Annotated in this window: 46 protein-coding genes and 3 pseudogenes (2 of these 49 only partly in view); 32 read left to right on the forward strand and 17 right to left on the reverse strand. The window is 58.9% G+C overall.

The window, feature by feature from the left end:
- Positions 1-1,646, forward strand: partial view of a pyruvate carboxylase gene (gene pyc, locus WHT83_RS10390; protein WP_406873738.1) — the end only. 1,813 nt of this gene lie to the left of the window's left edge; 1,646 of the gene's 3,459 nt are visible here — the last part of the coding sequence; its start codon lies off the left edge, out of view; the stop codon is at positions 1,644-1,646.
- A 138-nt stretch (positions 1,647-1,784) separates the two neighbouring features.
- Here the strand turns inward: pyc and uraH are convergent, their stop codons facing one another.
- A complete protein-coding gene (gene uraH, locus WHT83_RS10395) occupies positions 1,785-2,129 on the reverse strand; it encodes a hydroxyisourate hydrolase (RefSeq protein ID WP_154387411.1) in 345 nt (114 codons plus the stop codon).
- Positions 2,129-3,028 carry a 2-oxo-4-hydroxy-4-carboxy-5-ureidoimidazoline decarboxylase gene (gene uraD / locus WHT83_RS10400; protein ID WP_406873739.1) on the reverse strand — a complete coding sequence of 300 codons (900 nt, stop codon included), beginning with the start codon at positions 3,026-3,028 and terminating at the stop codon, positions 2,129-2,131. Before uraD ends, uraH begins: the two co-directional genes overlap by 1 nt.
- A gap of 812 nt (positions 3,029-3,840) precedes the next feature.
- Here uraD and WHT83_RS10405 point away from each other — a divergent pair.
- The 13 genes from WHT83_RS10405 to WHT83_RS10465 all read left to right on the forward strand — a co-directional run bounded on the left by WHT83_RS10405 (position 3,841) and on the right by WHT83_RS10465 (position 19,867).
- The gene (locus tag WHT83_RS10405) at positions 3,841-4,659 is read left to right on the forward strand and encodes a polysaccharide deacetylase family protein (protein WP_210252546.1); all 819 of its coding nucleotides are present in this window, start codon (positions 3,841-3,843) and stop codon (positions 4,657-4,659) included.
- Positions 4,660-4,681: 22 nt separating this feature from the next.
- Positions 4,682-5,872, forward strand: coding sequence for an FAD-dependent monooxygenase (locus WHT83_RS10410; RefSeq protein WP_406873740.1), 1,191 nt, complete (start codon positions 4,682-4,684; stop codon positions 5,870-5,872).
- A complete protein-coding gene (locus WHT83_RS10415; protein ID WP_154387407.1) occupies positions 5,869-6,546 on the forward strand; it encodes a hypothetical protein in 678 nt (225 codons plus the stop codon). The genes WHT83_RS10410 and WHT83_RS10415 overlap by 4 nt, the downstream gene beginning before the upstream one ends.
- The gene (locus tag WHT83_RS10420) at positions 6,543-7,676 is read left to right on the forward strand and encodes a CapA family protein (protein WP_154387406.1); all 1,134 of its coding nucleotides are present in this window, start codon (positions 6,543-6,545) and stop codon (positions 7,674-7,676) included. Before WHT83_RS10415 ends, WHT83_RS10420 begins: the two co-directional genes overlap by 4 nt.
- A 1,544-nt stretch (positions 7,677-9,220) precedes the next feature.
- Positions 9,221-10,792: an ABC transporter ATP-binding protein gene (locus WHT83_RS10425; RefSeq protein WP_406873741.1), complete on the forward strand. Its 1,572-nt coding sequence runs from the start codon at positions 9,221-9,223 to the stop codon at positions 10,790-10,792.
- A complete protein-coding gene (locus WHT83_RS10430; RefSeq protein WP_154387404.1) occupies positions 10,789-11,880 on the forward strand; it encodes an ABC transporter permease in 1,092 nt (363 codons plus the stop codon). Before WHT83_RS10425 ends, WHT83_RS10430 begins: the two co-directional genes overlap by 4 nt.
- 12 nt (positions 11,881-11,892) lie before the next feature.
- Positions 11,893-12,813, forward strand: a complete 921-nt coding sequence (locus WHT83_RS10435; protein WP_154387414.1) for an ABC transporter permease — start codon at positions 11,893-11,895, stop codon at positions 12,811-12,813.
- 37 nt (positions 12,814-12,850) lie between these two features.
- The gene (locus WHT83_RS10440; RefSeq protein WP_154387403.1) at positions 12,851-13,930 is read left to right on the forward strand and encodes a BMP family ABC transporter substrate-binding protein; all 1,080 of its coding nucleotides are present in this window, start codon (positions 12,851-12,853) and stop codon (positions 13,928-13,930) included.
- A 155-nt stretch (positions 13,931-14,085) separates the two neighbouring features.
- A complete protein-coding gene (locus tag WHT83_RS10445; RefSeq protein WP_154387402.1) occupies positions 14,086-14,895 on the forward strand; it encodes a hypothetical protein in 810 nt (269 codons plus the stop codon).
- 758 nt (positions 14,896-15,653) lie between these two features.
- Positions 15,654-18,029, forward strand: coding sequence for a xanthine dehydrogenase family protein molybdopterin-binding subunit (locus WHT83_RS10450; protein WP_406873742.1), 2,376 nt, complete (start codon positions 15,654-15,656; stop codon positions 18,027-18,029).
- Complete coding sequence (locus WHT83_RS10455) at positions 18,026-18,913, forward strand: FAD binding domain-containing protein (protein ID WP_406873743.1); 888 nt, start codon at positions 18,026-18,028, stop codon at positions 18,911-18,913. Before WHT83_RS10450 ends, WHT83_RS10455 begins: the two co-directional genes overlap by 4 nt.
- A gap of 4 nt (positions 18,914-18,917) precedes the next feature.
- Positions 18,918-19,421, forward strand: a complete 504-nt coding sequence (locus WHT83_RS10460; RefSeq protein WP_154387399.1) for a (2Fe-2S)-binding protein — start codon at positions 18,918-18,920, stop codon at positions 19,419-19,421.
- The gene (locus tag WHT83_RS10465) at positions 19,418-19,867 is read left to right on the forward strand and encodes a CoxG family protein (RefSeq protein ID WP_154387398.1); all 450 of its coding nucleotides are present in this window, start codon (positions 19,418-19,420) and stop codon (positions 19,865-19,867) included. The genes WHT83_RS10460 and WHT83_RS10465 overlap by 4 nt, the downstream gene beginning before the upstream one ends.
- 111 nt (positions 19,868-19,978) lie before the next feature.
- Here the strand turns inward: WHT83_RS10465 and WHT83_RS10470 are convergent.
- Positions 19,979-20,164 (reverse strand): annotated as a pseudogene (locus WHT83_RS10470) (LysR family transcriptional regulator); the annotation flags it as partial.
- A 438-nt stretch (positions 20,165-20,602) separates the two neighbouring features.
- Here WHT83_RS10470 and allB point away from each other — a divergent pair.
- The 9 genes from allB to WHT83_RS10515 all read left to right on the forward strand — a co-directional run bounded on the left by allB (position 20,603) and on the right by WHT83_RS10515 (position 30,374).
- The gene (gene allB, locus WHT83_RS10475; RefSeq protein WP_154387397.1) at positions 20,603-22,003 is read left to right on the forward strand and encodes an allantoinase AllB; all 1,401 of its coding nucleotides are present in this window, start codon (positions 20,603-20,605) and stop codon (positions 22,001-22,003) included.
- Between the two features lie 9 nt (positions 22,004-22,012).
- Positions 22,013-22,831, forward strand: a complete 819-nt coding sequence (locus WHT83_RS10480; RefSeq protein ID WP_185910200.1) for a bifunctional allantoicase/(S)-ureidoglycine aminohydrolase — start codon at positions 22,013-22,015, stop codon at positions 22,829-22,831.
- A 491-nt stretch (positions 22,832-23,322) separates the two neighbouring features.
- Positions 23,323-24,498 carry an acetylornithine deacetylase gene (gene argE, locus WHT83_RS10485; RefSeq protein ID WP_406873744.1) on the forward strand — a complete coding sequence of 392 codons (1,176 nt, stop codon included), beginning with the start codon at positions 23,323-23,325 and terminating at the stop codon, positions 24,496-24,498.
- A 93-nt stretch (positions 24,499-24,591) separates the two neighbouring features.
- The gene (locus tag WHT83_RS10490; protein ID WP_406873745.1) at positions 24,592-25,677 is read left to right on the forward strand and encodes a CapA family protein; all 1,086 of its coding nucleotides are present in this window, start codon (positions 24,592-24,594) and stop codon (positions 25,675-25,677) included.
- 30 nt (positions 25,678-25,707) lie between these two features.
- Positions 25,708-26,715 (forward strand): sugar ABC transporter substrate-binding protein, encoded by a 1,008-nt coding sequence (locus WHT83_RS10495; protein WP_154387394.1) that lies wholly within the window; start codon positions 25,708-25,710, stop codon positions 26,713-26,715.
- Positions 26,716-26,743: 28 nt separating this feature from the next.
- Positions 26,744-27,418: an ATP-binding cassette domain-containing protein gene (locus tag WHT83_RS10500; RefSeq protein ID WP_406873746.1), complete on the forward strand. Its 675-nt coding sequence runs from the start codon at positions 26,744-26,746 to the stop codon at positions 27,416-27,418.
- Complete coding sequence (locus WHT83_RS10505; protein ID WP_406873747.1) at positions 27,391-28,254, forward strand: ATP-binding cassette domain-containing protein; 864 nt, start codon at positions 27,391-27,393, stop codon at positions 28,252-28,254. The genes WHT83_RS10500 and WHT83_RS10505 overlap by 28 nt, the downstream gene beginning before the upstream one ends.
- On the forward strand, positions 28,251-29,306 hold the full coding sequence (locus WHT83_RS10510; protein WP_154387392.1) for an ABC transporter permease: 1,056 nt from the start codon (positions 28,251-28,253) through the stop codon (positions 29,304-29,306). Before WHT83_RS10505 ends, WHT83_RS10510 begins: the two co-directional genes overlap by 4 nt.
- A 78-nt stretch (positions 29,307-29,384) precedes the next feature.
- On the forward strand, positions 29,385-30,374 hold the full coding sequence (locus WHT83_RS10515; protein WP_406873748.1) for an XdhC family protein: 990 nt from the start codon (positions 29,385-29,387) through the stop codon (positions 30,372-30,374).
- Here the strand turns inward: WHT83_RS10515 and WHT83_RS10520 are convergent.
- The 10 genes and pseudogenes from WHT83_RS10520 to WHT83_RS10565 all read right to left on the reverse strand — a co-directional run.
- Positions 30,371-30,515 (reverse strand): annotated as a pseudogene (locus WHT83_RS10520) (DUF932 domain-containing protein); the annotation flags it as partial. The gene WHT83_RS10515 and the pseudogene WHT83_RS10520 overlap by 4 nt on opposite strands.
- Positions 30,516-31,287: 772 nt before the next feature.
- Positions 31,288-32,804, reverse strand: a pseudogene (adh, locus tag WHT83_RS10525) (aldehyde dehydrogenase).
- A gap of 75 nt (positions 32,805-32,879) precedes the next feature.
- Positions 32,880-33,890: a GAF domain-containing protein gene (locus WHT83_RS10530; RefSeq protein WP_406873749.1), complete on the reverse strand. Its 1,011-nt coding sequence runs from the start codon at positions 33,888-33,890 to the stop codon at positions 32,880-32,882.
- A gap of 59 nt (positions 33,891-33,949) precedes the next feature.
- Positions 33,950-34,438, reverse strand: a complete 489-nt coding sequence (locus WHT83_RS10535) for a helix-turn-helix transcriptional regulator (protein WP_406873750.1) — start codon at positions 34,436-34,438, stop codon at positions 33,950-33,952.
- Positions 34,393-35,004: an AraC family transcriptional regulator ligand-binding domain-containing protein gene (locus tag WHT83_RS10540; RefSeq protein WP_406873751.1), complete on the reverse strand. Its 612-nt coding sequence runs from the start codon at positions 35,002-35,004 to the stop codon at positions 34,393-34,395. Before WHT83_RS10540 ends, WHT83_RS10535 begins: the two co-directional genes overlap by 46 nt.
- Before the next feature lie 63 nt (positions 35,005-35,067).
- The gene (locus tag WHT83_RS10545) at positions 35,068-35,826 is read right to left on the reverse strand and encodes a glutamine amidotransferase (RefSeq protein WP_406873752.1); all 759 of its coding nucleotides are present in this window, start codon (positions 35,824-35,826) and stop codon (positions 35,068-35,070) included.
- A 178-nt stretch (positions 35,827-36,004) separates the two neighbouring features.
- Positions 36,005-37,609, reverse strand: coding sequence for an APC family permease (locus WHT83_RS10550; protein WP_406873753.1), 1,605 nt, complete (start codon positions 37,607-37,609; stop codon positions 36,005-36,007).
- 42 nt (positions 37,610-37,651) lie between these two features.
- Positions 37,652-38,887, reverse strand: a complete 1,236-nt coding sequence (locus WHT83_RS10555; RefSeq protein ID WP_406873754.1) for an MFS transporter — start codon at positions 38,885-38,887, stop codon at positions 37,652-37,654.
- Between the two features lie 91 nt (positions 38,888-38,978).
- Positions 38,979-39,188 (reverse strand): hypothetical protein, encoded by a 210-nt coding sequence (locus WHT83_RS10560; protein ID WP_406873755.1) that lies wholly within the window; start codon positions 39,186-39,188, stop codon positions 38,979-38,981.
- Complete coding sequence (locus tag WHT83_RS10565; protein WP_406873756.1) at positions 39,188-40,942, reverse strand: primary-amine oxidase; 1,755 nt, start codon at positions 40,940-40,942, stop codon at positions 39,188-39,190. Before WHT83_RS10565 ends, WHT83_RS10560 begins: the two co-directional genes overlap by 1 nt.
- A 414-nt stretch (positions 40,943-41,356) precedes the next feature.
- Here WHT83_RS10565 and WHT83_RS10570 point away from each other — a divergent pair, with 414 nt between their 5' ends.
- Entirely contained in the window at positions 41,357-41,818 is a 462-nt protein-coding gene (locus tag WHT83_RS10570) for a hypothetical protein (protein WP_406873757.1), read from the forward strand.
- A gap of 303 nt (positions 41,819-42,121) precedes the next feature.
- On the opposite strand, the gene WHT83_RS10575 is transcribed toward WHT83_RS10570, so the two are convergent.
- Positions 42,122-42,892: an HAD family hydrolase gene (locus tag WHT83_RS10575; protein WP_406873758.1), complete on the reverse strand. Its 771-nt coding sequence runs from the start codon at positions 42,890-42,892 to the stop codon at positions 42,122-42,124.
- A gap of 74 nt (positions 42,893-42,966) precedes the next feature.
- Between WHT83_RS10575 and WHT83_RS10580 the strand changes: the two genes are divergently transcribed.
- From WHT83_RS10580 to WHT83_RS10595, 4 genes are all read left to right on the forward strand, one after another.
- Positions 42,967-44,010 carry a glycosyltransferase family 4 protein gene (locus WHT83_RS10580; RefSeq protein WP_406873759.1) on the forward strand — a complete coding sequence of 348 codons (1,044 nt, stop codon included), beginning with the start codon at positions 42,967-42,969 and terminating at the stop codon, positions 44,008-44,010.
- 42 nt (positions 44,011-44,052) lie between these two features.
- Entirely contained in the window at positions 44,053-46,221 is a 2,169-nt protein-coding gene (locus tag WHT83_RS10585; protein WP_406873760.1) for a glycogen debranching N-terminal domain-containing protein, read from the forward strand.
- 93 nt (positions 46,222-46,314) lie between these two features.
- On the forward strand, positions 46,315-48,126 hold the full coding sequence (locus WHT83_RS10590; protein ID WP_406873761.1) for a trehalose-6-phosphate synthase: 1,812 nt from the start codon (positions 46,315-46,317) through the stop codon (positions 48,124-48,126).
- Positions 48,127-48,139: 13 nt separating this feature from the next.
- Positions 48,140-49,156 (forward strand): DNA topoisomerase IB, encoded by a 1,017-nt coding sequence (locus WHT83_RS10595; RefSeq protein WP_406873762.1) that lies wholly within the window; start codon positions 48,140-48,142, stop codon positions 49,154-49,156.
- A 57-nt stretch (positions 49,157-49,213) separates the two neighbouring features.
- On the opposite strand, the gene WHT83_RS10600 is transcribed toward WHT83_RS10595, so the two are convergent.
- Positions 49,214-49,651, reverse strand: coding sequence for an Lrp/AsnC family transcriptional regulator (locus tag WHT83_RS10600; protein ID WP_108609028.1), 438 nt, complete (start codon positions 49,649-49,651; stop codon positions 49,214-49,216).
- Between the two features lie 130 nt (positions 49,652-49,781).
- Between WHT83_RS10600 and WHT83_RS10605 the strand changes: the two genes are divergently transcribed.
- The 4 genes from WHT83_RS10605 (at position 49,782) to WHT83_RS10620 (ending at position 55,686) form a co-directional block, all read left to right on the forward strand.
- On the forward strand, positions 49,782-52,838 hold the full coding sequence (locus WHT83_RS10605) for an aminotransferase class III-fold pyridoxal phosphate-dependent enzyme (RefSeq protein WP_406873763.1): 3,057 nt from the start codon (positions 49,782-49,784) through the stop codon (positions 52,836-52,838).
- A gap of 120 nt (positions 52,839-52,958) precedes the next feature.
- On the forward strand, positions 52,959-53,969 hold the full coding sequence (locus tag WHT83_RS10610; RefSeq protein WP_406873764.1) for an amino acid ABC transporter substrate-binding protein: 1,011 nt from the start codon (positions 52,959-52,961) through the stop codon (positions 53,967-53,969).
- Between the two features lie 92 nt (positions 53,970-54,061).
- Entirely contained in the window at positions 54,062-54,649 is a 588-nt protein-coding gene (locus WHT83_RS10615; RefSeq protein ID WP_108609025.1) for an NUDIX domain-containing protein, read from the forward strand.
- 5 nt (positions 54,650-54,654) lie between these two features.
- The gene (locus WHT83_RS10620) at positions 54,655-55,686 is read left to right on the forward strand and encodes a P1 family peptidase (protein ID WP_406873765.1); all 1,032 of its coding nucleotides are present in this window, start codon (positions 54,655-54,657) and stop codon (positions 55,684-55,686) included.
- Between the two features lies 1 nt (position 55,687).
- On the opposite strand, the gene WHT83_RS10625 is transcribed toward WHT83_RS10620, so the two are convergent.
- On the reverse strand, positions 55,688-57,127 hold the full coding sequence (locus WHT83_RS10625) for an amidohydrolase family protein (RefSeq protein ID WP_406873766.1): 1,440 nt from the start codon (positions 57,125-57,127) through the stop codon (positions 55,688-55,690).
- A gap of 30 nt (positions 57,128-57,157) precedes the next feature.
- Positions 57,158-57,671, reverse strand: partial view of a GntR family transcriptional regulator gene (locus tag WHT83_RS10630; protein WP_108609022.1) — the 3' portion only. It continues 176 nt past the right edge of the window; 514 of the gene's 690 nt are visible here — the last part of the coding sequence; the start codon falls outside the window, past its right edge; its stop codon occupies positions 57,158-57,160.

A 57,671-nucleotide genomic window follows, 5' to 3' on the forward strand; every position in this document is an offset into this window, starting at 1 on the left:
AGGTGCGCCAGGCGGCACCGAACATCCTGCTGCAGATGCTGCTGCGCGGCGCCAACGGCGTCGGCTACACCAACTACCCCGACAATGTCGTGCAGCATTTCGTGCGCCAGGCGGCGGCCGGCGGCGTCGACCTGTTCCGCGTCTTCGATTGCCTGAACTGGGTCGACAACATGCGCGTGTCGATGGATGCCGTAGGCGCCGAGGGCAAGCTGTGCGAAGCGGCAATCTGCTACACCGGCGATATCCTCGACCCGAACCGCGCCAAGTACGATCTCAGATATTACGTCGGGCTGGCCAAGGAACTCGAGGCCGCCGGCGCTCACATCATTGCCGTCAAGGACATGGCCGGCCTGCTCAAGCCGGCGGCGGCGCGGGTGCTGTTCAAGGCGTTGCGCGAGGCGACCGACCTGCCGATCCATTTCCACACCCACGACACGTCGGGCCTGTCGGCGGCAACGGTGCTGGCTGCGGTGGAAAGCGGTGTCGATGCCATTGATGCGGCGATGGATGCCTTCTCGGGCAATACTTCGCAGCCTTGCCTGGGCTCGATCGTCGAGGCGCTGCGCGGCTCAGATCGCGATCCGGGCCTGGCGCCCGAATGGATCCGCCGCATCTCGTTTTATTGGGAAGCCGTGCGCAACCAGTATGCGGCCTTCGAGAGCGACCTGAAGGGGCCGGCCTCGGAAGTCTACCTGCATGAGATGCCGGGCGGCCAGTTCACCAACCTCAAGGAGCAGGCGCGCTCGCTCGGCCTCGAAACCCGCTGGCACGAGGTGGCGCAGGCCTATCACGACGTCAACCTGATGTTCGGCGACATCGTCAAGGTGACGCCGTCGTCGAAGGTGGTCGGCGACATGGCACTGATGATGGTGAGCCAGGAACTCACCGTCGCCGATGTCGAGAGCCCGGCCAAGGACATTGCCTTCCCGGACTCGGTCGTGTCGATGCTGCGCGGAGATCTCGGCCAGTCGCCCGGCGGCTGGCCGGCAGCGTTGCAGAAGAAGGTGCTGAAGGGCGAGAAGCCGATCATCGCTCGCCCCGGTTCGCTGCTCAAGGCGGCCGATCTCAAGGCCAACCGAAGCGACGTCGAGACCAAGCTCGGCCGCAAGCTCTCGGAAAACGAGTTCGCTTCCTTCCTGATGTACCCGAAGGTGTTCTCGGACTTCGTCGGCGCGCAGGACAATTATGGCCCGGTCAGCGTGCTGCCGACGCCGGTCTATTTCTACGGCATGAAGCCCGAGGACGAGGTCTTCGTCGACATCGAGAAGGGCAAGACGCTGGTCATCCGCTGCCTCGCCGTCGGCGATGTCGACGAAAAGGGCATGGTGACGGTGTTCTTCGAACTCAACGGCCAGCCGCGCCGCGTCAAGGTGCCGGATCGGGCGCATGGCGCATCCGCGTCCAAGGCAAGGCGCAAGGCAGAGCCCGGCAATGATGCCCATATCGGCGCGCCGATGCCGGGTGTCGTCTCGACGCTCGCCGTCGCGGCCGGCCAGCCCATCAAGGCCGGCGACGTGCTGCTGTCGATCGAGGCGATGAAGATGGAAACCGCACTGCACGCCGAGCGCGACGGCACGATCGCCGAAGTGCTGGTGCGCGCCGGCGACCAGATCGACGCCAAGGACCTGCTGGTCGTCTACGGCTGAGGCCGATGTTGGCTAAGCTGGGCCAAAGTTACGCGATCGGCACAGCATCAATCAAACAATCGCCTGAAGAGATTACCTGGACGACTTTTGGCCGCCAGCCCGTCACCGCGAAACGCTTCGTGTAGGCAAAGCAAATCATCAAGTCCCCATGTAGCTTTGATATCCCCACGGTGCCACAACTAGGGGTACGTGATGGTGTACATGGGTACTGACAATCTTGAACCGCACTGGCACGAGTTCGAAGAACGTGGCGTCGGTGCCACCGCGGCGAAAATAATCCTTTACATGGAACATCAACTCGAATGTTCCTGACATCATATCTGATGAGGTGAGAACCGGTTCGTCGGTCCGACCCTCGGCATTGGTGAAGAGTGTCTTCAAGTGAAACTTATCTGTGCCGTCCAGGCGCAAGAAATCGATCCGCATGCCGCCGCCCGGGATACCATTCATTATGTCGAGTACGTGTACGGTCAAACCAGCCATTAACGGACATCCTCGCGTGTTGGCCCGGAAGCGAGCGCCGGAATGCCGCCCTTGTAAACTGAAAAGGCATAGCGCCCTACAATAAGTGGGATATGGTAATTCTGGTAGGGATCATCGACCTCGAACAACACGGGTATCACGTCAATAAACGTGCTGGGAGTGCCGTGCTCGGCGAGATATGCTCCAGCCTGCAGGATCATCTGGTAACGGCCCGGCCGCATTTCCTCGGCGTCAAGCAGTTGGGCGCGGCCGACTTCATCTGTCGTCACCCTTGCGACTGTCGTGTATCCGCCACCTTCGAACCGCTGCAATTCGATCACCATTCCCTGCGCACCACCGGCATTGCCGCTGTCGAGGACATGGGTCGAGATTGCGCGGCGTGTCCTCTGGCTCTCCCTAACCCGTTCGCGCAACCGGCGCTCCGTAATCTGCCCGACCTGTTCGATGCAATTTTCGATCTCGGTCTGACGGTCGTTCAACAGACGCCGCCTGTGTTCGGCAACAACGGTGTCGCGCTTTACGTGAAGCCGCAAGCATATCATGCAAGGGAAGCCAAATTTCTCGTCGTAAAGACGGTTAAGCTCCGTCATCTCCGAGAATTCTGCCTCGCTGAGGCGATCGAGGCCGAGCCGGCTTTGTTCTGAACTAGAATCGGGTGTCATTTCACCAGCACGCGCCTCGCGGCCGCCGAGTTCTGGATGCCCCCGCAGAAGGCCCACCTTTTCACTTTCGTCGCATCGTCGCACCACATCCATCATCTTTCGATGCATTTCATACACCGATGCGAACGGACGGCTAAGACAAGCCCGCTCAGCCACCCAGGGAGCATGCTCGAAAATGCCTCCGAATACATCAACAAATTCGCGCAAAGTCATTCGATTGACCTGGTCAATATCCACGGTTCACCTCATTCGCACATACTAGGATGCCGGCTTCCATCCGGAGATCGGCGGTCAAGATCTGTAATTATAAGTATTAAATTATACGATTAAAAAATAACAAATAATTATTGCACAAATATTTAGCATATAATCATTAATTTATCTTAATAAAAATACCAGTTATTGCATGCTAATTGTGATTGGGTAGTAGATATTCCATCAAGCAAAGGTCAATCGATATGCTCGCACTGTTGTCGATCCCGTGTGATCTGAGGTCCTACCGCTTGCCGGGTTCGTCTCGTCGCCGTCGCTCACACATCCGATGATGTTGGCTGCTTCAGCCCAGGTTCCGGAGACCTGGCCAGCGCAAAGGGGAATGCTGGCTACTGTTTCAATTTTGGGCCTCTCTCCATCGTGGCGCTGGCGCCTTCACCAAACCATACATGAGGAACGCCAATAGTCAAACCTGTATGATAGCTATTGACACGCTGAGCCCTGTATGACAGCTATTCCATGCTAACGAAGGGGCACGCGAGGAGGGATATGGCCTTTTCGCAATAGCGAGAAACGCGTCGATCGCGACTATCTGATAGTGGGGCATTTGGTCGGTCGCGGGAAGGGTCACGCCATGCGTCCCTGAACATGCGAAGTTCACAGGCCGGGGTGCTTTTAGACGTGAACAACGTGAAAGCATTGTTTCAACAAAGAACAGGTTGAGCTGCGAGGGAATGGGTCAAATGAATGAGAACCATCCGCAAAAGGACAGGAATTATCGCGGGTACGGCCGTCACGCTCCCCGCGTCTTTTGGCCCGGAGGCGCTCGGGTAGCAGTGAACATCCAGGTCAACTACGAAGAGGGGGCCGAGTATTCATACGCTCGCGATGGTCGCAACGAGGGTGCCGGTGAATTCCTTGGCTCTCTGTCTGGCATAGCCGATCGGTCGGTAGAGTCGGCGTTCGAATATGGGAGCCGAGCGGGCTTCTGGCGCTTGGCGCGGTTGCTTGATGAATACAGGATTCAGGCAACAGTAAATGCCTGTGCAGTGGCGGTCGAGCGCAACTTGGAGGTTGGCGACTACCTGCGCGAGGCCAAGCATGAGATTGCCTGCCACGGGTACCGCTTTGAGGAAGTTTGGAACCTGACGCGGGAGGAGGAACGCCAGCGGATACACGCCGCCATCGAGTCGCTGACCAAAACCTGCGGCGAACGGCCGGTTGGCTGGATATCGCGGTTGATGTCCTCTGACAACACCCGCGAACTGTTGGTGGAGGAGGGTGGATTCCTATACGACTCGGACGCCCTTAATGACGATCTGCCCTATTTCGTTGATGTTTCCAACAAGCCACATTTGGTCGTGCCGCTGTCGTTCACCTACAATGACGGCCGCTTTATCATGGGCGGCTGCGACGATCCGGCGGCTTTCGCTCAATATTGTTGTGGTGCGCTGGACGAACTTCGGCGCGAAGGCATTACGCATCCGAAAATGATGACCGTCAGCCTGCATCCGCGGATCATTGGACAGGCAGGAAGGATTGTGGCGTTGCGGCGGTTCATTGAGCATGCGTCGGAAGCCGGAGACGTATGGTTCGCGCGGCGTTCTGACATCGCGCAGTGGTGGATTGATCATCATAAGGAATTTGCATCATGAAATCTCAGAAGGAGTGCCGGTTATGAGCCGTCCGCTTCGTGTAACGATAATTGGCGCAGGAATTGGCGGCCTCAGCGCCGCCGTTGCGCTACGCAAGATCGGCGCTGACGTCACCGTCGTTGAGCGGGCGCCTGAACTGCGGGCTGCTGGTGCAGGAATATGCATGTGGCCGAATGGAGCGCAGGCATTACATGCGCTTGGCATTGCTAATCCCCTCGAGATGGTCAGCCCGATATTGCATCGGGTCTGCTATCGCGACCAGCACGGTCGTGTGATACGCGAAATGTCGATCGACAAACTCACTGAGCTTGTCGGGCAGCGTCCGTTTCCGCTTGCGCGGTCCGATCTGCAGGCAGCATTACTGTCGCGCCTCGATCCGGCCCTGGTGCGACTGGGGGGCGCCTGCGTGAGCGTAGAGCAGGATGCAAACGGTGTCCGCGCTGTCTTGGATGATGGCACCGAGATCGCTTCCGACCTGTTGGTGGGCGCGGATGGTATCCGCTCAGTAGTCCGAAACCACGTTACCGGAGGAACTGACCGACTGCGCTATCATTATACGACTTGGCTCGGTCTCGTCTCCTTTGGCTTGAACCTGACCCCGCCCGATACCTTCACTTTCCATGTTCAGGATTCCAAACGCGTGGGTCTGCTAAACGTGGGAGACGACAGGCTCTACTTTTTCTTCGACGCCGTTCCGAGCGGCGAGGCCAATCCCGATGGCGTGCGGGCAGAACTTCGGCATCATTTTGATGGATGGTGTTCTGAAGTAACAACTCTTGTGGAAGCCCTCGACGAGGCGAAAACGAACAGGCTGCCCGTGCATGACCTCGACCCTTTAGCGTCATTCGTGAACGGACGCATTGTTCTGATTGGCGATGCCGCGCACGCCACGACGCCAACCTTGGGGCAAGGCGGTGCGTTGGCTATGGAAGACTCACTCGTACTGGCTCGCCATCTAGCCGAAAGCACCGATTATGGGAGCGCGCTCGCCAGTTACGATAACGAGCGTTTAATGCGAACACGCCAGGTTGTTCTTGCATCACGTGCCCGTACGGCGGCGACGCTCGGAATTGACAACACCTCGGCACAGACTTGGCAGAAGCAGTTGACCGACGACGCCAGCCAAGATTTTCTGGAGCAACTCGTGGATATCCATCGCGCTGGCCCGCTGGCAGCCTGGCCGCATGATCGCCAAGAGGGCGTAGCAACATGACTCATTCGTTGATTGTATCTGTCGACGTTATAACCCAGCACCGGCCGGCGTTTGAAGAATGGTTGCGATCTTCTTTCCTTGCCGCGACGGGAGTGCCCGGCGTAGCCGCAGATCCGGTGTGTTTCCGAGGCATGCGGGTCGAGACGCGTTACCGTACCTATCAGCCAACTCCATCTTACATTGTAATTTTCCAACTCGAGGGTGATCCGGCTGAAGTGACTGGTGCCAAGGCTTTTTCCGACTGGTGGACCAAAGGCGTCGCAGCGCGGTTCGAATGGGTTGAAAAGCAAAGTTGGGTCGTCGCTGAGTTAGTCTCCGGCCCGCCGCCGCCTTTCGACTACTCCCGTGTGCTGTTTACCCAGGTCGATCTCAGACCAGCGCATCAGAGTGGTTGGGCCCGCTGGTATGACGAGGTTCATATTCCCCAATCACGGCTTGTCCCAGGAATGTTCCGTGCGGAAAACCGACGCTTTGCGGCGGTCGAGATCGCCACGGCACGTTGGCATTGTTCGGCCAAACCGTCTTTCATACATTTGGTGCCTATCGAGGATAGTGCCGATATCGTGCAGGGAGCTGCTACGCCGGAATTTCTTGCCTTGATCGCAGATACCCAAGCACAGTGGGCCGGCGCCCTTGAAAGCGCTGCGTCGACACTCTGCGAGCGGTTTCGATGAGCCGCTCCGGCAAACTCATCGTTGTCGGAGACGTTGTCCCAACCCGAGCACTGCCAAGCGACTGGCACCCGTTCGGCGAGGCGGACTTCGTGTTTGGTGACCTTGAGGTCCCGCTAACTGAACGCGGACTGCGCTGGGACAAGCCGGTCTCCTACCGCGCGGCTCCAGACCGAGCTCGCGAACTGGCTGGTGTCGGCTTCGGCCTGGTAAGCCTAGCCAACAATCAAGCAATGAACTATGGCCGCACCGGCCTAGTCGATACGATCACTGCTCTTGATCAAGCCGGGGTGCCATTTATTGGTGCTGGGCCTGACCTGGAGGCAGCGCTGAAACCTCACATCACCGAGTTGGGCGGTAAGAGGATCGCCTTTATCGGGCTCACCTGCGTAGCCCCACGGCACTGGGACGCGGGTGCAGATCGCAGCGGCTTGGCTGTGCTCCGACCTCGCCAAGCGGCCGAAATCGACCCCGCCTGGGCTGCTGAGGAACCGGGTGTTGCTCCGACCGTGCATACCTGGCTCGATGACGATGCACTCGCTCGTGCCGCGGCTGCTGTTCAACGGGCGCTGGAGCACGCAGATCTGGTGGTGGCGGCCGTCCATTGGGGCGTTGGGTCCAGCTATCAAATCACGGGCTACCAGCGTCAGCTTGGCCATGCGCTGCTCAATGCCGGGGCGGCTCTTGTGCTTGGCTCGCACCCGCCTCCTCTGCAGGGGTTCGAACGAACGAATGCTGGGCTGATATCCTACAGTCTGGGCACCTTCATCCGCCAACAGCCGCAAGAGGGAGTTGGACTGGCGCTCAGCGCGGCATATTCTAGGATGCCGCGAGAATCGGCAATTCTTGAACTGACTGTCAAAGGCGGCCGGTTCAGTGAGGCGCACGTTCACCCTGCGGTACTGGACGACGACGGAATTGCTCGCCAGGTCAGCGGCGAACGGGCACGACGCATAATCCGAACCATCCTTGATCGTTCTACAGGGCTAATTCCTAACCCGGCACAAGGGGAAGAGCCGGAAACCTTGACCATCCATCTGGACAATGAGTTCGCCACCGGATCGGATCGACCATCGGATGGAAGTATGGTGCCATCCGGACCGGAGGTCGCCGCGCGCCAAGGTCCCCGATAGCGCTGTCAACAATTGGTCTGATCGACCATCGCTCGTCAATGACCGGCTACCGGAGGGGCGAGTCGGAGGCAGAGGCTCTAAAAGTTGAGTTCGGCGGGGCTACCTGCAGCTTAAGAGTGATCGAAATACCGCTCGTCTTCGATACGAATGATCGCCTCAGCGGTATGCTTGCAGGAGCCGCAGGCAGCTACCTCAGCTTGTCGCGACGCGCGACAGCGCCAGGGTTGGCGGCCTTCGACCGTTTTCGAAGCTGGCGTAAAAGTGCCTGCTATCGTGGATAGTAGCCATGAGATTTCCCATGGATTGAAGTCGCTCGCCACCGCCCTTGGTGTATAGGTGCTGGCAAGCTGAACAGTGGGCACTGGTCGCCGGCAGCGCTTCGCATCGGTTTGTAGTGTCAATCCCACCGGCCCGCGTCATTGTCTACGACGCCCTCTTTACGATTGGCGGTGGGCGCTGACGTCTTCACCTGTTCCGCATACCAAAGGCAGGCTCATTGCATTTGTTCGTTCTCGGGGATCGCGAGGCAATTGGCGGTGATACAGCGAAGGTTCGGTCCATTGTCAGGCGGCGGCCTTGCGATGGTGTAAGCGCCGCTGTCCGCTTGATCTATTCTGCTGCATCAGAACGGCCCTGGCCGCGCCCGACGTAGAGAGGACGTGAGGTAGTCTCTCCTGATGGCGCCGAGGATTTTAGAGTTCGAGGAAGGCTGCAAACTGGGTATCGCGACCACCTAACGAAAGGTGGGTCTTCGAGCTGGATTCGTTTCTTCATCGTCTGGCGCCAGCGTTCGATCTTGCCCTACGTCTTAGGGTGACTGGCATCCGCAATGAGCCTGAAATCATTCGTCTCTCTATGGACCCTGAATTTGTTCATTGCCGTTAAGCCGGGCGGCGCCTTTAGGTCAATTGCCTATATGATAGCTATTGACACAAGGCTAGCTATATGAAAGCTTGCTAAAAACAAAAGAACAAAAAAAGGGAACTGGAATGGGGAAAATGCAGGGCATGTTTCTGGACGTGACGGCTACCGCCAATCACCAACCGTGAGCCTTCAACGATGTGTCGGAGAAGGACGCAGTTGTATCAAGATCGTACTTGGTTGGCTGTGTTATGTCGGCAGAGGCCGACCGGACGGCAGCAAAGAGCTTCACAAGTCAATTTGATGTTCATGCCTGTAAATAGTCAGGCGTGGGCTATGTAAGACTGAAGATGAAGGTCACTTGTTTATTGAACAAGTGTCATGACTTCAGATTTTGCATATGTAAACGCGCAACACACATGCATGCGTGTTGCGGGGCATTTTCCCGTATCGAGACTAACAGCTTGGCCGAGCCGGCATTCTTGCCCGGAATGCTGCTGAAGACCTCGCGGCGATCAACCGCTATTTCGTTGAATATGCATGATAGTCGTCCAATGAAGGATCGGCTGGTGACAGAGAGATAGGCCCATCTGAGTCTCCCGCAATTCGTGATTGCTAAAGCCGGATGATGGACTTTCCGGCTTCATCGAATTGCCAGACATCAACCTCAAATAGGCGGGTAAATGACCAGCAACCCAGCAGTACAAGTCGGCGAGGCGCCCAGGAATGGAGCGCCGCTGCTTTCCCTTTCTGGAATTACCAAGAGATATCCCACTGTAGTCGCGAACGAAAACATCGATCTTGACGTAAGCGCCGGCGAAATCCACGCGGTACTTGGCGAAAACGGCGCCGGCAAATCAACGTTGATGAAGATCATCTTCGGTGTCGCCCAACCGGATGCCGGCACCATTTATTGGCAAGGTCATCCCGTGCGTATCGATAGCCCGGCTCATGCCCGGGAGTTGGGCATCAGCATGGTGTTTCAACACTTCTCCTTATTCGAAGCGATCACCGTAGCTGAAAACATCTCGCTGACCGTCCCAGGTACGCTCAAGGAACTGTCTCGCAGGATCAGGGAAACGGGACAGGAGTTTGGCCTCAAGGTCGAGCCTGCGGCGCTGGTTTGCAATCTTTCCGTTGGCCAACGTCAAAGGGTCGAGATCATCCGATGCCTATTGCAGGAACCGAAACTCCTCATTTTGGATGAGCCGACATCGGTGTTACCTCCACCGAACGTCGAGCAACTCTTCGAGACATTGCGACGACTTGTCGCCAAAGGCATGTCGATCCTCTACATCAGCCACAAACTTGAAGAAATACGTTCGCTCTGTCACTCGGCGACGATATTGCGCCAGGGTCGTGTTTCTGGACATGTGATCCCTGCTGAAACATCAAGCCATGCGCTCGCTTCGCTGATGATTGGCCGGGATTTGCCGAAGACTGCTCATCCGCCGGCTCGACAGGATGGTGCGGTAAGGCTTCGTGTCGCGAATCTCTCCTCGCACGACCCGGATCCGCACATTGTCAATATTGATGACCTGAGCTTGGAGGTGCGCTCAGGCGAAATCCTCGGAATTGCGGGCGTTTCCGGAAACGGACAGCACATGCTTTCAAAGATGTTGTCCGGCGAAGAGGTTCTCGCCCCATCCGAAAAGCATCGCATCGAGCTCATGGGTACGGCTGTCGCACACGAAAACGCGGGCCGCCGCCGCAACCTTGGGCTTTCATTCGTCCCGGAAGAACGGCTTGGCCGTGGTGCCGTCCCTCCCTTCAGCTTGGCTGATAATTCGCTGCTTACGGGCCATCGAATGGGTATGACCGGTCGCGGGATGGTGCGCAATCAGCCGCGGGACGCGTTTACGGACCAATGCATCGCCGACATGAATGTCGTGTGCGCCGGCAGCAAGTCGAACGCGGCCAGCCTCTCTGGAGGAAATCTACAGAAGTTCATTGTTGGCCGTGAGATTATGATGGCGCCCAAGGTACTGGTGATTGCGCAGCCAACTTGGGGGATTGATGTCGGCGCAGCAGCGATGGTCCGTCAGAAACTCGTGGATTTGCGCGATACGGGAACCGCTATTCTGCTGATCTCGGAAGAGCTCGAGGAACTGTTCGAGATTTCCGACCGCATCGTGGTGATGTTTAAGGGCAGGGCATCGCCTGCCCTTGATGCGCGCGCGACGGACGCCGAAACAATCGGACGCATGATGATTGGCGACATCGCTGCTCCCCTGTTCAGCGAGGCTGCACAATGAATATCAGACAGCCGTTCGTCCTGGTGCCGCGGCAAAGGCAATCGCGCATTGCTTTAATTGCGGTGCCTCTTGTAACCATTTCGCTGACTGTCATCGCGGCATTTTTCCTGTTCGCTGGACTGGGTGCCGACCCTGGCATTGTGCTCTATACGTTCTTTATCGAACCGCTTTCATCCGCTTACAACCTCGGAGAGGTGCTGATCAAAGCAAGCCCGCTGATCCTGATCGCGCAGGGACTTGCAATAAGCTTTCGCGCAAAGGTTTGGAACATCGGCGCGGAAGGACAGCTCATTATCGGCGCGATCTGCGCCAGCCTCATTCCGATTTACTGGTCCCATAGCGACTCAATGCTGATGCTACCCGGGATGATCCTCATTGGGGCGGCGGCCGGCATGGTCTGGGCTGGCATCGCGGCGCTGCTGCGTACTCGCTTCAACGCCAGCGAGGTGATCGTTACGCTCATGCTGACAGAGATTGCCCGGCAGCTTCTCTACTTTCTGGTCACGGGGCCGCTTCGCGACCCGATGGGATACAACTTCCCACAATCGGTGCTATTTCCCTCGGCCGCGCTCTACCCGACGTTCGGTGGCGTCGGCGTGAGGGCCAACCTTTCTATTTTCATCACGCTTGCGGTCACAATCATCTGCTGGGTGTTCGTCTCGAAGAGCTTCGCGAGCTTCAAGTTGCTGGTTGGCGGAACAACGCCTGCCGCCGCAAGGTACGCCGGCTTCCTGCCAAAACAGGCGGTCTGGATATCGCTTCTGATCGGAGGTGCTGTCGCGGGGCTTGCAGGCGTTGGAGAGATCGCCGGACCTATCGGAAAGCTGCAACGAATCATATCCCCCGGCTACGGATTTGCGGCGATCATCGTCGCCTTCCTCGGAGGATTGAACCCCATAGGAATCGTCTTCGCCGGAATGCTCATGGCCGTTGTCTATGTTGGTGGCGACAATTCTCTCGTGACGGCAAACATTCCGGCTTCCGCATCGGTCGTGTTCCAGGGATTGCTACTGGTGTTCTACCTCGCGACTGCCGTGTTCGCGCGGTACGAAATCCGGCGTGCGCCGCCCCCGTTAATCCCCGCGTAAAGGACCTTTATGATGGATGCGCTCACTTTTGTTGTGGCCGGGGCATTTGCGATGGCCACTCCCTTGATGCTCGCAGCGTTGGGTGAACTGGTCACCGAGAGATCGGGCGTTCTCAATCTGAGTGTGGAAGGGATGATGGCGATCGCTGCCGCCATCGCGTTTATGACAACGCATGATACGGGATCGTTCCTGCTGGGCTTCGCTGCTGGTGGCGTTTCAGGACTCCTGCTGTCGGTCGTGTTCGCGCTCCTGGTTCTCGTTTTCCTTGCCAATCAGGTCGTAGCAGGGCTCGCAGTGGGCATCCTTGGCCTCGGATTGTCCGCGCTACTTGCTCGATCATATGAAGGCATGACGATCTTACCAATGGGAAAGATCACCATACCGATCCTCTCCGATCTGCCACTCGTCGGTCCAATCCTCTTTCGTCAAGACGTTATGGTGTATCTGGCAATCGGTTCAGCCATCACACTCGCTTGGTTCTTGTTCAAAACGAAGCGGGGCCTTGTGTTGCGGGTCGTCGGGGAGAATCCACAGGCTGCTCATTCGATAGGTCTTCGCCCTATCCGGGTCCGCTTTATCGCTGTTCTCTTCGGTGGCCTGATGGCTGGTCTGGGTGGTGCGTACGTCTCCATCGTCCTGACGCCACTCTGGTCGCAAGGAATGATTGCAGGTCGTGGCTGGATCGCCGTGGCGCTCGTCGTATTTGCCTGTTGGAGGCCAATCCGCCTCACGGTGGGGGCCTATCTGTTCGGTGTCGTCTTGCTTCTCGATCTGGCGATCCAGGCCCTCGGGTTAAGCATACCGTCGGTCATCCTGACCTGCATGCCTTACGCATTGACGATAGTGGTGCTGACCATCGTGTCCTCGGACGCGTCTCGCATCCGTCTCAACGCACCGGTCTCCCTTGGAGAAAACTTCCGGCCGGCAAACTAGCTGGTCGGATTCAAGCAACAAGAATGGAGTTGGGAACATGAAGATCTGGGTACGCACTTTATTGGGAGCAACCGCGCTGGGCTTGCTGCTTTCGGGGCCTGCTGCCTCGGACCCTTTCAAGATCGGCTACATAATCCCGAACGCAATTGGCGAAGCGGGGTGGGACCATGAACTTGAACGCGGCCGCCAGGCGATCGTCGATCACTTCGGCGACAAGGTCCAGGTCAATGCCGTCAACGGTGTCGGCGAAGGGCCTGATGCCACGCGCGTCATGAACAGGATGGCAGCTGACGGTACTAACATGCTCATTCTTGGAGCATTCGGACTCATGAATGACGGACTGGTGCTCGCGCGACGCTATCCAGACCTTAAGGTTCTGCATTATGGCGGTTACGTCAACGAACCAAACTTCGCGACGCTTGCACTCCGTCACTACGAGGCATCCTATCTTTGCGGCATGGCCGCGGGCATGGCCGCCAAAACGGGCAATCTCGGCGTTGTAGCCGCATTCCCTTTGCCGGAAGTCCTAAGCATCATGAACGCCTATGTACTTGGCGCACAGAGCGTGAACCCCGACATTAAGCCGGTAAAGGTCGTGTGGCTCAACTCCTGGTTCGATCCTGCAAAAGAAAAAGCGGCTGCTGAATCGCTCGCATCCCAGGGTGCGGAAGTGCTGTATTCGCTGTTCCCCGGAACTCCTTCGACCGTGTCGACAGCCGAGCAACTTGGTGTCTACGTAACAGTTACGTTGTCCGACAACACAATGTTTGCACCGACCAAGCATCTTTGCTCCGCACAAGCTGAATTCGGCCCCGCTCTGATCCGGAAGATCCAGGACGCTATCGACGGGAAGTTCGTTGGAGACGACACCTTTTCAGGCGTGAAGGATGGCTCGATGGGCATTGCTGGGCTCAGTCCCGACCTTAGCGAAGAGCAAAAGAAGCAGATCATGGCCAGGCTCGAGGAGATGCGAAACGGCAGCTTCCAGCCATTCAGAGGGCCTATTATGTCAAACACCGGGCAGGAAATTGCCGCCGAAGGTACAAATCTCGACGACACTGCAATCAAGTCGATGAAATTTCTAGTCAAAGGCATAGACACCACGCTTCCCAACTAAAGACGAACCTTGTCTCGGATTGCCAGACGGCTCGCGAGGGCCGCTTGGCAGTCCACGAAACCTCGTCGAACGAATGGGATCGGACAGTCTGGAAGACTAAGGCTGTCTCCTTGCTGGTACTCACATCATCGAAGCAACTTCCACGGGAGGGGAAAATGAACTTCACGCCAAAATCCTGTCTGAATGGACTGAAGAAATTCTTGATTCGAGCCATGTTGCTCGTTGCGGCCAGCCACGGCCTGTCAACTTCCGCATTGGCGCAGACCTTTTCTGCCAATCAACTGCAGCTTCATTTCGGCGGCGGGTATCGTTTTGGGGGAAATGGTGCTGAAACAACGACCCGAACGATGCTAGAATTCCAGCATTTCAGCGCTTACAAATATGGCGATCTCTTTTTCTTCGCCGACGTCTATCGGGATCATCAGTGGGACGGGACTTCAAACCGAGTCAACTTCTATGGCGAGGGTTATGCACATCTGAGCGCGAAGTCGCTGGGAGGCATTCCATTCGGAGAGGAATCGTTCCTGGCAGATATCGGGCCGGGTATTGGCTTCAACGCCGGTCAGGATTTCTTGGTTGCCATTTACGGTGCGAGAGCCAGCTTCAAAGTACCGGGTTTTAGCGTGTTGACCTTTGGGGTCTATGCCTATGACAATCAGATAGACCCGTATGGTCGTGACCTAGATACGACCTATCAGGCCACTCTCGTTTGGGACATTCCGTTCGCAATAGGCGATCAGAAGTTCTCAACGGGAGGGGTTCTCGACCTGATCGGCAGCCAGGGTGTGGGAGTAGAGGAGCAAATCTATTTTCAGCCGGAGATCAGGTGGGACGTAGCCAATGCGCTCGGCCAGAAAGCCGGCAGTTTCGATCTGGGTTTGAGATACGTCCACTTCAACAACAAATACGGGGTCGATGGCGTGGATGAGAATGCGATGTCCGTGTTCGTCTCCAAGAAATTCTAATGTATCAGGGACTTGCCGCGGCCTTGTGACGAGGCCGCGGCTGGGCAAAACAAAATCCGGTTTGATCGACGGGCATTGGCTCGATGATGCGTGCCACCGCACGCGACTCAAGCCGAGCTCGTCCGTCTTGTCACTTCTGTCACGCTCGATCGCGCACGGCCGATCTCAGAGCGTAACTTCGTTGAGCTATTTCAACAACGAGGTTGAGCACCACATTTCGGTATGACGATCCGATCGCACTTTAGAAGACTTAGGGGCGCAGCGCGTCCGCCATCGTCATATCACAAGGAACCTCTTCCCTCCGAAGGGTAAAGCACGGCGCGGGTGCCTGTATGATAGCTATTGACACGGGGATAGCTGTATGAAAGCTTTCCTGAGAACAATAATAAAAGGGAACATAGAGATTGGACCGTAAGACAGTTCGCCCCATTGGGAATCGTTGTCGAGGCCAGTATTCACTGGTGAGGTAGGATTCGGACGCGTCGAAGAAAAGACGTCGGTCGGATTGCCTGGCAGTTTGGCTTCAGCGGCAGTTGACGCTCGCGTCAGTATCGCGAAGACCCCGCCACAAGAACCGAAGGTTTGCAAGCGCCAGCAACTTCGGCAACTCGAAAAGAGAGCATTGCCATGTGGCTGGTTGAGAATTTGGTCCCCTGAGGATTTAGAAGTCCAACGGGTGCACTGCGGACGGTGTCCGGATCGACACTCTTTCCGGCAAATGGTTGCGCGACAAGCTGTGTAGAACTGTGGAGGTTTGCATGTTTGCTGACATTAATAAGGGCGACGCCTTCGGTACCTGGGTCGGAAAAAGCGTACCGCGTCGCGAGGATGCGGATATCCTTGCAGGGCGAGCCGAGTACATTGCCGATATCAAGCTTCCTGGCATGCTTGAGGCCGCGTTCCTGCGTAGTCCGTTTGCTCATGCTAGGATCGTCTCGATAGACGTCTCACAAGCCCTGGCTCTGCCTGGTGTGTACGACGTCATGGTGGGCGCGGATATTCCGGACTATGTCAAACCGCTTCCCCTCATGATTACCTACCAGAACCATCGCGAAACCCCGACTTTCCCGCTGGCCCGAGACATCGTTCGCTATGCCGGTGAACCGGTCGCTGTGGTCGCCGCGATAAATCGCTATGTCGCAGAAGATGCACTGGAGTTGATCGTCGTCAAATATGAGGAATTGCCTGTCGTCGCTTCCATCGATGCTTCGCTTGCTGTTGACGGGCCACGTCTCTATGAGGGATGGCCTGACAATGTCGCGGCCAAGGTCAGCTCGGAAATTGGCGATGTGGACGCGGCCATGGCATCTGCCGACCTCGTCTTTGAGGAGCGGTTCGAAATCCAACGCTGCCATCCGGCTCCGCTCGAGACGCGCGGCTTCATCGCGCAATGGGACTTCAAGGGCGAGAACTTGAATGTCTGGAATGGTACGCAGATCATCAATCAGTGCCGTGATTTCATGTCGGAAATGCTGGATATTCCGGCCAGCAAGATACGCATCAGATCGCCCCGTTTGGGTGGAGGCTTCGGTGCGAAATTTCATTTCTACGTCGAAGAACCCGCGATCGTGCTCCTTGCCAAGCGGGTCAAGGCACCGGTGCGCTGGATAGAAGACCGGCTGGAGGCTTTTTCGGCGACAGTTCACGCCCGCGAGCAAGTCATCGACGTCAAACTCTGTGCCATGAACGACGGGCGCATTACCGGCATTATCGCGGACATAAAAGGCGATCTCGGCGCGAGCCATCATACAATGTCGATGGGACCGGTCTGGCTGACTTCGGTGATGATGACGGGTGTCTATTTGATCCCGAACGCACGTTCCGTCGCAAAGGCGATTGTAACCAACAAGCCGCCGTCAGGTTCCTATCGCGGCTGGGGACAGCCTCAGGCAAACTTTGCAGTCGAACGGATGGTGGATCTTTTGGCGCACAAACTCCAGCTTGATCCGGCTGCGGTGCGGCGGATCAATTACGTGCCTGAAGCCAGAATGCCTTACACCGGTCTTGCTCATACGTTCGACAGCGGCCGGTATGAGGTATTGCATGACAGAGCACTGAAGACGTTCGGCTACGAGGCATGGTTGGAGCGCCAGGCAGCAGCGCAGGCCCAAGGACGGCGTATTGGGATCGGAATGTCGTTTTACGCCGAGGTTAGCGCCCATGGCCCATCGCGTTTTCTTAATTATGTTGGTGGACGGCAAGGTGGTTACGACATTGCACGTATTCGGATGGATACGACCGGTGATGTGTATGTCTACACAGGCCTCTGCGACATGGGTCAGGGCGTGACCAATAGCTTGGCGCAAATAGCTGCCGACGCGTTAGGTTTGAATCCTGATGACGTGACGGTAATGACGGGAGATACGGCCCTTAACCCCTACACCGGCTGGGGCACAGGGGCTAGCCGTTCGATCACTATCGGCGGTCCGGCTGTCATGCGCGCGGCGACGCGTTTGCGGGAAAAGATACTCTCTATTGCTCGTCATTGGCTTCAGGCCGATCCGGATACGTTAGTTCTGGCAAATCGCGGCGTCATGGTGCGCGACGATCCGGGTCGTTATGTATCTTTCGCTTCCATCGGCAGGGCTGCCTATTGCCAAATCATCGAGCTGCCGGAGGATGTAGAGCCGGGGCTCGAGGCGGTAGGGGTTTTCGACACAGTGCAGTTAGCTTGGCCATACGGCATGAACCTGGTTGCCGTTGAAGTCGATGAAGATACCGGCGCGGTGTCGTTCCTGGACTGCATGCTGGTTCACGACATGGGAACGATCGTCAATCCGATGATCGTGGATGGCCAACTTCACGGCGGAATTGCTCAAGGCATCGCACAGGCTCTCTATGAAGAGTTGCGCTATGACGAGAACGGTCAACTAGGGACAGGCTCCTTTGCGGACTTCCTGATGCCTACAGCCAGCGAAATACCAAACATGCGTTTTGACCATATGGTGACCGAGTCACCGCTCATACCGGGGGGGATGAAGGGAGTCGGAGAAGGAGGCACTATCGGTACTCCGGCCGCAGTAGTGAACGCTATCGAGAATGCACTACGCCCAATCACGAACTCGAAATTGAACCGAACTCCGGTTACCCCAGATCGCATCTTGACCGCCATTTCTGCCGGAGCATGCGCATGAAACCTACCGCGTTTGACTATATTCGGCCGACCAGCTTGCCAGAAGCGCTCGCAATCCTGGCCGAACATTCCGACGATGTCGCTATACTTGCTGGCGGGCAAAGCCTGATGCCGCTGCTCAACTTCCGAATGTCCCGTCCGGCACTGGTACTCGATATCAATGACATTTCCGAGCTGCAGCAGGTTCGATGCGAAAACGATACCTTGTATGTCGGGTCGATGGTCCGGCACTGTCGTGTTGAACAGGAAGAAATCTTCCGCTCGACGATACCGTTGATGTCCGAGGCGATGACTTCGGTCGCGCACATTCAGATCAAGACGCGAGGTACTTTGGGTGGCAATCTTTGCAATGCGCACCCGGCGTCGGAAATGCCTGCGGTGATAACTGCATTAGGCGCCTCAATGGTCTGCAAGTCCGAGAAACGGGGGGAGCGCGTTCTTACGCCCGAAGAGTTCTTCGAAGGCGCCTTGCAAAACGGTCTTCAAAGCGATGAACTGCTTTGCGAAATCCGCATTCCCGTACCATCCCAATACGTTGGATGGGCGTTTGAGGAAGTCGCGCGGCGGCATGGCGATTTCGCACAATGCGGCGCCGCAGTTCTGATCGGCGCTGAGGATAGGAAGATCGATTATGCGCGCATAGCCCTTTGCAGCATTGGCGAAACGCCGATCCGTTTCCATGCTCTGGAGCAATGGCTTATCGGCAGGCCGGTCGGAAATGATCTGCCTGCAGATGTAAAGCTCCATTGCCGCGAAATCCTCGACATTGCGGAGGACTCGACGATGACTGCCGAGAACAGGGCGAAGCTTGCCTCCGCCGTGACTTCCAGAGCCATCGCCAGGGCCGCAGACCGGATTGTTCATCTCGATGTAAAGAGAGGTTGAAGTTATGAGCAGTCACGTAATTTCTCTTACCGTCAACGGCCAAGCAATTGAACGAAAAGTGGACAGCAGAACTTTGCTGGCGGATTTCCTGCGCGACGAGTTGCGCCTCACCGGGACCCATGTCGGTTGCGAACATGGCGTGTGTGGCGCATGCACAATCCAGTTTGATGGGGAACCGGCACGCAGTTGTTTGATGCTTGCGGTTCAGGCCGAAGGCCATTCGATCCGGACTGTCGAAGCCTTGGCCGTCGATGGCTGTTTGGGAGCGCTCCAGCAGGCATTCCATGAAAAACACGGTCTTCAGTGCGGGTTTTGTACGCCTGGCCTGCTAATGACACTGGACTACGCGCTGACAGCGGATCTTCACATTGACTTTTCAAGCGACAAGGAAATTCGAGAGCTCATTTCCGGAAACCTTTGTCGTTGCACGGGCTACCAGAACATAATCAACGCAATAAAGTCCGTTTCTCCTACGACTGAAATTGCAAAGAGTGAGGAACTTGTATGAAGTTCGAAGGAAATTACGACATAGACGCGGAACCAAAAAAAGTATGGGAATTGCTCAACAATCCTGAGGTGCTTCATAAGAGCATTCCTGGATGCGAAGAAGTTATCCAGACTTCTCCTGTAAAGTATGAAGCGGTTGTGACGTTGAAGATCGGGCCAATCAAGGCGCGCTTCCAGGGTCACGCAGAAATGACAGAGCAGCAGCCACCAAATCAGTGTGTAATCATATTCCAAGGTTCAGGTGGCATTGCGGGCATGGCACGCGGCGAAGCCAAGGTTCTGCTTACACCGAATGACCGAGGGACTGAGTTAACCTATATTGCGGATGTCGTGATCGGTGGAAAAATTGCACAAATAGGATCTAAGCTGATCGAGGGAACTGCTCGTAAAATCGCTGACCAGTTTTTTAGCAATTTCGTCAATTATATCAGCGTCAATGTCCCGTAAATACACAATTGAAGGTGGCTATATGCTCAGTTGAGTTCATGCGCAGTCTAATCAGGTGGCACTGCATCTGAAACAACTCCGAAATTGCATTTCGTTGGTCTACGGCCAAGCCATCGATCGCGGCCAGCTCTGTCTCGATGCGATCAACGCCGGGAGCGACGCCGACGATCAGTCGCGTGCCAGCCTCGGTCGGCGCAACGCTTCGGGTGGTGCGTGTCAGTAGGCGAACCCCGAGGCGTTCTTCAGCAGGCGGATTGTGTGGCTCAAGGCGGATTGTGAGACGCCGAGCCGCGCTGCAAGCAATCATAAACCTATCATAATGATGTTGACAGCCTGTAGAACAGGGGTCTTGATTGCATCGCAGGGTCGAAGAGATCTTGATCCTGATAATCGGTGGGAACTGGCATGAACGCTACGACAAGGGTCTCCAAGGCGGGGCATCGATCAATCGCAGTTCATGCTGGTGCCAACCGTTCTGCTCGCCGGCACCGGGGGAGCGGTGCGTTCGTTCAGGGCAGTAAGACCATTTCAGTAAAGCGACGAACAACATTGTTCCGCTGAAATTGATAATGCCGTATCCGAGGCGATCAATAAGTATCGAAAGGAACAAGGCGGGATCAGGGTGTAATCGTGCACTCCGGGCCGGCATTGGTCGGCGATCGCGCCGGCTTTGAAAGTCGTCGAGTCAGCCCGAAATACAGTGTATCCGGGCAAAGCCTAGTTAAGGAACCATCCATGGATCTTTTTATCAAGAATGTGAGGGTCATCACCGAAAACGGCAGTTTCGAGGGCGGCGTGGCGGTCGACAAAGGTGTAATCGCGCAGATCACCGGTGCGAACGGACATGTCGACGCGGATGAAACCATCGATGCGGAAGGATTGTATCTTCTGCCCGGCATCATCGACGCGCATTCCCATTTCAGCCATCCTGGTCGCGAGTTTGAGGGGTTCGAGGCCGGTACGCGGGCGTCCGCGGCAGGTGGCGTGACAACAGCGATCGACATGCCGCTCGCCGACATTCCGCCTATGGCCACGGCGAAGGCGCACGCCGCCAAATATGAAATGGTGAAAGATCTTTGTGTGGCCGACTACGCATTCTGGGGCGGCCTAATCGATGACAATCTCGAACATCTCGATGAACAAAATGAACTGGGGGTCGTAGCCTACAAGGCGTTCATGCGCAGGTCCAGCAGCTACCCCAAGGTCGATGACGGACAGCTATTCACCGGCCTGCAGAAGACGGCGAAGTTTGGCAACATTGTTGGCGTGCATGCGGAAAACGACACGCTGATCGAACATTTGGAAAAACGGTTGAAGGCGGAGGGCCGTCACGATCGCATGGCTTGGAACGATTCGCATCCGATCGAATCGGAGCTTGAAGCCATCAATCGGGCGATCCTTCTGGCAAAGGCTGCCGCAAGCAGTTTGTATATAGTCCATATCAGTTGGGCCGGGGGCGTCGACACGGTGCGTGAAGCCGCTCATCGGGGCCAGGATGTTTATGCCGAAGTCTGTGCCCACCATCTGTGCTTCGACCTGGACGACTATCTACGCGTCGGGCCTCGCTTACGCTCCGCGCCGCCGATCCGGTCGCGGCCGGAGGTGGAGGAACTTTGGGACCGCGTGCTGCGCGGCAAGGTTGACGTGATCGCGTCGGATCACTCGCCGTTTCTCCCGGACTTGTACAAGGCTGGCGAAAACGATGTCTGGCAGGGCACCGGCGGCATTACGGGCATCCAGTCGATCCTGCCGGCGATTATCACGGAGGGCGTGCACATGCGCGGCCTCTCCTGGGAACTCCTGGTAAAAATGATGTCGTCCAACCCTGCGCGCATTTTTGGCATTTATCCGCGCAAGGGAGCGATCGTACCGGGAGCGGACGCAGATTTCGCGCTGGTTGACCCCCAAAAGGTCTGGACCCTTCAAACGGAAGATCTTTTCTACCGCTACAAGGAAAGCCCGTACGTCGGCAAAGAATTCTGCGGTCGTGTCGAACGCACTATTGTTCGCGGCAAGACAGTTTTCCTGGAAGGGAAAATAACTGCCGACAAAGGGTATGGTCAGCTGGTTCGACGAGAAAGCGCCACTCACGGGCGACCGCTTCATAAACACCAGCAATCGGTTCGACATTTGTGAGAGGTTCTCGTGGATAGAAATTCATCCTTGGTTGCTGGCGGCCTTCCTGATCAAAGACAGCTTCTTTCCAGCAGGGCAGTCTTTACGCCAGCCTATGCCATTATTCCGGGCTCCGTCCTGAGGGACATCGTTTCAAGTGCCCTGCCGGAATGGCGCGACACGCGGCTTTGGGTGTTGGCGCGGCCGCTTTCAGGTTTCGCTGAAACCTTTTCGCAATATTACATGGAAGTGTCGCCCGGCGGCGGCAGTGAAGATCCGGAGCCCGATCCGCACGCGCAAAGCGCAATCTTCGTGACTGCTGGAACGATGACGATCACCACCAACGGCGTTCAACATCGCATGGTGAAGGGCTCATTCGCTTTTATACCCGCCGGCCAGGTGTGGCAGATCATCAATCCGTCAGCAGAGATCTGCCGGTTTCAATGGATCCGCAAGAAGTTCGAGCCGGCTGGCAAACTGGGAACGCCACCGGCGATCTTCACCCATGAAGATAAAGCTGCCGGCGTAAGCATGTGCGATGAGCCACCCTTGTGGGGCTCCGTCCGTTTCATCGACCCAAGCGATCTACGCTACGACATGCACATCAACATCGTCTGGTTTGAAGGCGGTGCGACGATCCCCTTCATGGAAACGCATGTGATGGAGCATGGCATCTACATATTGGAAGGCAAAGCGGTTTACCGGCTCAACAGCGATTGGGTGGAAGTCGAGGCCGGCGACTTTCTCTGGCTTCGTGCCTTTTGCCCACAGGCTCTTTATGCCGGCGGTCCTGACGGACTTCGCTATCTCCTGTACAAAGACGTGAACCGCCACATGAAACTGCTATGACCATCGTAACAGTCTGACCCTGTCAGCCAAGGATTCTGAACCAAATACTACGGCATGGTCAGTTTGTACGTGAGTCAAATATAAGCTCAGTTTCTTATTATCACCTGCGATCTCATTGTCCGGCCGGTTCACCTAAACTACGGCTGGCTCCCTGGTAGGCGGAAGCTCTCTTGTCTCGCCAAAACGCGCTGATCGGCCGACTGGCCGATCGCGAGCAATGCCGCTGGGCAAGCAGACTTTTGGCCCGATCAGGTTCTGTCTCGATTGTCGCCGCAGAGCCGGCTGCCGATCTACGCGCGCGGGCTCCAGACATCGAGTTGATAGGTGTCTGCCATACGGCCGGTGTGCGAGCCGACAAGTAACGAGACGCTTCGTTGATGATCGAAAATGACTGGGTGTCAATTTTAGAATTGACTAAACTAATGGACTGTAGGAAAAAAAGTTCATCTGAAGGAAACTTTCCGCCTGACACAAAAATTTGGAGTGGTACGATGAACGGCTCATCAGCGGTCGGTCTTGAATCGACTTTGAATGTCATTGAACGTTTCATTTCTTTTAACACCGAAAGCTCTCGCTCCAACCTCGAACTCGTCGATTGGGTTGAGGGCAGCGTCAAAGGACCGCGAGTCAGCTGCTTCAGGACGTTCAACGCAGAGAAAAGCAAGGCGACGCTTTGCATAACGGTAGGCCCTCCGGTGGACGGCGGCGTAGTCCTTTCGGGGCATATCGACGTCGTCCCGGTCGAAGGACAGGCATGGAGCAGTGATCCGTATTCGTTGCGTCAGGCTGACGGGCGGCTCTATGGCCGCGGAACCTGCGACATGAAGGCCTTCGGTGCCATTGCGGTGGCACACATTCCCTATTTCCTCGCATCCAACATCGCCAAGCCGGTTCACATAGTTCTGAGCTATGATGAAGAAGTGACGAGCCGAGGGTCGATTGCGGTAATCGAGGAATTCGGAAGATCGTTGCCCAAGCCTTCCTCGGTCATCGTCGGCGAGCCGACGATGATGAAGGTCGCAGATACCCACAAGAGCATCTCGACCTATTACACCACAGTGACGGGCCACGAAGCACATTCCTCGAAACCGAACATCGGGGCAAATGCAATCATGGGTGCCTGCGAATTGGTCGATGAACTGTACAGGTTCGCCGCCCGGCTTGAAAAAGAGACAGACCCCAGCGGAGGGCTGGAGCCCGCCTATTCGACCATTAACGTCGGCACGATTTCCGGCGGCACGGCCCGAAACATACTGGCTCGTGAATGTAAGTTCCACTGGGAGTTCCGTGGCTTGCCCGGAATACCGCAGGACCTCGCCGTGCGGCATCTGGAGCGCTATGCCAGCGCCAAGGTACTTCCAAGACTGCGCCGGTACACTGACGACGCCACCATATCCACTATTGTCGGCACAGAAGTGCCGGGCCTTGTGCGCGAGCCAGGTTCGATGGCGGAGACGCTGGCGCTGAAACTCAGCGAGTCCAATGAGACGGTCGCGATGCCGTTCGCCACCGAGGCTGGTCAGTTCCAAGTGCGCGGATATCCAACTGTGCTGTGCGGTCCGGGCAATGTGGACCAAGCGCATCAGCCAGATGAATACATCGCCGTGGATCAGGTCGAATCTTGCATGCGCTTCATGCGACGATTGGGCGAGTATCTGAAGGGATAACAAGCCAAACGTGCTTGAATCGAGTGTCAACCTGTATTATAGTATGAACCTATATGATAGTATGAAGATGCCTAGCTAACATGAGGTGAAATCGTGCATGCGTTGGGTGTGGTATTGACAGGGGATATCTGCCCGACACGCGGTCTTGTGGCTGATGCCGCAGACGTAAAACAGACGTTCCGGCTCATTGAAAACGCAGATTTTGCCCTCGGCAATTTTGAGATGCCGCTCACGGATCAAGTTAGAGCAGTTGAGAAGCTGCTAAACATTAAGGCTGATCCGTCCATCGCTCCTACACTTTCGGAGCTTGGGCTCGACATGGTGACGGTAGCCAACAATCACGCGGTCGATTACGGCTGGGAGGGTCTTTCCCAGACCATCGACCTGTTGCGGTCGCAGGGTCTGACTGTCATAGGCGCCGGCTCAAACATCGCTGAGGCTACGGCGCCGGCGATCGCAACGGTGGCAGGCAGGCAAATTGGAGTGCTTGCCTATTCGTGCCTCCTGCCGACCGGCATGTCGGCAGGGATCAATCGACCTGGCATCGCTCCCATCCACGTGCAGACATCATACGAAATCGATCCCTACTATCAGATGGAGGAGCCTGGCGACCTGTCTGCAGTGCGCGCCAGAACGCAAGCCAGGGAGACCGACGTGGAGGCGGCGGTTGCGGCAATCCGCGCGCTCCGCAACAAGTGCGACACGCTCATCGTCACAATTCATTGGGGTTTCGGATCGGGAGAGGATCTCGCCGAATATCAGCTACCGCTGGCGCAAAGGCTAATTGACGCCGGCGCAGACATTATCCATGGGCACCATCCGCATGCAGTTCACCCCATCGGCTTCTATCGCGGCAAGCCTATTTTCTTTGGTTTGGGCACCCTGGTCGGCCAGCAGGTTTTTCTCGATGCGCCGCCGGCCGTGCGGGCGCTCTGGGCAGAAATGTCGCCGGACGGATATGTCGCAACCATTTCGATTTCGCAATCCAACGTTCTCGGGATCGAGTTAACCCCGACTACCCTGAATTCTGATCGCCTTCCCTTAATCGCAAAGGACAATGATTTCGATCGGATACATCACCGTCTGGTGAGCCTGTCGGCGCCGTATGGAGCCAATATCGAATTGGACGGAACGGTCCTGCGTGCCAGTGCCGCCGCACTGGATTGCCAGAGAAATTGAATTTTCCACAACAAAAAAAGGGGAATAGCCATGGAAAAGAAAACGACAACTATCTGCCTCGATGCGGAGATGACGCGCCGCTTGTTTACTGGCGGTGCTGCAGCTTTCTTCGCGGCGCTTGGCCTCGGGGTAGGGTCCGAAGCCAGTGCGCAGGAAAAGGTCATCGCCATCAGCTTTCCGAACTCCTCGACAATCGGTGCAGTGATCACCACCCTCAATCAGGCAAAAGCGCGCGGCAAGGAACTCGGCTTTAATGTCATCGTCGATGATCCGGGCAGCGACCTGAACAAGCAGATCAACACGATCAAGACCTGGATCCAACAGAAGGTCGCCGTTATCGTCTGTGTCGTCTTGCAGCCACAGGTCTTTGTGGCGATCGCAAAACAAGCACGCGATGCCGGCATCGCGTGGATAACCTATGGCGAGAAGATCGAGAATCAGAACGCCACGGTGGGGTATGCTCAATATGACGACGGTCGCCGCCTAGGCGAGTATGCTGGCCAGTGGATCACCGAGAATCTCGGCGGCGCCGCCAAGGTCGCGATCCTCGGCTATGAAAAGGGCTCATGGGGACAACTGCGCGGCAATGGCATTAAGGACGGCCTTAAGGCACACGCTCCCAATGTAGAGATCGTCGCTGAGCAGGACGCGATCACTCCGACGGAAGGCCTGAACGTCACCCGCACGATCCTCCAGGCGCATCCGGACGTGAACGTCATCCTCGGTGTTGAGGATCCAGCGACAGAAGGCGCCTACAAGGCTTGGATTGCCGCCGGCAAGGATTCCAAGGATCCCAAGGCCTTCATCGGCGGCATGGACGGAACGCCCCCGGCGCTTAAGCTGCTGCGCGAGGGGGGTACCATCTATCGTGCGTCTATGGCCATCCCGCTCACGGAAGTTGGCAATGCAATCGCCGAAACGGCCGACCGGCTGGTGAAGGGCGAGGAGACCGGAGATAAGATCGTTCCGCTTGCGCTAGTGACTGAGAAATCGGGGGACGCGCAGAAATTTTTGGACGAGCAAGGCGTTACAGACTGATTTCAAAATAGGCTGGGAGGAGACCGCCATGACATTCGCGGTTAAGAAACTCTGCAAGGCCTATGGAGGAGTTGACGTTCTGAAGAGCGTGAATCTTGCTGTCGAGGACGGAGAGATTCACGCGCTCTTGGGCGCCAATGGGGCCGGAAAGTCGACCTTGATCAAATGTCTGTCGGGAGCGATCACTCCCGATGGCGGAGAGATCAAGGTCGGGGAGCAGCACTACAAGGCGTTAACGCCAAAACTGTCGCGCGACGCCGGGATCGCGGTTGTTTACCAAGAGCTTTCATTGGTGATGTCGCTCGACGTCGCCGACAATGTCTTCTTGGGACGAGAAGTCTGTACCGGGCCCTTTGTCCATCGCAGCAAGCAACGATCCGAAGCGATCTCCTTGCTCTCCCAGATGGGGATAGCACTCAATCCCGCCACGGATTTGAGCGAGGTCTCCAGTGCCGAACTGCAAGCCATAGAGATTGTCAAAGCACTCTCGGCGCGGCCGAAAGTACTCATCTTGGACGAGCCGACGGCGTCACTGTCGGAGCGGGAGGCGGAGCGCCTTGGCGAGAATCTGAAACAACTTCGCAAACAGAATCTTCCCGTTCTTTATGTTACGCATCGTCTCAACGAAGTCTTCGATCTCGCGGACCGGGTGACTGTTCTGCGGGGGGAGAAGTGGTGCTCTCGGGGCGCGTTGACCAGCTGAGTCACGATGAACTCGTACACGCGATTGTCGGCAAGAACGTCTTCAGGGGGCGTGCCAGACAACGTCAAGCTTCTCACAAGTGCGAGAAGCCACTTCTCGCCGTCAAGAACGTCGTTTCGCCCGGCATTGGCCCGATCAGCTTCGACGTGTTCCCCGGAGAGGTGGTGGGGGTGTTCGGGCTCGTGGGTTCCGGTCGGACGGAATTGCTCGATACGCTGTTCGGTGTCCAGCCGCTCCATTCCGGAACGATTACGCTGAACGGGGAATCCTATGTGCCGAACAAACCCGCTGATGCGGTTAGCCGAGGCGTGGCGCTGGTTCCCTCGGACAGGCTGAGGCGCAGCATCTTCCAAAGCCTCTCGGCTTTGGAGAACGCGCTTCTTTCGACCTTCCGCCATGTGAGCGCGCGCGGCCTCCGTAAGCACAACGCCGAAGCCATGGTGTTTTCCGATGTAGCGGAGCGGCTGAATCTACAGCCGCGGCGCATGGACCTGGAAGCGCAGCGATTTTCGGGTGGCAACCAGCAGAAGCTGGTTCTCGCACGTTGGCTGAATGACACGCAGGAATGCCGTCTTTTACTGCTGGATGAGCCGACCCAAGGCGTAGATGTTGGGGCACGCCGGGAAATCTATGATGCGATCCAACTGGTCAGTTCTAACCCCTCCCGGGCGGTCATTGCTACATCGAGTGAGCCAGACGAACTGATGCAGATCGCTACACGCGTAATCGTATTGTCCGGCGGCAAGATTGCCGGGATAGTTAGTGGTGACGACATCAACGAGACAACGCTCATCGGCCTGGCTCACAAGATCGAACACAGGGAAGACATAGCATGAGTACGAAAGCTCCTTCGATGACAGCCCCAGTTTCAGGCTCGCGATACCTTCGTGCCGCAAGCCAGACGAGCTTTCTGATTAACAACATTCTGCTCGGCACGCTGATAGCAATGGTACTATATTTCACGTACCAGAGCAGCGCATTCCTCACCGTCTCCAATTTTACGGTCATCCTGACGAACTATGCTGCCATAGGGGTGGTAGTCGCGGCGATGGCCATCTTAGTCATAGCCGGCCATGTGGACCTTTCGGTTGGCTCGAACATCGCATTCTCGGGAATGATCTCGGCGGTGGCGATAACCAAATTCGGAGTGTCGCCACCGATCGCGATCCTTGCCGGCGTGTTGACTGGGTCGCTGATCGGAGCCATCAATGGGTTCCTCTGCGGCATACTGCGCTTCAATCCCATCATTGTGACGCTGGGCATGCTCAGCTTCCTGCGCGGCGTCACCCTGCTGATTAACCCGACCGAAGTCTACGGGCTTGGTGACACATTTTTCTTCATCGGCAACGGGCGCTTGCTCGGCGTCCCGATCCTCCTATTGATCGTCGCGACCTGCTTTATTTTGTCTGCAGTCTTCATGTCGAAGACCGTGTGGGGACGATATGTTTATGCGGTCGGGGTCAACCCGCACGCCGCGTTCTTGGCAGCATTACCGGTGAAGCGCCTCCTGGTAAGCCTCTACATCGCGACCGGCGCGGCAGCGGGATCGGCTGGTGTCCTCCTCGCCTCACGTCTAGATGGCGTGTCGCCCGGTGCGTTGGGCGTGCAGATGGAGTTGCAGGCGCTAACCATTGTCCTGCTCGGCGGTGTCGCCTTCGCCGGTGGTAGAGGACGGATTTTCGGCGTGGTGACAGCATGGATCTTCCTCGGTGTTCTCGAAAATGGTCTGACTTTGCTCAACGTGCCACCATTTATTCAGCTGGTGGCAAGCGGGCTCGCGTTGGTGCTTGCCGCCAGCCTCGACGCCCTCGGAAGCTATTTGGGGCCGCGCATGGCGCAGCGCGCCAAGATCGCTGAGCAACTGGAAAAGGCGAATATGACCAAGTAATAAAACTTCGACTCTCCACATCCGCAGCATCACCGACCCGCTCACTTTGGCAGGAATTGAGCAAACAAGGGAAGCGTCATGAAAAGGCAGGATGCGGATCGGTTCGATGATTATGTGATCGACTTTGCGCTTGATTGGATGCGTTCCGGCGAGCGCATTGCTCTTATAACCCTGGTAAAGATCGAAGGATCATCTCCACGGCCCTTGGGAGCGCAGATGGCCGTTTCGGAAGGCGGCGATTGGGTAGGGTATCTGTCAGGCGGCTGCATTGAACGTGCTGTCGTTGCCGAGGCCCTTTCTGCGATACAAGAAGGTCGGAACCGGCGTGTCCGCTATGGGCGCGGGTCAAAATATCTCGACATTCACTTGCCTTGCGGCAGCGCGATCGAGATTGTCTTCGATGTACACGTTTCCGAAACTGAGCTTCAGGCAATCGATGCAAGCGTGAGCCGCCGACAGGCGGCTTCATTGCGTATCCCCGGAGATATCGATGAGTTTCCGCCCGAAATCATGTTCCGTAAGTATTATTCCCGGCGAAGATTGATTGTCGCAGGAGTGGGCCCGGCTGCACTTCAACTGCTAAAGCTGGGAAGGTTTTCGGGTCTCGACGCAATCTTGCACTCACCAGACATTGAGACACGGCATACAGCGGAATCTGACGGGATTGCGACATTGGCAATCAAAAGCACGACTGACATTCCGGATTTCCAGGCTGATGCAAATTCAGCTATCGTTTTCATGTTCCATGATCATGAATGGGAGCGTAAATTGATCCCTGCTGCGCTGGAGACGGATGCGTTCTATGTCGGTGCCATGGGCAGCAGGCGCACCCACGGCAAACGTTTGGAGATCTTGGCGAAGGCGGGCATCGACTCTGTTCGACTGGGACGTATTCATGGACCTGCCGGTCTATTTTCCGGCGCCAAGAGCGCACCCGAAATAGCTACGTCCATCCTTGCTGAGATCATGCAGGTTGCGCGTAGCGCAAATGTTCCGAGTCTCATTTTCGATGAAGTAAGCTTGTTTGCGAAGCAGGTACAAGAATGCTCCTCGATCCAGGGCTTTTAGATCGTTCAGAGATAGAAAGCGCTCGTCTTCGGGCCGCGAGAACCATTCAGACGAAACTCGGCCGACGTGCTCGCCGCGCGTCACATCCACTTTGAAGCCACCATTGAGCTGGTGAGTGGCATCAAGAACTTGCGTGTTCATGGCAGAAACCTCCATGACGGCGCCGGAACCCTCTCTTCCGACCTCAACCGTCACGGAAAATCCCCCCTTCTCTCACTCTAGAGCGGCTACGACAGGCTGCATCCCCAACTCACAAAAAGCGTAAGCACCCATTGCTGAGAGAAGCGGTATTCATGAGTCTATGCATCGCGTGCTCTATGCACCGTTCGGGGTCTGAAAAGATCCAGCCGGCCGGGCATTGTGGCCCCCACCCGTTTGCACGACGGCAGAGACCGGGCGTCCATCTCGTCGGGGCGACAGACAATGACGATCATAAGAACCTAAGGGTAACCGCTGCCCGTCATGTGGACGAGCGCGTTGCAGCGCCGAGCGGCTGCGCCCGCGGTAGCGGACGAATGGAACGCCGATCTCGGGCGGCCAACCGGAAGTGAAATTTTCCATGACGGCGATACTGGCTTAGCAGCATGGCTTCACCCGTTGTAGGCCACCGCTTGGGTGAAGCAGCCAAGGCCGGTCCCTCTGGAAGATGACCGGCGCCATTGTTCGGGCGACGGCCATCATGGTCGGCGATGATCTCGTCGAGCAGGGCGACTGCTTCGGCCGTCGCGGAGACCTTGTCGAGGGGAGGGTGCGAGGGCATGGTCGGAGTTCCGGGTTAGCTTTCCTCTCCCCGTTTACGGGGAGAGGATGCCGGCAGGCAGGTGAGGGGCAGCGCAGACATTGCTGGTTCGAGCCGCCCCTCATCCGTCACTTCGTGACACCTTCTCCCCGCAAGCGGGGAGAAGGAAGAGGCTCAGAAAAACCCGAGCTTCTTCGGGCTGTAGCTGACCAGCATGTTCTTGGTCTGCTGGTAGTGGTCGAGCATCATCTTGTGCGTCTCGCGGCCGATGCCCGACTGCTTGTAGCCGCCGAACGCCGCGTGCGCCGGATAGGCATGGTAGCAATTGGTCCACACGCGGCCGGCCTGGATGGCGCGGCCGAAGCGGTAGAGCCGGTTGGCGTCGCGGCTCCAGATGCCGGCACCGAGGCCGTAGAGCGTGTCGTTGGCGATCGACAATGCGTCGTCGTCGTCCTTGAAGGTGGTGACCGACACCACCGGGCCGAAGATCTCCTCCTGGAAGATGCGCATCTTGTTGTGGCCCTTGAAGACGGTCGGCTTGACGTAGTAGCCGCCGGCAAGGTCGCCGGGCAGATGTGCGCGCTCGCCGCCGGTCAGCACCTCGGCACCTTCCTGACGGCCGATGTCCATGTAGGACAGGATCTTCTCCAACTGCTCGGACGACGCCTGCGCGCCGATCATCGTTGCCGGGTCGAGCGGGTCGCCCTGGACGATTGCCTCGACGCGCTTCAGCGCGCGCTCCATGAACCTGTCGTAGATCTTCTCATGCACCAAGGCGCGGCTTGGGCAGGTGCAGACCTCGCCCTGGTTGAGTGCGAACATGACGAAGCCTTCGATCGCCTTGTCGAAGAAGTCGTCGTCTTCCGACGTCACGTCCTGGAAGAAGATGTTGGGCGACTTGCCGCCGAGTTCCAGCGTCACCGGGATCAGGTTCTGCGAGGCATATTGCATGATCAGCCGGCCGGTCGTCGTCTCGCCGGTAAAGGCGATCTTGGCGATGCGCGGGCTCGAGGCCAGCGGCTTGCCGGCTTCGAGACCGAAGCCGTTGACGATGTTCAATACGCCGTCGGGCAACAGGTCGCCGATCAGGTCGGCCCACAGCATGATGGAGGCGGGGGTCTGCTCGGCCGGCTTCAGCACCACGCAATTGCCGGCGGCAATTGCCGGCGCCAGCTTCCAGCAGGCCATCAGCAGCGGGAAGTTCCACGGGATGATCTGGCCGACGACGCCGAGCGGCTCGTGGAAATGGTAGGCGACGGTGTCGTCGTCGATCTGCGACAGGCTGCCTTCCTGGCTGCGCAGGACGCCGGCGAAATAGCGGAAATGGTCGATGGCAAGCGGCACATCGGCGGCTGTCGTCTCGCGGATCGGCTTGCCGTTGTCCCAGGTCTCGGCCAGCGCCAGAAGGTCGAGGTTTTCCTCCATCCGATCGGCGATGCGGTTGAGGATCAGCGCGCGGGTCGCCGGCGGTGTCTTGCCCCAGGCGTCCTTGGCCTTGTGGGCGGCATCGAGTGCCGCCTCGATGTCGGCCGCATCGGAGCTAGCAACCTCGCCGAGCGGCCGGCCTGTGACAGGTGAGATGTTTTCGAAATAGCGGCCGGCCTTCGGCGCCACCCAGGCGCCGCCGATGAAGTTGTCATAGCGCTTGGCAAACGCACCTTGGCGGTGCGCGAGAATTCCACCTTGTTCATGTTGTTCCTCCCATGAAACGACACCGAGACATACGGCGCCTAGATGAAGAGGAATGACGCCACTGGCGTTCGGAGTCAGCCCGTCCATGAACACCAGCGAACTGGACTGTCGCAGGGCTGCGACACGCGCGCGACATCGAGACGTTTCAGCTTGCGGTGCAGCGTGGCGCGACTGACACCAAGAAGCCGCGCGGCGGCGCTAACATTGCCGTTCACCCGCGCCAGAGCCCTGTGCAGGACACGCCGTTCCGCCTGCGCCAGGTTTTCTGGTTCCTCGCTTGCAGCACTGAAGAGATTGGATGCCGGTAGAGGCTTCTTCAAGCAATCCTGCGTTATGCCAAGCACTAGACGTGCGGAGCGTGTTGCGCCGACCACAAGTTCGTCCGCGTCGACCGCGACCAAGGCTTCGACAGTCTTGTCGATCATCGGTGCCAGCACAATGCGCGCGGTTGGAAACGCCATACGGAAATTCTCTGCCTCGATGCGACGCGCCGCGTCAACCACAGCCATCGAGATGAGGTTGACGAAGCTTTTCGTCAGATCGGCCCGACAGGACGACACATCGAGGGCCGCAACAAGGTTGCCCTCATGGTCGTAGATCGGCGCAGTCGTGCAACTGAGGAGGGTATTGCGCGTGTAGAAATGCTGATCGCGGTGGATCGTCAGCGCGCGCTGTTCGACGAGACAGGTGCCTATACCGTTGGTACCCTCACTCTCTTCGCTCCAAACGGCTCCCGTCCAAAGCCCCCATGAATGAAACGTCTCGTCGTCGGCAACTGCACCGCGTCTATCGACTGGCACGCCATCGCGATCGGCGAGAAGAACGCAGCAGCCGATGCCGCCGACCGCCAGATAGAGCCGGTTGAGGGTAGATTGCGCTGCGACGAGCAACGGCTCGATCCGCTGGCGCGCCTCGCACAGCTCAATCTCGGTCAGCCGCCGCGGCGACGCATGCTCCGTTGGGTCGAGCCTGTGCAGCCTAGAAGACCGCCGCCACGAGGCAATTAGCGCTGACTTTGCCGCGGCATTCGATGCGACCGCAGTCTGAATGCGGTCGGCATGATGGTCGATTAGACGCTTGTCCATGCGCTTCTCCCGAGGCGTGAACTTTTTCCGTTTCTGCGCAAATATTATTGCTTACTGGCTCAGAGAGCGTCTCGGCGACCCTTCTTGGAGTAAGCGCGAGGAGATTGACCGGTCCACGCTTTGAACGCGCGCGACATGGTGGCCGTGTCTGTATAGCCAAGATTTCCTGCGACAACACCCAGTGCGATCCGCTCGTCCTTCAGGAGTACCTCAGCTGTTCCGCGACGTTGTTCCTGGACGACCTCTCGGAATGTCCGACCCGCTGCGGCCAGCCGCCTTTGGAGAGTTCGCGAACCAACTCCAAGCCGTGCCGCGACGAGTTCCAGGGTAACATCTCCCTGTTTCATACAGCGCATGACAGCGTGCAAAACTGCATCCTCAAAGGATAGTGCGACACCATCTCCAATCAGATCGTTCAGATGCTGCTCGATGATGGCAATTGCCGCCGGATTCGCGGACACGAAGGGAAGGTCTAGATCCTCATTTCTAATCAGCATCCGATTTATCTGCTGATCAAATCGAATGACTGCTCCGAAAAAGTGGGCCATGTCGCGATGACTGCTCGGGGCAGAATGCTCAAAGTGATCTCTTCCGGCGCCCAACCGCGCCCCAATCGGCTACGTGTGAGGGCACAGATCAGGGCTAGCGTGAACTCGGTGTCCTGACGCCTTGGCCAGATTGCCGGGTCCTCAATCTGATATTCAAGCCAGGTGGCGTCACCCGTCACCGAAAGGCCAAGCTTCGTGTTGCCTTGCAATGCCGGAAAGAAATGGCTGAAACGGATGATTGCAAAACGGAGGGTCTGCATCATCGTATAGAGCACACCGACCGGTCCCAGATCCTCCGCCTTGATCGCGTTCCCTAACCTGATCCCCAACAATGGCTGGTTGCTCACTTTTGCGGCGTCCTCGAAGAACGCCACATAATTCTTAAGCGAGACCGGGTTATAAGGGTCGTCCAAGGTCAGTCTGGATAGCCCATGCTGGGCAAGCAAGTTGTCGGTTGAGAACCCCGTTGCCTCAAGCGCGCTGACCACTACGCCCAAAACAGAGGAGCGGATACTGGCTATCGGCTGCGAGCTTGCCTCATAGGATTTGGTAAGGCGAGGGCCCATTTGGTCTCTTTCACTTGATGGTTGGGTGAAAGCCGTAGGGTGGCACATTATGCACGGATATTGTCACGGTTTGCAACTTTCGTAGGCGGCTATGTAGGTTGCAAAATTGCGTAGTACCTTCACCGAATACGGAGTTGCGCTGACTTCAGCCTTGAGCTGATTGACGCCATGACCCTCGGCTGCGAGGCGCGGTGCAAGAAGATCCAAATATTCCGCAACGACGGCTTTCGAGATTTCGGGGTGAAACTGGACACCCCACGCGCAAGGGCCGACCCGGAAGGCCTGATGAGGTTCCATGAGGGAATGGGCCAGGACGATCGCGTTAGGCGGTAGTTGTACCGCGGACTGCCAGTGGACCAGCTGTGCCGCAAATGTCGGCGGGATTGATCCGAAAAGAGGATCTTCACGGCCTTCCGGGGTCACAACAATCGGGACGCTCCCTATTTGGGCGCCCTTGTTTCTTTCGGTTACCATGCCGCCCAAGCATTGGGCGAGTACTTGATGACCGAAGCAAATTCCCAAGGTCGGCACTCGATGGTGGACTGCCTCTTGCAGCCAGCGAGAGAGTTCACGGATCCACGGCACATCCTCCGTGACCATGGCATGCGATCCCGTCACCACGATGCCGGCGATTGAGACAGACTCAGGAAGGTTTTTGCCGTCACGCGGATCCACTACGACGATAGGATGGTCGCAGTCTGCCGAGGCCAGGATATCGCTGATCCAGTCCTCGAAATCACCATACCGATCGCGGATTTGGTCGAACGTGTCGCCAGTCTTGATTATCACGATCGGGCGAAGGCAAGGTATTTTCTCGGTCATTGGGATTACTTCTGCCAGAGCTACGGGTACTTTCGATTGCGCAGGGCCGATGTGTTGGCCCTGCGCATTTCCGATTCAGGCTGGAGCTAGCGTCGCTGCCTTCGCGCTGCCGCGAAGCCCATCGCCGGGACGATGCCCATGATTTTGCAATCTGCTCGACGGCTTGTGTGCCGCGGCATCAAAGCCCACCATGGAAGTAATAGTTGGCGCCGAAGACGATGCCGGCACCAAGCGCCAGAGCAGCAAAAGGCAACCAGCCAGCTTTTGGAGCCGCGAGGAGCCCATCTGAGGTGTGCAGATCCTTGAGCATAGCGGCCGGAAACACGCCTTTGTCGATGATGTAGTGCCTGTACCAAAACACCGGCAGGATCAGTGCGAGAGCAATTATGCCGGTTATCAAGGTTCCCTGCCCCCAGACATTCGCTCCGGCCCCTAGTAGAAAGGCATTCACAAATGCGAGCACAACGCCAATCGTCATGATCCAGTTTGGGCAGCGATAGGAGCGCTCGATGTGGGCGTTGTCGATGCGATGAATCCAGCCGGCCTGAAGGTTTAGGAAGATGAACACGAGATAGCAGATGTTCGACACCGCCAAAACGAACAGGGAATCCGAAAGCGTCAGGAGAACAACGTTGAAACTGAGGTCTGTCCACATCGCGCGCGTTGGGGCGCCATGCTCGTTGACCTTGCTCAGGTAGCGCGGCAGCCAGCCGTCGACACTGCCTTGATAAAGCGTGCGCGAGGATCCTGCCATCGACGTACTAACACCGAGCAACAGCGCAAGAACGAGCATCACGATAATGATGTTACCAATGAGCCCGCTGCCACCGACCATCTGCACAAGCACGGCCGCGACGCCCGAGCCGTCAACGATAGCCGGCGATGCCATGCCGTCTTGCCCGAGAAATCCCTGGAAGGCCAAAGGTATCAAGGTATAGGCGGCGAGACACAAAATTCCGGACCAGAAAATGGCTTTGAACGTGTCGGTTTCAGGATTACGAAACTCTCTCGTGTAGCACACCGCTGTCTCGAACGCATAAGATGACCAAGCCGCCATGTAGATTCCGCCGAAGAACAGCGTCCATCCCGCCTTGTCCCATGCCCCGCTAAGAGGTTCGAATGGCGTGAAATGCGAAGCGATGACATCGCCAGTCAAAAATGGCATTACGCCGATCAGAAGCAGCGGGGTCAACGCGACCACACCAATGATCGTCTGGACTTTTGCGGTTCCAAGAATACCGCGATGTTGGATGGCGAATGTGCCGAGCAACAGGATCGTCGCGACGACGGAGACCGCATTGATCCGGATTTGCAGCCCTTGCTTGAGCATCCCGAGATCAAGGAGGGTCAGCTTGGCCGTCATGATCGACGCGGTTGAAGGAAACAGTGTCGCCAGGATGTAGCTCGCGGCGACGCTTGAGCCAACCGTGAGCACTGGTGTCCAGGCGAGCCAGTTGGACCACAGGGATAGTGGGGCGATGATTTTGGAGTAACGCACCCACGCAGCCGCGCCATAGACCGATGCGCCGCCGGATTTTCCAGGAAACAGGCCCGCGATTTCGGCGTACACGAATGCCTGGAAAAAGCCGAATACGACAGACAACGTCCAGCACAACCATGAGGGCGTGCCGACAAGGGCGGCAATTCCGCCAATCGAGAATAGAACGAGAGCGGGCACGCCACTTGCGACCCAGAATGCATCTTTCCAGGTAATTGAGCGCACAAGCTCATGCTGGTTTAGATTGGCGCCGCTCGGCGCCTCGTAAGCTTCAACCTTACTCACTGTCGTTCCCCTTTAGTGTTGTTGTTATGATTGACTGCGTCGTTATGCGCTTCTTGCACTGGCGATTTCGCCAGAAGGACCCGGCTGCACTTGCAACAAGGTCGATTGCCTCGTGGGCAAACACCGGTGATTCAGAATGAGGAGAAATCCCGCCATAAGGCACAAAAGCCCGCCGATACCGAAGGCTAGGGAATAGAATTGGGGGCCGGCCGCACCGACCACGAACGTAGTGGCCGCTGCCGCCCCGTGATGGACCACCGCCAAGATCGACATGCAGGGTCCGATCCGGCGCGCACCAAAATGCTGCGAGCCGAGCCGCATGAGCGCTGGCATGGTTGCCGCCCAGTCCAGGCCATAGAATACCGCGAACTGCGAAAGCTCTTCAAAGCTGAAAGAGCTCTGTGGCAGCCAGAACAGAAGAAGCGCGCGTGCAATGTAGTAAGCGGCCAGAAGCCAGATACCGCTGAAACGATCAGCGGCCATGCCGAACGCCAGCCCACCAAAAGCTACCGTGACGCCGGTCAGTGCAACAGCACCGACGCCTGCCATCGCAGGCAGGCCGGCCGCCCGACAGATGCTGATGAGATGATTGCCAACCAGCCCGGACGACGTCACGCCGCAAACACAGGTCAGGAAGACCAGCAACCAGAACTGCCTGTCTGCAGCCCAGGTTTTGAAGGACCCAAACGGAAGGCGAGGTTCGCCTCTGTCCCGAGGGGGCGATGCGGTCGGCGGGATCGCGACAGTGACACCGAAAATGGTGACGGCAATCGCACCTGCTGCCGCAGAAATGGCCGCAAACCATCCAAAACTTGCGATCAGCAACGAGAAAAGGGGAAGGGCGAGGATAGGTGCTACGGCGGAGCAGGATAGAAACAGACTCGACGCAGTCGCGCAGTGCTGCGGATGCTGCTTTGCGGCAACGATCGATCCTACGACGATCGGGTTGAGACAACCGCTTGCGGCCGCAGCAAGAACCCAGATGAAAGCCAGCTGGTCGGCCGAGCCTGCCAGACCAGACAGCATCAGCGTCGCAAGCAGGATGGACAGGACGCCTACGATCGTTTGCCGGAGCCCGAAACGCGCCATCAGGAGAGCTCCCAGCGGCGCGGTAAGCACGGAAACCACCATGCCGACCGAGATGCTTGCGTACAATGTCGCTTCCGACCACTGAAGGTCCCGCACAAGGGCATCTGTGAAGAGCAGCGGCAGCGCATTGACGCCGGCGCTGACTGCGGCTGCACCCGCACTGGCTACCACAATGGCGTGCGAGGTCATTCCCCCAAATCGGAGGCCTCGAGTACTACTCATGGCATTTTCCTCGGGAACGCGGGGAAGCGTGTGTCGCTTCCCCGTTGGCGAAGCTGGTTTACCGGTCAGCGATCGCGTGGCAGCTCGCGCCGTTGGTTTCGCTCACCAGATCGATGCCAGGGTTCTGGTCGAAGAAACCGCTCGGCATCAGTTTGAAGCCGGTGAAGATGCATGGCTGGACAGGAAAATCCTCTGGTCGAACCTGGTGATGCACTCCGAAGGTGTGCCAGAGGACAAGATCCTCGTCGACCAGCGGCCTGTCCTTCATCACGAAGTCCGCGACTCCCCGGAGCCATCAGAGTGGTTCATGTATTCGCCTGCTGGATAGCGTTCCTCGGGATCAAAAGCCGTCACCCACAAATGATTGCTTGTGAAGGTCGAACGCCGGCCCGACGGCGAGTGCGCGGCAACGTACGGCGTTACGGGATGAGTGGCCTCGAGCTTGTACGCGGTGGGTTCGCCGACATGGTTCTTCCGGTCGGCGCTCGCTATTTTCCATACCCGATGGGTTTCAAGGTTCACACGCCGACAGGCCTGGAGTTCGGACGCCAGCACCGTCTCTTCTTCGTAGAAGGCATTGCCGTGTGGATTGTCCGGCCCCTCCGGCGCGGCATAGGTGTTGAGCTCGACAACGCTGTTGCGATCGCCGTCGACGCTCATGTCCAGCCGGGCGCAGAAGACATGTTGATGGATGTGTCCCAGAACGCCTGGTGAAACTTCCTTGCCATAGCGCCCCGGCTTTCCTGGGTGGCAGGCCGTCGTGTTGATGATGCCGGTCGCCTTCAGTTCTAGTTCGATCGAACCATCCGTGTGGAGGTACCAGAAAATGCCATACTCATAGTTTGCCACCGTGCAGATGCAGGAGACGACGAACTTGCGGGCCCGGCGAGACTCGACATGGTTGGATCGAAAGTCCCAGTGTTTCCAGAGAAGGCCGGCATCCTCTTCATGCATGCAGATGGCATTCTCGATCGTAACGACATCGCCAGTCATCGTCGCGAGATTTGCGTCCAGATATTGGATGGCCCCGAGACAATCGCAGCCGAGCTTGAGCGAGTTCGCCAGCTTGCCGATACCGTATTCGCCGATGTCGAAGACATTCTTGCGGAAATGGCCACGATCAGGAGTGCCATAGGGGACCACCATCTCGACAAGCGATGCGCGATAGACGACCGGCCGCCCATCGTAGCTGATTTCGTGAAGCGTCAGGCCTTCCCGCGCATTGAAACCAACACGGAACGTCCACTTGTCCCAGCTTAGCTGATGGCCATCCAGCTTGAATGAAACACCCTCTGGCTGGGTGATGTTGAGCGGTTTGTAAGGCTGCCGCGGTTCCTTGACGAACTCGGCTTCGTAGTTGGCCTCCTTCATCGGGATTGGAATAATCTCGTGATCGTCGACGCGCAGAACACGGTTGGTCTTGATATCGACGACTGCGTTCAGCCCCCCGATGGGATGCGCATAGAAATTTTCGTTCTCCCGAAGCCGCAACCAAGCGAAGACGTGGGCGATAAACCGGCCTTCCTCGTCCGGGACACCGAAATTTCCCGCCGACCACGGATCAATGCAGACTTGGCTCATATCGTCGATGCCGCGCCGCCTGCAGGCGGCGATAAAATCAGGCGCCTCCCTGACCGCATCTTCAATGGCGGTGAACTGCTCGAGCTGGATCATAGGCTTTGCAGATGCAATATGCTCCGACTTGACGATCTTGTTTTCGTCGAGCGAGACAATTAGGCGCCAGACACCATCGCGACCGATCCGGAACAGATTGACGCGTGCTTGTCTGGAAATCGGATCGCCTTGCCGAAACGATCGAACCAACTCCTTTGCTGGCTCAAGGAGTTCGACAGTTTCAAAACAAAAATCCTTACCGAAGGCAGCATCGTCATGGATGATCCTGAAAACACTCTGCAGTTCATCCTTGGAGAGCGGATCCAACGGGTGCGCTGACGCGGCTATAGTGGACGGTTTCGAACAACCGCATTCTGCGTTCGTCGATATGGGCGTATTGACGTTCATTGCACACTTCTCCCGTTCATAGGTCAGAAACTGCCCTATGCCTTCACTGTTGTGTCGATAAGCGATAGATTGTTATTTTTTTCAATTACGCAGTTATTACGATCTATAATAGATACGTAATCACTTCAGAATACGGCTGAGTACAGCTACCTGTTTTGTTCAGATGCGCAGACGAATTCGGCCCGCTATTCATTGCTTTGTGCTATTTTCTTGCGGTTAGCACTATCTTCTTGCGGATTGTCCGTTAACGTTAGCAGAGCGTTCCGTCAGAAATATTGCAATATGTGACAAAACATATGCGAAACGTGCCATCATGCATTTTTGCAATTGTTGGGGCAGGTACTCAGCCGCAATTTCACTGGATGAGCACACAGGATCGATAAGACCCTTCTCCTTATTTCTCGCGTGGTAGACGTGGACCACACAAGCGCCGCGAGCGATCAAGCATACATAGCTTCGACTGCGACAGAACTGGATAAGTCGCGAGCTCGCGCCGCCAGCACGCCGCTGAACAGTCTCGTCGAAGCCAGCCAGCCTTCAGTGGAGGTCACAGATGTATCATGCGAAAGCTTACGCAATGGCGCGATCTGTCGCCATGGAGGCCTCGATTCCGCAATTCCGCGCTTTCGCTTTGCTAAAGCAGTTGATGACGGTACTTTTTCGGGGTTGGCGGTGAGGTTGATGCTGACCGAAAAATTCGGCGCTGAAGGGCGATTGATCTCGATAGATTTCGACACTGTGCGAAAAAAATCTCGTAGAAATTTCCCTTTAAAATCAACACCGTATGATTTTGACGGCTCGTGGGTCGGCATTTTGGTCTGTGGGCAAGAAAAAACCCAGCTAGATCAACGACCTAGCTGGGTTCTGAACAATTGAGTGGGAATGATTCAGGCCCCATCCGAACGCCGCATTTACGCCGTGTACGACGCAAGTCACTGAAAACGCCGACAATCGGCAGCTATCGGTGGGTTTGGGTTTGGCGGCCCGGCGGACGGACGTAGTGTCACGGCCGAGCGCAAATGAACGTCTCGAGGGCTTCAAGAACGTCGGTTGATCATAGTCTCCGTCCGGGTCAAGGATGCAGGACTGAAGACCCTTTTCGGCGGACTGCTCGTTGAGGATGGTCGCAAGATCCCGAATTGCCCGCAACTGGCCCAGGACCGGCGACGCCGCTTTGACTTATTGGCGACGGCTTTGCGTGAGGTCGGCGTCGCTGGCCGTGATCTGGCCCACCAGTTCGGCAACCCCTTCGCCGCGCTGGCCGGAAGTTACCCGGTCGGCTGTTTCTTTGAGGGATGGCAGTGCATTTGCCACCGCGACGCCGTAACCCGCGGCTCGCAGGAACGCATCGTCGTTCTCAGCATCGCCGATGGCCACGACGTTGTGCGGCGAAAGCTCAAGTTCCTCCAGCGCGGCCGCAAGCCCGGTTGCCTTGTTGACACCGCTTGGCAACACCATGACAGCGCCCTTGTTGAAGATGATCTCCAGTTCGAGACCCAGCCTGCGGATTTCATCCAGGACGATTGTCTCGTTGGGAACCAGTGTGGCGACGATGGAATCGCCGACATAGAGCGGAGCCACGCCACGCGACTTCAGACGGTCGACGAATTCTTGAGGCGGGGCGGGGGCCAACAGCCGCTTTACCTTCGTCCCCGGCGTGTAGAGCAGCGCTCCGTTCTCGGCGACGATCTTGTCGAATATGTCATGCCCGGGGAATACCCTTGCCAGGTCAGGCAGTTCGCGCCCGGTTACGAGGACCAGCTTTCGGCCGGTTTTCTTGAAATCCTCCAATGCCTTGAAGGTAGCATCAGAGACCAGCCCATGCTCGGCAAGGGTCTCGTCATAGTCGGTTGCGAGGGCAAGCACATACATCATCGGTTCTCCGCTCCAGACTTCAATCTGCTTGGCGGACGATCGTTCCACCATTGAGTGGGAACGACGCGTCGACATGCTTTGGCATGGTGGACGGGAACCATTGGGGGCTTGCGCGGTTCACCCTGGGGACGACTATCAGGAATGACGGAATGAAGATCGCGCACATCGCGCCGCTCTACGAAAGCGTGCCCCCACGGCTCTACGGCGGGACTGAGAGGATCATCGCGTATCTGGTCGACGGCCTGGTTGAGCGGGGGCATCAGGTGACGCTGTTTGCCAGCGCCGATGCTGAGACCCGGGCCGAGCTCTTTCCGGTTCGCCATCAGGCGCTCAGGCTCGACGCCAATCAGCTGACTTCACCGACAGCCGCCCATTTGTCGATGCTGCACCAGGTGAAACAACATGCCGACGAATTCGACCTGCTTCATTTCCATCTCAGCCATTTTGTCCACTTCCCGTTTTTCGAGGATTTTCCCGAGCGAACGGTGACGACGCCACATGGCCGTCTCGATTATGCGGACCTTCCGGCTGCGTACGGCAGATGGCCGCAATTCCCGATGATCTCCATTTCCGACCGGCAGCGGCAGCCCCTGAAAGAAGCAAACTGGATCGCCACGGTCCAGCATGGCCTTCCGCTCGACCTCTATCGTCCGGTCGCTGGCGAGCCGATGGGCTACCTTGCCTTTCTCGGCCGTTTGTCGCGCGATAAGCGGCCGGACCGGGCCATTGAAATTGCCCGCCGCAGCGGTTTGAAGCTGAAGATCGCGGCAAAGATCGGGGACGACGATCGCCCCTATTTCCATGAAACGATCGAGCCGATGATCGATGGCGAGCAGGTCGAGTACATTGGAGAGATTGGAGAGGACGGCAAGGCCGAGTTTCTCGGCAATGCCGCGGCACTGCTGTTTCCAATCGATTGGCCGGAGCCATTCGGCCTGGTCGTCATCGAAGCCATGGCCTTCGGCACACCGGTGATCGCCTGGGACAATGGCGCGATGTCCGAAATCGTCGACGAAGGCGTGACAGGCCACATCGTGCGGTCGATCGAGGAGGCCGTCGCGGCCGTTGGTCGTTTGCCCGAACTCGACCGAAGAACCGTTCGCCAGACCTTCGAAGCCAGGTTCTCGGCCGATCGCATGGTTCGTGAGTACGAGGCGGCCTATGTCCAGCTCATGGAGGCGTTGCCGCGCTGAAGTCCGTCTCGAACCGGTCCAAGACAAGGAGGGAGCAGGCATTTGGCCAAGCTCGACGAACGTCATCTCGATCCAGCTGTTGCCCTGGCAATGCTCGGCGACGCGGCACCACGCAATCCTCATCGCCAGTTTGCGTTGAAACACAGCGATTGCTTCATCGTTACCGATGACTACGGCGACATACGGGGACGGGCGGATGGGCTTTTCCGGGACGATACCCGCGTTCTTTCGCTGTTCCGGCTGTTGATCGGCGACACGGAGCCATCGCTGCTCGGCGCCTCCCTCAGCCAGGACAACATCGTTTTCACCGCAAACTTGACCAACTTGCCGCTGACGCCTGACAAGGGCGCGCCAACGCCACAGGGGGTCATCCATATCGAGAGGTCGCGACTGCTGTGGGACGACCGGATGTATGAGCGCATCCGCCTGTCCAACTATAGCGCCCACGATGTCGAGCTTCCCCTTTCAGTACGCTTCGAAGCGGATTTTCGCGATATGTTCGAGGTCCGAGGTTCGACCCGCACCAAACGGGGCAAGGCCTTCGACATCGAACTCGGGACCGACCATGTCCAAATGCGCTATGAGGGGTTGGACGAGGTCGTACGGCAATCAACGATTTCGTTCTCCGATCGGCCATTTGCCCTGACCCCCGATCGCGCCGATTTCCGGTTGAATCTGCTGCGCCGTGACAGCCTGTCCCTGTTCATTGAGGTCGGGGTCGATCACCTGGGGATTCCGAGCCGCGAGCGCCATCGGGCAGCTGCCGCCAAGGCGCGCTGGCGAATGCGGGGCAAGCGGCGTCATGGTGCCAACGTTCACAGTTCCGGCCGTGTATTCAATGATTGGCTGTCGCGCGCCCGTGCGGATATCGCGCTGCTGACCACCGATCTTCCGACGGGGCCTTATCCCTATGCCGGCATTCCCTGGTTCTCTACCGCGTTCGGGCGTGACGGGGTGATCTCGGCTTTGCAAATGCTGTGGCTAAATCCTGGGCTTGCCCGCGGCGTCCTTTCGTTTCTCGCACAGCATCAGGCGACCGAGACGTCGATGTTCAGCGATTCACAGCCCGGCAAGATCATGCACGAGACCCGCAAGGGCGAAATGGCTGTGCTGCGCGAGCTGCCTTTCGGCAGGTATTACGGTGGGGTCGATACCACGCCGCTCTACATCTATCTTGCGACCGCATATGCGAAGCGCACGGGCGATCTCTCCTTCATCGACCTGCTATGGCCTTCGCTGAACGCCGCCGCAGCCTGGATGGAAAACGCAAGCCAGCAAGACCCATACGGGTTCGTGAGTTATGCGCGCGCGGCCGAGACCGGCCTCGCCAATCAGGGCTGGAAAGACAGCTTCGATGCCGTCTTTCACGCCGATGGCCGTATTCCGAAGGGACCAATCGCGCTGGTGGAAGTCCAGGGCTATGCATATGCGGCGTATGGGGGATTGGCCGAGCTTGCTGCCTTGAAGGGTGAAGACGCGAAAGCCGCGCACTGGCAAGCCTGTGCCGAAGCCATGCGCATCTCCGTCGAACGCCATTTCTGGATGGAAGATCGAAATTTCTACGCCCTCGCCATCGACGGTGAGGGAAAGCCCTGCCAGGTGCGGGCATCGAACGCCGGTCATCTCCTCTATGTCGGCCTGCCGTCGCCCGAGCGGGCGCAATTGGTCACGGACCAGTTGCTGAGTGCTGCCTTTCATACGGGCTGGGGGGTCAGGACGCTGCCGGATGATGAGTTGCCGTTCAATCCGATGTCCTATCATAACGGCTCGATCTGGCCGCACGACACCGCCATCTGCGCGGCAGGCCTGGCACGCTACGGCGCCCGAGACAGCGTCGTTCGTCTGATGAGCGGTACGTTCGAGGCCGCCGTTCACTTCAACATGCGCCTGCCGGAATTGTTCTGCGGCTTTACCCGGTCGCCCAGCGAGGCTCCGGTGGCATATCCCGTCGCCTGTCTGCCGCAGGCGTGGTCATCCGGATCGGTGTTTATGCTGATGCAAGCCAGCCTGGGCCTCGAGATCGACGGGTTCGCTGCCGAGATTCACGTAACGCGTCCGCGCCTGCCCATCGGCATCGACCAGGTCTCGATCCGCCGCCTGAGCGTGGGCAACGTGGCGGTGGATCTCCATTTCCAGAGGGTCGGCGATCGGGTCGTGGCCTATCTCGACCCGCGCCATGAGGGACTGGCGCCGCTGATCGTGCGTTCCTGATCGCGTCGATTTTCGGAACCCATTCACCGCGAGGGAGTTCGAACAATCAGGGCCGCAATAACTCGCGACCCGTGAAAGCAGGCAATCCCCCTTATGACCGCTGAGAACTTCTCTTCTGAACTGGACATCGGCCTCTGGGCCGTGGTGGCTCTGAGCCTCTTGTTGTCGATCGCCGCAGCCTGCCTTGCGGCAGCGGCCATGCGCCGAGGGCTTCTTTCCAGCAATCCGCCTGTTCCCGAACAGCTCGGATATTCCACGGAAATGCCCAAGCAGATCCTTCCGGAATTTGAGCAGAACAACCGGGTTGCCGACAGTCCGCTGGCCAGTTGGACACCCGAAGCGATGCGGCTTGTCATCGACAAGGAGCTTCCCGATGCTCAAATCATCCTCGTCTCCAATCGCGAGCCCTACATCCACAATCTCAGGGACGGCAAGATAGACCTCGTCGTGCCGGCGAGCGGGCTGGTTTCGGCCCTGGAGCCCGTGATGCGCGCCTGCGCAGGGACCTGGATTGCTCACGGCGGCGGTACGGCCGATCGAATGGTGGTGGATGACGATAACCGAATTCGGGTGCCGCCTGACAAGCCTGCCTACACGTTGAGCCGAGTGTGGCTCAGCGAGGAGGAACAGCAGGGCTATTACCTGGGGTTCGCCAATGACGGCCTTTGGCCGCTTTGTCACATCGTCTTCACGCGGCCGGTTTTCCGGGAATCGGACTGGGAGCAGTACAAGGCGGTCAATCAGAAGTTTGCCGACCGCGTGTGCGAAGAAGCGCGACGGCCCGACCCGATTGTGCTGATCCAGGATTACCATTTGGCGCTGCTGCCGCGCATGGTGCGGCAGCAGTTGCCGGACGCCACGATCATAATGTTCTGGCATATTCCATGGCCGAACTCGGAAGTGTTCAGCATCTGTCCATGGAAGGAAGAGATTCTGGACGGGTTGCTGGGCAGCTCGATCGTCGGATTTCATATTCAGTTCCATTGCAACAACTTCATTGAAAGCATCGATCGATTTCTGGAAAGCCGGATTGAACGAGAGCACTCCGCGATAACGTTCGGTGGACAAACCACGCTGGTTCACCCGTACCCGATCTCCATCGATTGGCCGCCATCGGTGCTGGAGTCCCAGCCTCCTGTTGCCGAATGCCGCGCCAAGATATTCGAGACCCTGGGCTTGCCCGAAGACATGCGGCTGTTGGTCGGGGTCGAGCGCATGGATTACACCAAGGGCATCATCGACCGCTTCCTGGCATTGGAACAACTGTTTGAACGGCATCCCGAATGGATAGGCAAGCTGGTGTTCCTGCAGATCGCCGCGCCGAGCCGGGGAACGCTCCCGGCATATGGTCAGCTGCATCGCGAGTGCCTGGATTTCGTCGAGGACTTCAACCGCCGGTTTGGCAATGAGGGCTATGCACCCATCGTCCTGATGGACGAGCATCACAATCAGGGCGACATCTACACCGTCTATCGCGCCGCCGATGTCTGCGTGGTGAGCAGCCTGCACGACGGCATGAACCTTGTTGCCAAGGAGTTCGTGGCAGCGCGCGATGATGAACAGGGCGTGCTTATCCTCAGCACATTTGCTGGCGCGTCCCGGGAACTGCTCGATGCGCTGATCGTCAATCCCTACGATCCAACCGCCATGGGCGAGACGATCTACCGCGCCGTCTCCATGCCGGAGCAGGAGCAGGCGGCGCGCATGATGCGCATGCGCGAAGTTGTAAGCTCCAACAATGTCTATCGATGGGCGGGCACCATTCTCCAGGACGCCGCGCGTATTCGAAAGCGCAGCAGGGTGGTGGACCCGGTCCCGGACACCAAGCCGGAAAGACCGCTCGCCCGCACGATGGCTCAGATGTTCGGCCGTCGCAGGCACCCGACCATGCACCGTACCGGATGAGGCGGGTGGAGGTTTGGCAGGCGTTTCCTCAACCCCTGCGCGTCTGCGCTACGTCAACGACGAGGAGCCGGGCATCTCGCGGCGCCCGGCCGGCAAGGGCTTCTCATATCGTTGTGCTGCCGGACGGGCTGCGGGTCGGGCCGATCTGGAGCGAATTCGCGGCCTGGCCATCCCTCCTGCGTGGACTGACGTTTGGATCTGTGCCGATGCACTGGGCCATATCCAGGCAACCGGTCGGGACCAGCGCGGACGCAAGCAGTACCGCTACCATCCGCGCTGGACTGAGCGCCGCGATGAGGCAAAGTTCTCGAGGCTCGGCGATTTTGCCCGGACACTTCCCCGGCTGAGGCGCAAAGTGAATGCCGACCTACGCAAACGAAAGCTGTCGCGGGAAAAGGTTGTCGCCGCCATCGTCTGGCTCCTGGACAACACCATGATCCGGGTCGGGAGTCCTCAATATGCTCGGGAAAATGGCAGTTTCGGCCTGACGACCTTGCGCGGCCGTCATGTCGACGTCAGCGGATCGACCCTGCGCTTTGCCTTCAAAGGCAAATCCGGCAAGCAATGGCGGTTGCAACTCGTTGACCGCCGGATGGCCGGGCTGGTCCGGCGGATACAGGAATTGCCCGGGCAGCACCTGTTCCAATACATCGATGACAACGGCGAACGATCACATGTGACCTCCGACGACGTGAACGACTACATCCGCGCTGCGTGCGGCCCGGATTTCAGTTCCAAGGATTTCAGGACCTGGGGTGGAACGGTGCGTGCGCTGGCGCTGTTCCACGATCTCGAGCTTCCTGACGGCCTGCCAGCCAGGCAACGCCTGTGCAATCAGGTCATCGATGAAGTCGCAAGCAGGCTCGGCAATACCCGCACGGTTTGCCGGAAAGGGTATATTCATCCCGCAATTCTAGAGCGGTGGTCGGACGGGGAGCTTGGGACGCGACTTCACGGGTCTCGAAGAACGCGCAGTACGTGGCTCGATGTCGATGAAGCCAGAACGCTCGCCTGGCTTTCGGCCTTTTAGCTCCCCTGCGATTGCTCGCTTCGATCTCTCTCCCATCGCAGCCAACGGGTGCCGCCGTCACGCCACCCGCTCGATGTCGCGGCGCAGCACGATCAGCGTCGTTAGGTCCTGCACGCTCTGGTGCGTGGCGATGATGTCGCGCAGCGTGTTCAGCCTGTCGATCGACGGCACCTCGACCTCGACGATCAGGTCGAGTTGGCCGGTAATCGACGACACCCGCCGCACTTCAGAATAGCGCGCCAGCTGGTCGAGCACGCCCATCGAAGGTGTGCTGACCAGCGTCACCAGCAGGAAGGCCGAGACCAGGTTGGTGTCCATCTGGCCGATATCGGCGCGATAGCCGCGGATGACGCCGCTTTTCTCCAGCGCCGCAACCCGTTCGCTGGTCGCACTTCGCGACAGGCCGATGCGCCCCGCCAGCGTCTTGAGCGGGATGCGCGCTTCCTTCGACAGGATGCCCAGAATGTCCCTGTCCTTGGCGTCGAGTTCCTTCATCGTCTGGTTCCGATCCGCGCCGTTAAAGTGCCGGTCAATGCAGTCATTGTGCCGGTATAACCGACGCTTTGCCGGATGCCCGATTTTTCGGCCCGTGCCAAGCTCCGATCGCAGCAAATCCGGATAGCCAATGACTGACGTGACTTACCCCGCGCCGCAATTCTCGCTGGACCAGGCAAAGGCCTTGGCCGCGAGCCACTTCGGCGTCGCAGCCAGGGCGAGTTCGCTCGACAGCGAGCGCGACCAGAATTTCAAGCTGACGGCGGCGGAAGGGTCCCTTTGGATTCTCAAGATCGTCAACGCCAGCGAGCCGGCCAGCGAAAGCGAGTTCCAGGTGGCATTGCTCGATCATCTGGCGCGCACCGGCGCCGATGTCGCGGTCCCGCGCCTCCGGCTGACGCAAGACGGCACAGCGCTCGCCCATGCCACGGGCGTTGCCGGCGAGCAGCATGCCCTGCGGCTGGTGTCTTGGTTGCCCGGCATGCCACTGGCAGAAGCCGCGCGCACGCCTGAACTGCTGGGCAATCTCGGCGCAGCACTTGGCCGGCTCGACCGCGCCCTGCAAGGCTTCATCCATCCCGGCGCCTTGCGCAGCTTCGACTGGGACATCAGGCAGGCCGGTGCCGCGCGTGGGCGGCTGCGCCATGTCGACGATGCCGAAGACCGCGCCTTGCTCGGACGCTTCCTCGACCGCTTCGATGCCGAGGTTGCGCCGCGCTTGGCGAGCTTGCGCGCCCAGGTCATCCACAACGACGCCAACGACTGGAATGTGCTCGTCGACGACAACGACCACAACCGCATCGCCGGCATCATCGATTTCGGCGACGCGCTATATTCTCCCGTCATAGCCGAGGTGGCGGTCGCCTGCGCCTATTCGATCCTCGACGTGGAGGATCCGATCGGTGCCGCAGCTCAGCTTACCGCAGGCTTCCACGCCGAGTATCCGCTGCGCGAGGAAGAGATCGACCTTTTGTTCGACCTCATCGTCATGCGCCTGGTCATCTCGGTGTCGCTGTCGGCGCAGCGCAAGGCCCAGGTCGGCGACAATCCCTACCTGGCGATCTCGGAGGCCCCAGCCTGGCGGTTGCTTCGCCGGCTCGATGCCATGAACCGGCGTTTCGCCACCGCCATTCTGCGCCATGCCTGCGGCTTCGACGCCGCGCCCGGTGCCAAGGCTATCACCGACTGGATCAAGGCCAACAAGAAGAGCTTCGCGCCCGTGCTTGACCGCCACCCGGCGACGCTTGCCAAGGCGCTGGTGCCCTATGGCGATCCGGCCCATCCGATGACGGTCACCTCGGCCGGCCGGGAGCCGGACAAGGCCACCGCCTGGTGGGACGCCTATTGTGCTGAGAACGGTATCGCGCTTGGCATCGGCCCGTGGGGCGAGGCGCGCACCGTCTACACCTCCGACATCTTCTGGTCGCGCTTCGTCGAAGGCGCTCGCCGGGTCCATCACCTCGGCCTCGACCTGTTCATGCCCGCCGGCACCAGAGTCTACACGCCGCTCGCTGCTACCGTGAAAAGCGTCGAGATCGAGGAGGACCCGCTCGGCTATGGCTGCCTGATCGCCCTTGAGCATTCGCCCGAGGGCTGCCCGCCCTTCGTCACGCTGTGGGGCCACATGGCGCATGAGGCCATGGCGAGCCTTATGCCGGGGCAAGAGCTCGAGGCCGGCGCGCTGGTCGGCGAGATGGGCGCGCCCGCCGAGAACGGCGGCTGGGCACCACACCTGCATTTCCAGATCTCGACCGACCCCGATCTCGCCGCCCGCGACATCCTCGGCGTCGGCGAGGCGCGTTATCTCGACGTCTGGGCCGAGCTGTTCCCCGATGCGGCAACCCTTGCCGGCATTCCGCCCGAGACCTTCCACCGCGACGGCCGGACACGTCCTGAAATCGTTGCCGCGCGCAAGACATTGCTGCTGCCCAACCTGTCGATCTCCTATTCCGAGCCGATCAAGTTCGTGCGTGGCGAGGGCGTCTGGCTGATCGACGACCGCGGCCGCGCCTATCTCGACTGCTTCAACAATGTCTGCCACCTGGGCCACGCCCATCCCGATGTCGTCGAGGCGATCGCCACCCAGGCGGCGAAGCTCAACACCAACACGCGCTACCTGCACGACGCCATCGTCACCTATGCCGAGCGGCTGACCGCGACCCTGCCGGAGGGCCTTTCGGTCGCCTCTTTCGCCTGCTCTGGCAGCGAGGCCAACAGCCTCGCTCTGCGTATGTCGCGCACAATAACCGGCCGCAACGACGCGCTGGTGCTCGACTGGGCCTACCACGGCACCACCCAGGAACTGATCGACCTCAGCCCCTACAAATACAAGCGTAAGGGCGGCAAGGGCCGGCCGGCTCATGTCTTCGAGGCGACCATTCCCGACAGCTACCACGCGCCGGCTGACTGGCCCGTCGAGGAGCATGCCAGTCGGTTCGCCCAGAGCATCGCAGAGCAGATCGAGGCGATGCGCAAGGAAGGGCGGGCTCCTGCCTTCTTCATCGCCGAATCCATCCCCAGCGTCGCCGGCCAGGTTTTTCTCCCTGAGGGCTATCTGAAGGAACTCTACGCCATGGTCCGCGCCGCCGGCGGCTTCTGCATCGCCGACGAGGTGCAGGTCGGCTTCGGTCGCGTCGGCAGCCACTGGTGGGCCTTCGAGACGCAAGGCGTTACCCCCGACATCGTCACCATGGGCAAGCCCATCGGCAACGGCCACCCCATGTCGGCGCTGGTCACCACGCGCGACATCGCCGACCGCTTCGACAACGGCATGGAGTATTTCAACACCTTCGGCGGCAACCCGGTGTCCTGTGCCGCGGGCCTCGCCGTGCTCGACGTCATCGAGCGCGACCGCCTGCGCGACAATGCCGCCGACGTCGGCGCCTATCTCGTCGAGCGGTTCAAGGACATGCAGAGGCGCTACGAGGTCATCGGCGACGTCAGGGGCATGGGCCTGTTCCTCGGCATCGAGTTGGTTACCGACCGCAGGACGAAGGAACCGGCCACCGCATTCGCCCGCAAGGTCAATGACGGCGCCCGCGCCCGTGGCGTGCTCATCGGCACCGAGGGGCCGCACGACAACGTGCTCAAGATGCGCCCGCCGATGATCTTCAGCCGGCGCGATGCCGATCATCTGGTCGGCGTTCTCGAAGAAACCTTCGCCGCGGTGCTGGCCGAAGGCGCATAGCAGCAGGCCCGCGCGACGGCCTCGCGCGGAGGGACTTAACGACAGGGGATTTCACGAACTTCCGGCGCCCTGCGCCGGCGGCACGAAGAGGCTTTGCCTCGAAACAAGGGAGGAAGAACCATGAAACATCATCTCGCAGTACTTTTGCTCGGCACGGCCGCCCTCGCCACGCCGGCCAAGGCCGACACGCTCGACATCGTCAAGCAGCGTGGCACCGTCACCTGCGGCGTCAGCCAGGGCGTGGCCGGCTTCTCGGCGCCCGACGACGCCGGCAAATGGTCCGGCTTCGACATCGACATCTGCCGCGCCGTGGCCGCAGCCGTACTCGGCGACGCCGACAAGGTCAGCTACGTGCCGCTGTCGACCAAGGAGCGCTTCACCGCCGTCCAGTCGGGCACAGTCGATCTGCTCTCGCGCCAGACCACCTGGACCCTGTCGCGCGACTCGAGCCTCGGCCTTCGTTTCGCCGGCACTGCCTATTATGACGGCCAGGGCTTCATGGTGCGCAAGGACCTCGGCGTAGACAGCGCGCTCAAGCTCGACGGCGCCACCGTCTGCACCGAACAGGGCACCACGACCGAGCAGAACGTCGCCGACTACTTCAGCGCCAATAAGCTGAAATACGAGCCGGTCGTCATCGATTCCGCCGACGGCATCATCAAGGCCTTCGATACCGGCCGCTGCGACGTCTACACCACCGATGCCTCTGCCCTCTATGCCCAGCGCCTGAAGCTCACCGACCCGGCCAACTACACTGTGCTGCCGGAAATCATCTCGAAGGAGCCGCTCGGACCGGCCGTACGCCAGGGCGACGACAAGTGGTTCAGCATCGTCCGCTGGACGCTGTTTGCGCTGATCGAGGCGGAAGAACTCGGCATCACCAAGGACAATGCCGAAGCCGGTCTTACCTCGGCCAATCCCGCCATCAAGCGTTTCCTTGGTGCCGAAGGCGACAGCGGCCAGCAGCTCGGCCTCGACCCGCGCTGGGCCTACAATGTCGTCTCCAAGGTCGGCAATTACGGCGAGATCTTCGAGCGCAATCTCGGCCAGTCGAGCGACCTCAAGATCGACCGCGGCATCAACGCCCAGTGGAACGCCGGCGGCCTGATGTACGCCCCGCCGGTGCGCTGAGGTTTCACCACATGGGGTCGCGCTCCGGCGCGGCCCCGCCTATTCTGGCGCCCGCGAATCCCCGGCCCGATGGCCAGCTTCGAAGGTGTCAGATGAGCATTGCCGACCGCATCCGCGTCCAGGACGTCAAAACTCTCTCGGACGACTGGTACGTGCTGAAGAAGACCACCTTCGCCTATCGCCGCGGCGACGGCGAATGGCAGACCCAGAGCCGCGAGACCTACGATCGCGGCAACGGCGCCACCATCCTGCTCTACGATCCCGCGCGCCGCACCGTGGTGCTGGTCAAGCAGTTCCGCTACCCGGCCTTCGTCAGCGGCTACGACGACATGCTGATCGAGACACCCGCCGGACTGCTCGACGATGCCGCCCCCGAAGAGCGCATCCGCGCCGAGGTCGAGGAAGAAACCGGCTTCCGTATCCACCATGTCCGCCGCGTCTTCGAAGCCTTCATGAGCCCGGGCGCCGTCACCGAGAAGATCTACTTCTTCGTCGGCGAGTACGAGCCGTCCGATCGTGTGTCCGCCGGCGGTGGTCATGCCGGCGAGGGCGAGGACATCGAGGTGCTGGAAATCGGCATCGACGAGGCGCTGGCGATGGTGTCGGACGGCCGCATCTGCGACGGCAAGACCATCATGCTGCTGCAATACGCAGCACTCCACTTGCTGCGCGGAGCCTAGGAGCTATGTCCGGCATCGCCCGCGAACTCGGCATTTCTTTCGGCGCGTCGCTCACCGGCCCGCTCAACGCCATCACCGACGTGCCGGGCGTTTTGGTCGGCCACCGCACCATCCGCTCGGGCGACCTCAACACCGGCGTCACCGCCATCCTGCCCCACGGCGGCAACCTCTACCGCAAGAAGGTGCTGGCCGCCTGCGACATCATCAACGGCTTCGGCAAGAGCGCCGGCCTGATGCAGGTCGAGGAGCTGGGCACGCTCGAAACGCCTGTCCTGCTCGCAAACACCTTCGGCGTCGGCACCTGCGCCAATGCCTTGATCCGCGCGGCGATTGCCGAAAATCCCGACATCGGCCGCGAGACGGTGACGGTCAATCCCGTGGTCATGGAGTGCAATGACGGCTATCTCAGCGACATCCAGGCGCTTGCCGCCACCGAGGATGACGCCCGCGCCGCGCTGGCCGCAGCCGCGTCAGGCCCCGTCGCCGAGGGCAATGTCGGCGCCGGCACCGGCATGAGCTGCTTCGGCTTCAAGGGCGGCATCGGCACAGCCTCGCGCCGCATCGAGCTCGGCGGTCGCGACCATCATCTCGGCGTGCTGGTCCTCACCAATTTCGGCCGCGCTGGCGACCTCATCCTGCCCGACGGCCGCCGCCCCGACCCGCGCTCCAAGGTGGAGCCGGACAAGGGCTCGGTCATCGTCATCCTCGCCACCGACGTCGCCCTGGAGTACCGCCAGCTCAAGCGCGTCGTCCGCCGCTGCGGTGCTGGCCTTGCCAGGCTTGGCGCCTATTGGGGACATGGCAGCGGCGACATCGCGCTCGGCTTCTCGACAGCGCGGATCGTCGACCACGACGAGCGCGCCGATTTCGTCGCCATCTCAGCCCTCAACGAAAACCGCATCGACCGCCTGTTCCGCGCTGCAGCCGAAGCGACCGAGGAAGCCGTGGTGAACTCCATGTGTGCAGCTGAAGCCATGCAAGGCTGGGCCGGGCATTTCCGGCCATCCCTGGCCGATTGGCTGCGCTCACAGAGCTAGCCTAGAGCGGCTGCCGCGCATTGCGCCAGAAGTCCTGCGGTTCTTCGAGCAGGTGCGCCAGCCCAACGCGCTCGAAGGCGAGTGCCGCCTGTTCCGCCGCGTCGGCCAGGATGTCGTCGGCATCGAGATGGTCGGTCTTGCGGCCGCGCATCAGCACCTTGCCGTTGACGATGACGGTGTCGACATCGGCGGCATTGGCGAAATGGGCGATGCGCGTCACCGGCATGACCGGCGGGTAGAGATGCGGCTTGCGCATGTCGACCAGCACGATGTCGGCCTTCTTGCCTGTTTCCAGCGAGCCGAGTTCGCTCTCCAGTCCCATTGCCTTTGCAGCGTCGATGGTCGCCATCTCCAGCGTCTTGCCCGGCGGCAAATAGGCCGGGTCGCGGAAGTGGCGGCGATGGTAGTGCATGCACTGCGCCATGTGGCGGAACATGTCGTAGCCGCGGTCGGGGGCTGCGGCGTCCGATCCGAGGCAGACATTGATACCGGCCTCGATCAGTTCCGGTACCGGGCAGCGGCCATAGACCGACATGATCGCGGAGGGGTTGTGGATGATCGATGCGCCCGTCTCCTTCAGCGCGGTGAAATCGTCCTCGGTAAGGTCGACGCTGTGGCCCAGCAGGGCGAACTCACCGAGGACACCAAGATCGCGCGCCAGCGCGATCGAACCGTCGCGGTGGCCGTCCTGGGTGAACAGCACGCCCTTGCGACGGCGCAGATCCATGACCGCTTCGCCCATTTCGATGACCTGCCGGCGGGCGTCGGCATCCGCCACCTGGGCGGCATAGTAGACCGGCATCACCAGGCAGACGCCGGTGCCGCGGCCAAGCAAATCGTTCCAGCGCTCGATCAGGATCTCGCTGACTTCCAACTGGCGTTCGAACGATACCGTCACGTCCTTCGACTGCCCGGTCTCCGAAAAATGGCGATAGCTGCGCGGGAAGGGCGGCCGGCCGGGGCCCACCGCCATGAAGGTGCGCAGGCCGGATTCGGCTGTCGCCCCGCTATGGGCGTCGCCGAAGGCCGGATCGTCGGTGCGGTAGATGTCGGCGCCGCCGCCGAGCAGCGTCATCGCCGTGGTGATGCCGCCGCGCAGCCGTTCGAGCTGGGTCATCCGCGCCTCGGCACGCCAGAAGGCGGCCGTCGAGCCGCGGGCATAGATCTCCTCGCAGGCCTCGAACCAGGTGTCGACGCCGGCGCCTGCATTGCGCACCAGCCCGTGGCCGGCGTGGGAATGGCTGTCGATCAGCCCGGGCATCGCCACCATGCCGGTGCCGTCGATGGTTTCCCTGGCGTCGGTAGGTGCGGCATCGCCTGCGCTACCGATGGCGCTGATGCGGTCGCCGGTGACCGTCAGCCAGCCGCCCTCGATCACCCGGCGATCCCGGTCGACGGTCACGATGGTTACGTTGCGCACGAGGATATCTGGCTGCGCCATGTCTTTTGCTTTCCGAATTTTTTGGGCCACTCAGAGGCCGAGAATGTCTTCCAGGTCGCGCGCGGCCACGCGGTCGCTTTCCAGGTCGAGCTGGTTTTCGATATGGGCGAGGTGGTGGTGCATCACGGCCAGCGCCTTCCTGGCATCGCGCGCGGTGATGCTGGCGACGATGTCCGCGTGCTCGTCGGGGCCGCAGTTCAGCACGTCCTTCTGCTGGTACATCGCCATGATCAGCGACGTCCGCGAGACCAGGTCGCGCAGGAGGCTGGCCAGGATCTGCGACTGCGCCAGTTCGGCGATCAGCATGTGGAACGCGCCCGACAGTCTGATGGCGCCGGCAACGTCGCCGCTCTGGTGAGCCTTGCGCTCGGCCTCGACATGTTGGCTGAGCCGCGCGATGCCGCCGGCGTCGATCGTCGCGCACAGCCGCTCGACCAGTCGCTCCTCGATGGTGCGGCGGGCGAAGAAGACATCGCGTGCCTCTTCGATCGACGGTTTGGATACAAAAGCTCCACGGTTTGGAACCAATGTGATCAGACCGTCG

Origin of the sequence: Aminobacter sp. P9b (assembly GCF_045345995.1) — a bacterium.
Taxonomy (GTDB): Bacteria; Pseudomonadota; Alphaproteobacteria; order Rhizobiales; family Rhizobiaceae; genus Aminobacter; species Aminobacter niigataensis.

What these genes read in the sequence shown, in the direction of transcription:
- WHT83_RS10625 (WP_406873766.1), bottom strand. Translation starts at nt 57,127, where the DNA reads ATGGCGCAGCCAGATATCCTCGTGCGCAACGTAACCATCGTGACCGTC.
- WHT83_RS10615 (WP_108609025.1), top strand. Translation starts at nt 54,062, where the DNA reads ATGAGCATTGCCGACCGCATCCGCGTCCAGGACGTCAAAACTCTCTCG.
- WHT83_RS10575 (WP_406873758.1), bottom strand. Translation starts at nt 42,892, where the DNA reads ATGTCGACGCGTCGTTCCCACTCAATGGTGGAACGATCGTCCGCCAAG.
- WHT83_RS10540 (WP_406873751.1), bottom strand. Translation starts at nt 35,004, where the DNA reads ATGGGCCCTCGCCTTACCAAATCCTATGAGGCAAGCTCGCAGCCGATA.
- WHT83_RS10580 (WP_406873759.1), top strand. Translation starts at nt 42,967, where the DNA reads ATGAAGATCGCGCACATCGCGCCGCTCTACGAAAGCGTGCCCCCACGG.
- WHT83_RS10415 (WP_154387407.1), top strand. Translation starts at nt 5,869, where the DNA reads ATGACTCATTCGTTGATTGTATCTGTCGACGTTATAACCCAGCACCGG.
- WHT83_RS10500 (WP_406873746.1), top strand. Translation starts at nt 26,744, where the DNA reads ATGACATTCGCGGTTAAGAAACTCTGCAAGGCCTATGGAGGAGTTGAC.
- WHT83_RS10620 (WP_406873765.1), top strand. Translation starts at nt 54,655, where the DNA reads ATGTCCGGCATCGCCCGCGAACTCGGCATTTCTTTCGGCGCGTCGCTC.
- WHT83_RS10465 (WP_154387398.1), top strand. Translation starts at nt 19,418, where the DNA reads ATGAAGTTCGAAGGAAATTACGACATAGACGCGGAACCAAAAAAAGTA.
- WHT83_RS10460 (WP_154387399.1), top strand. Translation starts at nt 18,918, where the DNA reads ATGAGCAGTCACGTAATTTCTCTTACCGTCAACGGCCAAGCAATTGAA.
- WHT83_RS10440 (WP_154387403.1), top strand. Translation starts at nt 12,851, where the DNA reads ATGAAGATCTGGGTACGCACTTTATTGGGAGCAACCGCGCTGGGCTTG.
- WHT83_RS10560 (WP_406873755.1), bottom strand. Translation starts at nt 39,188, where the DNA reads ATGAAGGACAGGCCGCTGGTCGACGAGGATCTTGTCCTCTGGCACACC.
- WHT83_RS10600 (WP_108609028.1), bottom strand. Translation starts at nt 49,651, where the DNA reads ATGAAGGAACTCGACGCCAAGGACAGGGACATTCTGGGCATCCTGTCG.
- WHT83_RS10515 (WP_406873748.1), top strand. Translation starts at nt 29,385, where the DNA reads ATGAAAAGGCAGGATGCGGATCGGTTCGATGATTATGTGATCGACTTT.
- argE (WP_406873744.1), top strand. Translation starts at nt 23,323, where the DNA reads ATGAACGGCTCATCAGCGGTCGGTCTTGAATCGACTTTGAATGTCATT.
- WHT83_RS10450 (WP_406873742.1), top strand. Translation starts at nt 15,654, where the DNA reads ATGTTTGCTGACATTAATAAGGGCGACGCCTTCGGTACCTGGGTCGGA.
- WHT83_RS10535 (WP_406873750.1), bottom strand. Translation starts at nt 34,438, where the DNA reads ATGGCCCACTTTTTCGGAGCAGTCATTCGATTTGATCAGCAGATAAAT.
- WHT83_RS10430 (WP_154387404.1), top strand. Translation starts at nt 10,789, where the DNA reads ATGAATATCAGACAGCCGTTCGTCCTGGTGCCGCGGCAAAGGCAATCG.
- WHT83_RS10545 (WP_406873752.1), bottom strand. Translation starts at nt 35,826, where the DNA reads ATGACCGAGAAAATACCTTGCCTTCGCCCGATCGTGATAATCAAGACT.
- WHT83_RS10445 (WP_154387402.1), top strand. Translation starts at nt 14,086, where the DNA reads ATGAACTTCACGCCAAAATCCTGTCTGAATGGACTGAAGAAATTCTTG.
- WHT83_RS10455 (WP_406873743.1), top strand. Translation starts at nt 18,026, where the DNA reads ATGAAACCTACCGCGTTTGACTATATTCGGCCGACCAGCTTGCCAGAA.
- WHT83_RS10530 (WP_406873749.1), bottom strand. Translation starts at nt 33,890, where the DNA reads ATGGACAAGCGTCTAATCGACCATCATGCCGACCGCATTCAGACTGCG.
- WHT83_RS10410 (WP_406873740.1), top strand. Translation starts at nt 4,682, where the DNA reads ATGAGCCGTCCGCTTCGTGTAACGATAATTGGCGCAGGAATTGGCGGC.
- WHT83_RS10435 (WP_154387414.1), top strand. Translation starts at nt 11,893, where the DNA reads ATGGATGCGCTCACTTTTGTTGTGGCCGGGGCATTTGCGATGGCCACT.
- uraH (WP_154387411.1), bottom strand. Translation starts at nt 2,129, where the DNA reads ATGGCTGGTTTGACCGTACACGTACTCGACATAATGAATGGTATCCCG.
- WHT83_RS10605 (WP_406873763.1), top strand. Translation starts at nt 49,782, where the DNA reads ATGACTGACGTGACTTACCCCGCGCCGCAATTCTCGCTGGACCAGGCA.
- WHT83_RS10590 (WP_406873761.1), top strand. Translation starts at nt 46,315, where the DNA reads ATGACCGCTGAGAACTTCTCTTCTGAACTGGACATCGGCCTCTGGGCC.
- allB (WP_154387397.1), top strand. Translation starts at nt 20,603, where the DNA reads ATGGATCTTTTTATCAAGAATGTGAGGGTCATCACCGAAAACGGCAGT.
- WHT83_RS10510 (WP_154387392.1), top strand. Translation starts at nt 28,251, where the DNA reads ATGAGTACGAAAGCTCCTTCGATGACAGCCCCAGTTTCAGGCTCGCGA.
- WHT83_RS10610 (WP_406873764.1), top strand. Translation starts at nt 52,959, where the DNA reads ATGAAACATCATCTCGCAGTACTTTTGCTCGGCACGGCCGCCCTCGCC.
- WHT83_RS10495 (WP_154387394.1), top strand. Translation starts at nt 25,708, where the DNA reads ATGGAAAAGAAAACGACAACTATCTGCCTCGATGCGGAGATGACGCGC.
- WHT83_RS10565 (WP_406873756.1), bottom strand. Translation starts at nt 40,942, where the DNA reads ATGAACGTCAATACGCCCATATCGACGAACGCAGAATGCGGTTGTTCG.
- WHT83_RS10425 (WP_406873741.1), top strand. Translation starts at nt 9,221, where the DNA reads ATGACCAGCAACCCAGCAGTACAAGTCGGCGAGGCGCCCAGGAATGGA.
- WHT83_RS10555 (WP_406873754.1), bottom strand. Translation starts at nt 38,887, where the DNA reads ATGACCTCGCACGCCATTGTGGTAGCCAGTGCGGGTGCAGCCGCAGTC.
- WHT83_RS10420 (WP_154387406.1), top strand. Translation starts at nt 6,543, where the DNA reads ATGAGCCGCTCCGGCAAACTCATCGTTGTCGGAGACGTTGTCCCAACC.